Source organism: Lonsdalea iberica (assembly GCF_002111585.1).
GTDB lineage: Bacteria > Pseudomonadota > Gammaproteobacteria > Enterobacterales > Enterobacteriaceae > Lonsdalea > Lonsdalea iberica.
In genome coordinates this window covers 1-57,671 of record NZ_LUTP01000022.1, presented here as the reverse complement: position 1 = coordinate 57,671, position 57,671 = coordinate 1, and the positions used below count along the sequence as shown (strand labels likewise).

Here is a 57,671-nt window from a genome sequence, read left to right as displayed (position 1 = left end):
TGGACGTATCTATTCAGGCTCAGGTCGTCAACCTGATGATGGATTTACAACAGAAGACCGGCGTGTCGTGGATTTTTATTTCCCATGATATGGCGGTCGTGGAACGCATCGCCAACCGCGTGGCGGTCATGTACCTCGGGCAAATTGTGGAAATCGGCCCTCGTCAGTCCGTGTTTAATAACCCGCAGCACCCGTATACCCGCCGTCTGCTGTCCGCGGTGCCGGTGGCCGATCCCCTTCATCGCACCGCACGTCAGCTCGACGACAGCGAAATGCCTTCCCCGCTGAAAAAAGCCAGCGAGAAAGTCGCCAAGGCAAAGTATCGCCAGGTCGCGCCGCACCACTGGGTCAGCACTCACGAAAACAACACATAAAAACGCTTATTCGCACCACAACCTCACGCAGGAGACACACCATGCAATTACGACTTCGCCGCTCCACCGCCGTCCTTGGGCTATCCCTGTGTCTGGCGGCGGCCGCTCAGGCGCAGGATTTACGCGTTTCCATGTATGCCGATATCACCGGGCTAGATCCGCACGACACGTCAGATACGCTGAGCTACTCCGTGCAGAGCGGTATCTTCGAGCGTCTGTTCCAGTTCGACAACACGATGAAACTGGTGCCCAGACTCGCCACCGGCTACACCAGCAACGATCACGCCACCGAATTCACCCTTACGCTGCGCGACGGCGTGACCTTTCAGGACGGCACGCCGTTCAACGCCGACGCTGTCAAAGCCAACCTGGATCGCCTGAGCGACCAAAGCAAAGGCCTGAAGCGCAACAGCCTGTTCAAGATGATCAAAAGCGTGACGGTGCTTTCGCCTTCGCAAGTCAAAATCGAACTAAACGAATCTTTCGGCGCGTTTATCAACACGCTGGCGCACCCGTCGGCGGTCATGCACAGCCCGGCGGCGCTAAAACAGTATCCGGACGAAGCCCAGCTGCGCGTGCATCCGGTCGGCACCGGCCCGTTCAAGTTCACCGAGTGGCAGCAGGGGAAAGATGTCAAATTAGTGAAATATGACCACTACTGGCAGCAAGGCTGGCCGAAAGTCGACAGCGTAACCTTCTACCCTGCGCCGGAAGATTCTACCCGCGTGGCCTCGCTGAAGGCGGGTCAGACCGATGTGGCTTATCCGCTGCCGTCCGATCTGGTGAATACCGTGAAAAGCGACAGCAAACTGGCTATTCAGAGCGACGCCGGGATCTACCTGTACTGGATCGCGATGAATAACCAGAGCGCCGCGCTAAAAGACGTCCGCGTACGTCAGGCGCTCAACTACGCCATCAACCGCGATATCTGGCTGAAAGTCAGCTTTGCCGGTTTGGGCACGACCGCCCAGTCGCCGATGGCGCCGAACGTGCAATTCTTCCAACCGCAGACCGAACCGAACTACAGCTACAACCCGGCGAAAGCCAAGGCGCTGCTGAAAGAAGCGGGCTACGGCAATGGGTTGACGCTGAAACTGTGGACCACCAACCGCACCGACTACATCCGCAGCGCGCAGTTCTTCAAGCAGCAGCTGGAGCAGGTCGGCATCAAGGTCACCGTGACGCCGATGGATTCCGGGATGCGCGACCAGAAGCTGTGGGGCGTGACCGATCCGAAGAAAGCCGAATTCGATCTGTTCTACAACGGCTGGTCTCCGTCAACCGGCGATGCCGACTGGGCGCTGCGTCCGCTGTACGCCACCGAATCCTGGGTGCCGACGTCGTACAACGTCTCTTACTACAGCAGCCCGGCCACGGATAAAGCGATCGCCGACGGTCTGGCGACCGCCGATGCAGGCAAACGCGCCGCCGCTTACGCCGAAGCGCAGAAGCTGATTTGGAAAGATGCGCCTGTCGTCTTCCTGGGGGCGCCGGACAATCTGGTCGGTAAAGCCAAAAATCTGTCCGGCGTTTACATGCTGGCCGATGGTTCGCTGATCTTCGATCAGGCTCAGTTCAAGTAATCACACAGGGGAGCGCCATGTTTGCCTATTTAATTCGACGTTTGCTGGAAATGATCCCGGTACTGCTGGTGGTCTCCCTGTTGGTATTCGGTTTCATCAAGCTGCTGCCGGGCGATCCGGCGCGGCTCTACGCCGGTCCCGACGCCACGCTGGAAACAGTGGAAGCCGCCCGCCAGCACTTGGGGCTTAACGATCCGCTGCCGCAGCAGTATCTCAACTGGCTTGGCGGTCTGGCGCACGGCGACCTGGGCGTGACCTATCGCACCCAGCAGCCGGTGCTTGGCGTCATTCAGAAGAGCTTCATGCCGACGCTGTATCTGGCGCTGGCCGGCTTCGCCTGGTCGGTGGTGCTCGGTCTGCTGATCGGCGTGTTGTCTGCGCTGAAGCGCGGCCGCTGGCAGGACTGGTCATTGATGAGTTTAGCCGTGGGCGGCATTTCGATGCCGCCCTTCTGGCTAGGTCTGTTGCTCATCCAGTTTGTCGCCATGCCGTTCGGCGTCTTTTCCGTCGGCGGCTTTAACCAGCCGTCCGACCTGATTCTTCCGGCACTGACGCTGGGCGCGTCGGTGGCGGCGGTGATGGCCCGCTTTACCCGCTCGGCCTTTATGGAGGTCATGCAGGAAGATTTCGTGCGCACCGCCAGAGCCAAAGGGCTGCGCAGCCGACTGATCGTTTGGAAACACGTCATGCGCAATGCGCTGATCCCGGTCATCACCATGCTCGGGCTACAGTTCGGTTTCCTGCTCGGCGGCTCCATCGTGGTGGAAAGCGTATTCAGCTGGCCGGGCCTTGGCTGGCTGCTGATCGAATCCATCAAAACGCAGGACCAGCCGGTGATTCAGGCGCTGGTCATGCTGTTCGTGTTTGAATTCATTTTGATTAATCTGCTGGTCGACCTGCTGTACGCGGTGGTCAACCCAGCGATCCGCCTGCGTTAGGAGCCACGACCATGACACTGCCTACTGAACCTGCCGTAGCCGCCTCCCCGCTTGACGCGACGCCCCTTCGTTCACCGTGGCGCGACTTCTGGCAAGCCCTGCGACGCAATCCGATGGCGATGATATCGGGCGGATTCATCCTGTTTCTGATTCTGGTAGCGGTGTTCGCGCCCTGGCTGGCGCCGTACAACCCGCTGGAGTCGGACTGGATGGCGCTGTCCTCTCCGCCGTCCGCCGGCCATTGGATGGGCACTGACGATCTGGGCCGCGATGTGATGAGCCGCATCATCTACGGCGCGCGTATCTCGCTCTATATCGGCATTTTTTCCGTCACGCTGGGCATGCTGGCGGGCATCGCGCTGGGTCTGCTGGCGGGCTACTACGGCCGCTGGGTGGACATGCTGATCATGCGCGGTTCGGACGTGCTGTTCGCCTTCCCTGGGATGCTGCTGGCGATTGCGGTCGTCGCCATCCTCGGGCCGGGGCTGAACAACGTGATTATCGCCGTGGCCGTATTCAGCGTGCCGGTCTTCGCCCGTATCGTGCGCGCCTCGACGCTGTCGTTAAAACAGGCGGCCTACGTCGAAGCGGTGCGCTGCGCCGGTGCGCCGGACCGTATCATCCTGCTGCGCCACATCCTGCCCGGCACGCTGTCCAACGTGATCGTCTATTTCACCATGCGAATCGGCACCAGCATTCTGACCGCCGCCAGCCTGAGCTTCATCGGTCTGGGGCCGGAGCCGGATGTCCCCGAGTGGGGCAACGTGCTGGCGATGAGCCGCAGCATGATGATGGCTGGACAGTGGCACGTCAGCGTATTCCCTGGCCTCGCCATCTTCTTCTCGGTGCTGGCGTTCAACCTGCTGGGCGATGCGCTGCGCGACACGCTTGACCCTAAACTTAACGGGTGAGGAGGCGAGCATGAGCGCTTATCAACAGGCGCGGCTAAACGCGCTGCTACAGCGCTGGCGGGATGACCGTCAGTTGGGCTGCCCGCGGTTCGTGAGCGGTCCGCACAATGCGCTTGGCGATGTGCCCGGCGTTCGCGTCGGCCACAGCACGCTGGCGCAGGGCGAGATCCAAACCGGCGTCACCGCCATCGTGCCGCCCGGCGGCAATCTCTTCACCCATCCCCTGCCCTGCGGCGCGGCGGTGCTCAACGGCTTCGCCAAACCCGTCGGTCTGGTGCAGATAGAAGAGCTGGGACAGTTACAAACCCCGATACTGCTTAGCAATACGCTGGCCGTCGGGACGCTATTCACCACGTTGGTGCGCGACGCCATCCGCCGCAACCCGGAGCTGGGGCGTTCACTGCCGACCGTCAATCCGCTGGCGCTGGAGTGCAACGATGGCTGGTTGAACGATATTCAGGCGCTGGCCGTGACCGAATCGATGGCGCAGTCGGCGCTGGACGAGGCGACGGCCGCTTTCGCACGCGGCAGCGTGGGTGCCGGTCGCGGGATGAGCTGCTTCGGCCTGAAAGGCGGCATCGGCACGGCGTCGCGGCACATCGCCGATATGGACGCGACGCTGGGCGTATTGGTGCTCGCCAACTTCGGCACCCTCGCCTCGCTGACGCTGGACGGCGTGCCGATGGGACAGGCTATCGCCCCGCTCCTGCCGGAACTGGCGCCACAGCGCGACGCGGGATCTATCATCATTATTATGGCGACGAACGCGCCGCTGGACGCTCGCCAACTGAGCCGCATCGCCAAACGCGCGGGCGCGGGTCTGGGACGGCTGGGGAGCTATTGGGGCCACGGCTCCGGCGATATCGCCGTCGCGTTTTCCACCTGCGCGACGCCGGAGCGCCCGACGACGAACGGCTGGAGCCGCTGCTCAGCGCGGCGGCGGACGCCACGGAACATGCGGTGCTGGACGCGCTGTTACAGGCGGAACCCGTCACCGGCTTCCGCGACCACTTCCGCCCAGCGCTGCCGCAGGTGCTGGACAAGCTGGCGCAACACGTTTTTGATTGAGGAAATTATCATGAGAGTCTTTATTTCAGCGGATATAGAGGCGTTGCCGGCGTCATGCGCCCGGAACAGTGCAGCCCCGGCCACCCGGAATACGCGCTGGCGCGCGCGCTAATGGAACAGGAAGTGAATGCCGCCATCGAGGCGCCTTCGCTGGGGGTGCCAGCGAGGTGGTGGTCGCCGACAGCCATGCGTCCATGACCAACCTGCGAGCGGACAACATCGACCCGCGTGCCCGTCTGGTGCAGGGCAAACCACGCGGACTCTCGATGGTGGAAGGTCTGCAGGAAGGTCCGTTCGACGGACTGATGTTTATCGGCTATCACACCGCCGCCGGTGAATTCGGCGTATTGGCGCACACCATCAACAGCCGCGCGTTCTATCGCGTCAAAATCAACGGCGAAGTGATGGGAGAAAGCGATATTTATGCCGCCGCGGGCGCCGAGCTGGATACACCGCTGTGGCTGGTGAGCGGCGACGACGTCTTACAGCAGTGGATTCAGCGCTACTACCCGGCGGCGGGCTTCGCCTGCGTGAAACGCGCCATTTCCCAGACGGCGGCCGAATCTCTGAGTCCGGAGGAAGCCCGCAACGCCATTCGTCAGGCGGCGACCCACGCCGTTCAGCAGGCACATCAGGAGCAAACGACTCGCCTGCAACCGCCCTATCGCCTGGAGGTCATGGTAGCGAAACCGGTGATGGCCGATCTGTTCTGCCTGATCCCCAACGTCGAGCGAGTCGATGCCATCACCGTCGGGTACAGCGCGCCTGACATGGCGGAGATCATCAATCTGCTGTGCGCCTTCTCCTATCTGGCCTCGACCCAGAACTGAATCCAACGCTCGGTCTGACGCCATCGTCAGACCGACACGCACACCAGGGGCGCGGACTCACGACGACGCGCTCCCGCTCCCGATGAGGAACATCATGAAACCGGTGATTGTTATTCACGGCGGCGCAGGCGCTATCGCCCGTGCCGCGATGAACAGCGAGAAAGAACAGCGCTATCGCGCCGCGTTGCAGGAGATCGTGCGCGGCGGACAGGACGTGCTGTCCAACCACGGCAGCGCGCTGGATGCGGTGACCGAAGCCGTACGGCGGCTGGAAGAGTGTCCGCTGTTTAACGCTGGCAAAGGCTCGGTCTTTACCCACGAAGGCACGCACGAGCTTGATGCCAGCATGATGGACGGGCGAACACTGGAGGCGGGCGCCGTAGCGGGCGTCAGCCACATCCGCAACCCGATACTGGCCGCCCGCCAGGTGCTGGAACACAGTCCACACGTCATGTTGACCGCCGAAGGCGCGGAAAGCTTCGCCCATCAACAAGGTCTGGAGATGGTTGAGTCAGACTTCTTCTTCACCGACGACCGCTATGAGCAGTTGCTACAGGCGCAGGCCGACGGCGGCAGGATCGTGCTGGATCACGACGGCGCAGGCAACGCATACGGCGGCGATCCGATCGATCCGCACAATAAATACGGCACCGTCGGGGCCGTGGCGCTGGATGCGGCGGGCAATCTGGCGGCGGCGACATCGACCGGCGGCATGACCAACAAACAGGTCGGGCGCGTGGGCGACTCACCGGTGATCGGCGCAGGCTGCTATGCCAATAACCAGACCGTCGCCGTGTCCTGCACCGGCACCGGCGAAGTGTTTATGCGCGTGTTAGCCGCCTACGACGTTTCCGCGCTGATGGAGTATGCGGGACTGCCGCTGGCGCAGGCCGCCGAACGGGTTGTCATGGATAAAGTGCTGGCGCTCGGCGGCAGCGGTGGCCTGATCGCCGTCGACCACGCCGGTAATATCGCCCTGACCTTTAACAGCGAGGGGATGTACCGCGGCTATGGCTACGTCGGCGCGGAACCGGTGGTCGATATTTATCGGTGACCGTTAGGCTCGCCCCCCGGGGCGAGTATCTGTTGCCTACGACGCCCTCCTCTATCAGGGGTGGCAGCCCAACACCGGGCAGACGGGTGGCGACCGAGCTGTCGTGCCCTCTCTATCTCCCGGTGACGCGTGTCCCGCACTTAATTTCACCATTTTGGTGCAGTGCAGCCTGGCGATGAGAATTGACGCACCATCATGGAGTAAATCAGCGATCCCTACCGACGACGCCCTGCCCGCCGCCACGTATCCCTTACCTTGCGCGCGGGCCTGCGCCGTTTTCTACCCTAACGAATAACGACATGGCGCAAATGTTGCATTTGCAACAGTCAGTTTGATGCGTTTCGCCTCCGACGGTTCGATTTCCACCCGCCACACTCAGCAAAATGACTTAAGGTTCAGGCTATGCGACTACGCCATATCGAAGTTTTTCAGGCCATTCTTCAGGCCGGCACCATTAGCGGCGCGGCGCGCTTACTGAATGTCTCTCAACCGAACGTCAGCCGCGTGCTGAATCACGCCGAGCAGCAGCTTGGTTTTGCCCTGTTCGAGCGCCGGACGCAAGGCATGGTCGTCACGGACGAAGGCCACAGACTGATCCCGCAAGTGCAGACGCTGTATGAACAGCTGCAATCCATCAATTCACTGACGGAACAAATTCGCAAAGGACAAAGTCAGACGGTGCGTCTGGGCGCGGCGCATGCCTTCGGCCAGATGATTGTGGCGCCGGCGATGGTAGCCTTTCACCAGCAGTCGTCGCGGGTAAACGTGGAACTGGTGACCGAACACTTCAGCACGCTGTGTCAGGATATACAGCAGCATCAGCTGGATCTGGCGCTGGTCTTCGGCCAGCAGGTACCGTCTGATTTGGTCGCCGAACCGCTGTGCCAGTCCACAATGGTGGCACTGTTGCCAAAAGACAGCCCGCAGCAAGGCCCCGTCTCGCTGGAATGGTTGTGTCAGAACAACTTATTAATGATGCAGCAACAGGATCCGTTGGGACGGGTCGTTCATCGCGCCCTGAACGACCGCGGCCTGCAACCGGCCGCCGCCCTGTTCATCAAAACCTATTCCGTCATCGCCGATATGGTGCTGGCCGGCGGCGGCACCGGGATCGTGGATTTGTTCACCGCGCGCCGTTACACCGACCAGCTTAAAATCGTCCCGATTATTCAGCCCTTGCCGTTCGAGGTGATGATGATCAGCCGTCGCGACACGCCACAGTCGCGCGAGGCGCTACAGCTGAAGCAGGTGCTGAAACACAAGTGCGCCGAGCTGGCCAATCAGTGTGCTTCTTTCCTGATCGCGGCGTGACATACTGAACGTCAGCGCCGCCGAGCGGCGGCGTTGCCAACAGTGCTCAACGTCACTCTTGTGCCTTTCATTTACCTGCCGTTATTCCCTGATACCCAATGCGCGTATTTTGAATCCGATCACACGTCTCCGCGCCGGACCGCTTTTGCTATCATGACGTATCCCGCGACGTTATAATCCTTCCATCATTTTCTGACAGGTATGCACCGATGATCCGTAGCATGACCGCTTACGCACGACGAGAAATCAAAGGCGAGTGGGGAAGCGCAGCCTGGGAGCTGCGTTCCGTTAACCAACGTTATCTGGAAACCTACATCCGTTTACCGGAGCAGTTTCGCAGTCTGGAGCCCGTGGTTCGCGAACGAATTCGCAACCGGCTGACGCGCGGCAAAATCGAATGCAACCTGCGCTTCGAGCTGGATCCGCGCGCGCAGGGTTCGTTGATCATGAACGAACGGCTGGCAAAACAGCTGGTGGAAGCCGCGCAGTGGGTCAAGATGCAGAGCGACGAAGGGGAAATTAACCCGGTCGATATCCTGCGCTGGCCGGGCGTGATGGCGGCGGAAGAGCAAGATCTTGACGCTATCAGCGCCGAGCTGATGCAGGCGCTGGACGGCGCGCTGGATGACTTCATCGCCGCCCGCGAAAGCGAAGGCAACGCGCTGAAAGCGCTGATCGAACAGCGTCTGGCTGGCGTCAGCGCCGAAGTCGTCAAAGTTCGCGCACACATGCCGAACATCCTGCAATGGCAGCGTGAAAAGCTGGTCAGCAAACTGGAAGACGCGCAGGTACAGCTGGAGAACAACCGGTTGGAGCAGGAGCTGGTGCTGATGGCGCAACGCGTCGATGTCGCCGAAGAGCTGGACCGCCTGGAAGCGCACGTGAAGGAAACCTACAAAATCCTTAACAAGCAGGAAGCCGTCGGCCGCCGTTTGGACTTCATGATGCAGGAGTTCAACCGCGAGTCCAACACGCTGGCCTCCAAATCCATTAACTCAGACGTCACCGCCTCCGCCATCGAGCTGAAGGTGCTAATCGAGCAGATGCGGGAACAGATTCAGAATATCGAATAATTTCCACCCTGCTCCACTGGATGCTACAACGCCCTGTTTTTAGGGCGTTTTTGTTGCCATCAATGTCTTTCGCCTACTAACACTCTGCCGTAGTAGCCATGCCCGCTTCCAGAAGTCGCCCATCCTGAATCGGCTATGTGAGAAAAACAGATTTAATGCAGTGTGGATGAGCGAATTCGGATGCCCTTTCCCGCTCAGACGATATTATCGTCGTGCTCGTCATGATACCTCAGGTCGAAATTCGGCAGCCTCGGGGCTTTCTGTTTTAACCAGTCATAAAGGATGTCAATGTTATTGTTTTTAGTAGAATTTCTTGGCCAGACAAGGTAGTAACCGTCGCCAGTCGCAATCACTTCCTTGAATGGCAGAACAAGGAGGCCGCTATCTATTGCCGCCAGGCTGAGCAGTAGGTCACCGACAGACACGCCATGTCCGCTCAGAGCGGCAATATTTCCTTGTTCCAACGTGTCGAAGACTTTTCCTCCATTCACGTTGAGTCCTGGAAAAAGCCCCGTTCCTTTTAGCCACCTCCTCCAATCGCGCCGGTCTGGTGAGGGATGAATCAAATCGCACTCAGGGAGTGTTTTTTGGGCAGCTTCGAGCATTGAGGGAGAGCAGATGGGAATCAGCCATTCGCGGAACAGCAGCCTGCTATTGGTTGATTTGCCAAAATCTCCGTTGCCTAACAGGATCGCACAATCATAAGGTTCACGACTGAAATCAACGGCATCGGTATCCATCCAGACGCTGGTTATCTCTATTTGAGGCTTATCATAGCGCTCGCGAAAAGCGTTAAGGACGTCGAGAAGCCATCGCATAGTAAGCGTTGACGGCGTTTTTAAGCGCAGGGACTGGCTGTGACTATTGAATGCCAAACAGGCCCTCTCTATGGTCATGAAGCCTTCTGTCAACTGGGCGGCCAGAGCAGTGCCCGCATCGTTAACTCTGACTCTCGGGCCACGTCTTTCGAAGAGCTCGCAGCCAAACCACCCTTCCAACGTTCGGATATGCCTGCTCACTGCACCCGGAGTGATGTTGAGTATATTTGCCGCTTTACTAAAAGACTCCATGCGTGCTGCAGCCTCAAACGCGCGCAGTGCATAAAGAGGAGGTAAAGACATAACCGTCTCCATTGTGAGTTTTACTCACATTAGGTGAGCTTTTTATCCGTTTTTCAAGCGCCTCTCCGGAATAAATAATCCTTATACACAAGCACAACGGAGGGACTCTTGTGAAAAAAACATCACTGCGAAGCGGGACTATTATCGAACAGTCTGATCTGATGAGGCTCAGCAGCGATACCGGAAAGGTATGTCCAATCAAAGAATGGCAAATTGATGGCTTTCGGGATATCGCCGCCCGACTGAACGACAGAGCGTTTCCCTGCCTGTTCGCGCGCCATGCCTGGAAATCAAAAACCCTGCTGTTTGGTCTCATCAGTGAGGGCAATACCGCCAATGATATGCTCACCGTCATGCGGCGTTTCACAGAACGCACTCAAAAAGTGCCGGAGGAAGAGAGGCTATACAGTCCGCTGGTACTCATCTTTGAACGCGCGGGGCTGGACTCCCTGGAAGAGGCCCAGAGGTTTGCATGGCAACAGTTGCAGAGCCTGCACGATTATGACACCCATGCTTGGCCTGAGCATATTCCTGACGACCCAGGAGAAACCGCATGGTCGTTCTGTTTTGCCGGCATTGAGCTTTTTTTCAACGTCAGCTGCCCGGGCCACTCACAGCTCCGCAGCCGTAACTTGGGTAAACGGGCCGTTTTCATCGTTAATCCCAGAGCACACTTTGACATTCTTGCCAGCCAGAAAGACCCGAAAGGGATCAAAATCAGAGAGAAAATCCGTACGCGCGTCTGTGACTACAACAACGGTTATGTGCCTTCGGAGCTAGGATTTTATGGTCAGGACACTAGCCTGGAATGGAAACAATATCTGCTCAGCGAGCCGGGGGCGCCTAATCTAACGCGTTGTCCGCTTCATATACATAAGGACAAATACTTAAAATGAACATGACACTGCTTGGCGCTTACATGCTTTCAATCATGATGCTGCTGCTGACCCCGGGTCCCGTGGTAGCACTGATCACGGGAACGGCCGCGCGTTACGGATACCGCAACGCTTTTGCCACAGCCTTCGGAACCAATGGAGCCTCTTTGGTACTGATTGCGCTAGCGACACTCATGCTGAAAGGCATCGTGTCTATTTCACCACTATGGCTCAGCGTGCTTGGACTGGCAGGCTCGGTATATATTGGTTATACCGCGCTGCAAAGTCTTTTTACACTGCCACAAAACGGCGCCGAGACCGAAATTTTGCCCGCGCAGGCTTCAAGGGGAGGGTTTATTCGTGGTTTCATCACGGGCCTTTCCAATCCCAAAGACATTCTGTTTTTTGTTTCCTTCTTTCCGCAGTTTATTACCATTACGCAGGATTTCAGCACCAGTATTCTGACGCTTTGTGCAATCTGGATCGCTTTCGATTTTACCATATTGACGTTGTATATCCTGACGGTCAGAAAATGGATGCCCGCCATACACGCGAGAAAAATTGAGATGATATCGTCACTTTTTCTACTTGCCATTGCCTGCTGCGGTGTGATTTATAACGTAACTGAGCTCGCTGCCAATCATCTTATCTAACATGACTGAGCTGTCACGACTCACTAATACTGAGTCGTGTTATTGAGTTCGCTTAACATCCACGGTTGTTCTGCCACGTAGGTTCATCGCCAGCTGGAGATGAACCAAATATTGACGTCCTCGTGAGTAAATACATCAAGCCTTTATGGACTTCAGATCAACCCTAAGCCAAGAGCCACATGACGCTCGAAATCATTGAGATAGTTTTTTTTGGAAATAGAGAGAATGGTCTCAACGATTATTATCCAAAAAAACAAGAAAACCGCCCTTATTTCGGTGAGAAGAAACCGAAATAAAGAGCGGTTTATTTATGCAATATATACAAATCAATATTGTAGATATTGATTATTCACTGCCCGGCAATGAGCCCATAATTAACTCAATATAACCTTGTGGACCCTTTTGACTGAATGTCATCTAACGCAGAGCAGGAATACCTAGTTATCGACCTCAGCCGGGGCCAGGTCTTTTACCAAGGTAGGGACGTATATTAACACTTACCGTAATTTTACCTTTAACCCCACCGCTACCAGAAACAGCTTTCATTTCTTTAGCGTTCAACTCACGCATGTTATTTTGCTTTTTCATTTTGTATCTCCTTTAAGATGAAAAAATGATATTGCTATTACTCTGTCCTTAACCCATTTCTACAGGTTATGAACACTTTTTCAATCAGCCATAAAATTACGACTGAGATTAAAAACTTGGAATTTAGACAAACACCTTCAATGAATATATTTGTAGGACCTATTGATTCCGTTACCCACCAACGCTCTGTTATTTTAAATTATCAAAGACTTCGACAAAAATTGGAATTAACGCTGATATCATTTAGTGCTTGCGCACGGTTATTAATTTTCCATTAGAAATAATCAAAAATATCGCGGTTGATAGTTACATAAAGCAACGTACTTTTACTTTCTGGTTTTTATTTTCTTTTCACCATCTCGAGCATTCATTATTTCTATAACACAATCTTGATTAAAGCAAGGAAATAAGCAATCCAATCTATTTTTATATTGTATGGCAATCTATTAATCTTATTTTTTATTCGCTTCATTATATCTTTAACAAAGAAATAATAGTTAAGCCCCTAACAATTAGAGAAAGTGACTCTATTTATTTTCAAATATAAATTAAAGCCATCGCTATTAGTTTATGCCTGCGCCGCCTGCAGCGTGATGACTCTGTCTGCAGCATTAATCGTCGACTCCCGGTGTGCAATCATGATGCGTGTGATATTCAGCTGTTTAATGGCCTGACTCACATAATCCTCGCTTTCGCTGTCCAGCGCGCTCGTCGCTTCATCCATAAATAGTATTCCCGGCTTTCGATACAGCGCTCGGGCGATAAAAATGCGTTGTTTTTGCCCCCCGGACAGTCCCTCGCCCAATTCACCTATCAGCGTTTCGTAACCCATCGGCATCTCCATGATAGTGTCATGAATGAAGCTGGCTTGGGCGCACTCCACCATCCATTCGACGTCGATATCCTCAGTAAATCCGCAGATATTTTCCATTATCGACCCGGAAAATAGCCGGTCGTCCTGCATAACGCAGCCGATCTTTTTATGGTAGTTGTTCACGCCGAGTTGACGTATATCCACGCCGTCGGCCAGCACGCAACCAGACTCCGCCTCGAACAGACCACACAATACCTTCATCAGGGTGGTTTTCCCCGCGCCGGAAGGCCCGGTTATCGCCACGCTTTCCCCTGGAGCGATATGAAGGCTCAGTTCGCTGAATACCGCTTTGGACTGACTGTCATAGCGATAACTCAAATCGCGGGTTTCCAGTAAAATCGGCCGCCCTTCAGCTTTATCGCATATCCCCATCTTGTAAGGTTCACGCGGATGCAAGGCGATATCGGAGATACGCTCGTTATGCAGGCTCATCATGCGTAATTGAAGCAGGAAGTTGGTCAATGACGCTAACCGTTCGGAGAACTGCTCCCTAAATACGCCAAACGCCACGAACATCCCGATGGTCATCTGGTTATCAATGACTTGGCTCGTTCCCAGCCACAGGATCATCACCTGGTCACAGGAGGCAATAAAGGTGTTCAGACCCCCGAAAAGCAGATCCATTTTAGTCACCTTGATGCCGGTGTTAATGGTGTCAATTTCCAGATTAAGCCAGTGGCTGCTTCGTCGACTGCTCATCCCCTGCATTTTGATAGTGGCGATCCCGTATAACGTTTCCATAAAAAAGGAACCAGCACGCGCGCCCCGAATCAGTGACTCTTCCGACAGCTGGCGATAGCGGTCGTAAGTGAGCAGGCGGATAAGAACGTACACCGTGCTAAACCCCAGCACGACCAGGGTCAGAGTACCGCCGTACAACACCATCATGACCAAGACACAGGCCACCATAATGCCGTCCATAATCGCCCCCACCAGGCTGGTGGTAAACGTCTTGCGCAGCTTGTCCAGAGAGTCGAAGCGGGATTGAATATCGCCGAGTTTGCGCCGTTCGAAAAAGCTGAGCGGCAGGTGCATCAGGTGAGTAAACAGCCCCGCCTGCCACTGCACATTGATCAGCGTCTCCATGATCATGGACGACCAGGACCGCACCGTGCTTATCGCCGTACGCAGCAGAATAAAAAACAGCAGACCGGCGCATATTAACGTCAGAAGACCTTTATCGCCCGCCGGAATAGCGTGGTCCATAACCAGCTGCGTGCCTATCGGCACCACCAAATTGATGGTTTCAATCACCAACGAAAAGCAAAAAATCTTGGTCAGCGCCCCTTTAATGCCGGAGATGCTGCGAATCAACGTCCCTAGACGCACCCTATTTTTCACCGTTTCCGCGGCAAATTGACTGCTTGGCCAAAGCTCAAGCGCTACGCCGGTAAAATACTGCGACATCTCGGCAAGCCCGACCGTCCGACGGCCGCGCGCTGGGTCGTGAAGCACAAAGCGACGGTTCCCGGCGCTGACCAGCACCACGAAGTGATTGAAGTCCCAATGCAGAATGCATGGCGTTTTTAACGCGCTAATATCATCAAGATCCAGCGCCAGCGCCCGCGTGGACATCTCCAATTGCTCGGCGATGTCATTTATTCCGGCCAGAGTGGCGCCCCGTGCGGAAACGTTGAAGCGCTGCCTCAGGGCTATCAGGTCGATATTCTTTCCATAATACCCGCAGATCATCGCCAGACAGGCCAGTCCGCATTCCGACGCTTCGGTCTGATGCACCAGCGGAATTCGACGTAACAGCTTTAAATCCATTTTGCCGAGGATAGATTTGAATAATGCCTTATTCATTGACCGTCCCCTCCGCGCTCTGCTTCATGTCGTAGAATGGCGAAAGCATCCACTGATATATTTTTCTTTTTTCCAGAAAAAGCGTGAGCTCCGCCTTCATACCGTTTTCAAGGGACAACGATTTGCCGTCATAACGAACAGTCTTTTTTTCAGGCTTCACAACGACTTTATAGTAGGGAACCGACGCCGTTTGCGTACTTTTTGGCGCGCCCTGATAGGTCTGCATTTCCTGTGGAGACGCCGGCGTTTTCGATACCATCGTGACCGTTGCGGCAAACTGGCCGAATTTCTCGACGGGGAACGCCTCGTAGCGCACATTGACGTTGTCGCCAACCGAGACATAAGGCATTGCGTCATTGGGCACCCAAGCCACCAAATAATAGCTTTTTATATTGCTCGGGATAATCTGCAATAAGCTGTCGCCAGGATTGACCATTTGCCCTACGGTGACGCTCAACGAATCTATAATTCCTTCCGATGACGCACGAATAATAATCTCTCCGCCCACATTGGTATTCACCCGCTCCTTTCGCAGATCGTAGCGCTGAAGTTCCATTTGGTATATCCGGTTATCAAACTCCGCGGCTTCGGTCTGAATCTGGCTTTCCAGACTGGTGATCTGTAGAGCATTTTGTTCATTTTGTCCGCTGAGGCTTAACAAGTCATTTTGCTGCTGATAATACAATGCTATCTGGCTGCTTAACTGGTCTTTATTAATTAACCCTTTGGCCTGATACTGCTGATAACTGTCCATGTACTGTTTTATCTTTTTTAGACCTTCCTCTGATTGGCGGACAATATCAGAGGAATGTTTAAATGCATTGATATACTGTACTTTCTGTTTTTCCAGCATTTCCAGGGTGTGTATTTTGCTTTGCTCCAGCCGCGAGATAATATTGTCGATGCGAACCAATTGGCTTTCAATATCTTGTCTTTGGTTATCGCTGACTACGCCGTCAACGGTACTTTTACTGACATCGATTTGATAAATCGCATCGCCTTTTTTTATTATCTGACCTTCGGACACAAACTGCTTGACGACAAAGCCCTGTACGCCGGAGCCAATACTGACGGTGTGTGGCCACGTTGATATTTCGCCGCTGACGTTAGCCCGGCGCGTATAAGTTCCTTGAGTGATAAAGACCATAAATATTGCGATAAAAAGAGCGCAAAAAAATATAATCACCCAAGGTGAAATTCCTGAAAGTAAAATAGCTCTTCCTTGCCATTTCAATTTCTTGTTTTCTAATGCTTCCTGCCTGAACAAGAAAGTAACCCTCACCGATAAATACTGAGAAAGGCGTCCGATGCTTTGGAATAGGCAATTATAATTCCATTATTAAAGATGGTTCGCAAGTAGGTAATGGAATAAATTTTAATTCCATTTTGTTATTATTCACTTCCGACTCATTGCAACCTGTCATTTTGCTGATTTTCATTATTTAATTTCTCCTGGTGAAGACAATGGCTATGTTATCTCCGGTTAAATGTCGCGATAAGTAAAATTTACCCTATCAAATAGCCAAATCAGGCAAGAAAACAAGTGAGATCAAAGTCGTCACTTAACATTTTTAGATGTCGGGTGTGAAAATTACGTTTTACAGAAGATTGTGTATATAAAATCACGTAGGAATCCTTCATTGGTTATATATATGTATTAAATAAAACTTAATCAGGCCATTGCCGTTTATCTATTCAGGTGGTTGTCATAATAGATTTCTCATGAATTTTTTTGAGATTAGAGAATTCCCCCCTTTCATTTTGCACTGTTGAGCTGCATGAGTAGCCTTGGATAACGCCCAGTCGCGTCATAAAATTGTTTCTCTGCCGGTGTCGGGGTGATGGCGCTGAACGAAGGCTTATGGAAACAGAACGCGGTGGCGAGACGACGGCTTCTCGACGGCAATAAAAAATAATGAAGAAACACGGCAACCCTTTCCCCACGGATGCCACTCATTAAGACGCTGTCACGTGAGTACCGGTTATGTTGAATGATAAATTTCACGTTATTTCTCGGGCCATTATCCAGAGATATCAGCCCGGTGAGCTGCCGCCGCCGCGCCCGGAGGAAGACATCTATAGGTTGGTCTTCGACCATGATTTGCATATTCATTTGATTGGCAGCCAACCGGGATATCTGAATATCGTCGCAACGTTCATTGCCCCGCACGCGTGGCGGACTCCCGAGGGATTTCAGGCGTTGTTGGCGGAGAATGTATTTAGTCTGCGCCATCCGGCCATCACGCTGGGCTACGACAGCCAGAGCAAAAAGATGGTGCTGTACGTCCGTCAGTCGTTAGACGAGTTATCCGTAGAGCATGCTGCGAAGACGTTCCATGAATTTATGATGCGGGCGGATTCGTACTGCTGCGGAAAGTCTCTCCCCACGGCCCATCCGTCTCAAGAAATCCTGTCTCCCCCTCACGCGGGCTTACACCCCGTTTCCAAAAGAGAGTCAGGGAATAGGGTGAGTTGTATTCCTGCCGGGGACGCTATTTTCAATTTAGGAGGCGATGATGCCTAGGTTTAACATTTTCCGCGGGTCCGCTTCTGCTTCAACGTATAGCGCGATTGTCGAGAATTATGATACCGGCAGTAAAGTTCATGATACCCGTAGCGCCAGTCAGCTGGGGTTGTCAGGCTATCAGTACAAAAATGTCGTAGTGAAATCCGGCACCTTGTCGGCACTGGCGGATGCCTGCTGGGCGAACCGCGTCGTCAAAAAAATGCTGCCGCACGGGGCGGGAAATCAGCGGCAGGATGTCCGGGCCTCATCGGGAGAGAGCTGGGCGAGAATGCACCTGGCATACCAAAAATATCCCCATGGCGGAATCGAAAATCAGATCAAACGAGCGCAGAAATTTCAGGGCGGCAACTGTGCGGTACATGCCGCCGTCGCCGTCGCCGCGTTGAAAGAACGCAACGTATCGCAGCCGATATGCCGTGTACGTCTCCAGCTTCCCGAAAACAATAGCCACGAGTTTGTGATGCTGGGCGACCCTCGCGATCCCACCTGGGGCGAACGCAATACGGTCGTCGTGGATGCCTGGCCAACGCATCCCAGCGCATGCACGCTGGACCAGTCAATGCTGCACGACATGCAACGCGACACGCATGCGCCGATGACGGAGCTGATGGCGACACACAACCATTTGCTTTGGGATGCCTCTGACTCGGCCAACCGGAGCGACACCCGGCGTCTTCGGGAGGTCGTACCGCTAAGTTCAGAAGCGTTGCAACAAAAACTGGCGAAAGCCGGGCTGCCGTCGTTACATTCCGATGATTTGGTCAGACATGCGTTGAACGATGATTCTTTTAATCGGTTCGATGTGCGTGTCGCGACCGATCCTTCCACGACCTACAGTGATAGTGCCGGCCACCGAGGCCAGAGTGTCGACTATTTATTGTCCAACCGGTAGCGGCGATCCCTTATGCAGCTCCCTGCACACTCAAGGAAAGTCGCCGTGTAAAGGACTATGCTCTTGGCAGGACATCACAAACGGAGTCAGAAATGATACGCCATATCTTACTGATCGCCTTCAAAGAGGCGGCCGCGGAAGCCGACATCGAGCAGGTTAAATCGGCTTTTTTGCAGATGCCGGCCGACGTCGAAGGCGTCGTCAGCGTTGAGTGGGGATGTAACGACAGTCCGGAAGGAAAAAATGAGGGCTTCACGCACTGCGTGATGATGACATTCAAAGACGAAGCGGCGCGTCAGCGCTATTTGCCGCACCCCAAGCACGATGCATTGAAAGCGATTTTTCGCCCGATTCTGGCTAACCTCATCGTGCTGGACTATCCGATACTTACGCCTCAGAAAGCCCCGCAGCCGGTGACCGCCACGCGATAACCTCAGGACGCGTTTGCGGCCACCGCAGCATGGCCGCAACGCCGACGAAGCCATCTGACGGTTAAATGCCACAACACCGCAGAGGATGGTCTGGCCCGGAGGCGACCCCGAGAAATGGGCAAAGTCCGGCATGCAGCCTCATCGTCCTGAACACGCCCCCATCGCCCGCACAGCGCTAGACCAGCATCACCTCGACGCCTTTATCTTTCAGCTGCTGAATGACATCCGGGTTGGCATCGCGGTCGGTGATCAGCACATCGATATGTTCGGCGTTGCAGAACAGCATACCCGCGCGCTGACCAAGTTTGCTGCTGTCCGTCAATACCGCCAGTTTGCCTACGTGATCCAACATTTTCTGTTCCGCCATCGCCGTCAGCATATCCATTTTGTACAACCCTTCGGCCGTGAGACCTTTGCCGCTGGTGAACATCCAATGTCCGGCATACAAGGACGAAATCTCATCCTGCGGCGCCAGGGTGATGGACTGGCTCTTGTTGTACTGCCCGCCGATGATGACGACGCCGTCATGCTCTTGCTCAATCAGATAGTTGGCCAGAGGAAAGTAGTTGGTGATGACCTGAACGTCCCGCCCGCAGATTTCCTTTCCCAGCAGAAAGGCCGTCGAGCCGCAGTTGATGACCGCGCTCTCACCCGGCTGCACCAGTCGGGCCGCGGCCTGAGCGATGCGTACTTTTTGATCGTGAGTCGAGCTGCTTTGACTGTCCAGCGGCGACCATAGCCGTCTGGTCGGCATGAGCGCCTCCGCGCCGTTGCGCACCTTGCGCACCTGCCCGGCTTCATTCAGCTTATTAATATCGCGACGCGCCGTCGCCGGAGAAATCGAGAACGCTTGCGTCAGGCTGGCCACGGTCAGATGACGTTTCTCATTCAGCAAAGCCAGAATGGCGCTGTGTCGTTGTGTTTCTGTCATTTCATGCCTGATTTATGATTATTTATGATGTCTTGTGATTGTATATCGCTGTTTTCAAAAATCAAAGCACCGGGCGGAGCCGCAGCCCCACCCGTTTGTCCTGTCGTTAATGCAATGCCAATCCTGCCTCCTGAGCCATCGCCGTCAAACGCGCCTTGGCTTGCCGCAGGTGGTCGGCCCAGTGCTCATCCTGCGCCCACATTTCAATGACCAGCGGTGCCGAATAGCGCATTCCAGCCAGCGTGCGAAAAATGGCGGGGAAGTCGACTTCCCCTTCCCCAATGCACAGGTCGCGAAACTGTCCCGGTGACTCGGCGCTCACGCGGCGCGTGTCTTTGAGGTGGATCTGGACAATATGCTCGCCGCTCATCTGCAACTCGGTACAGGTATCATAATTCCAGCCGGTGATATTGCCGACATCGGGATAGGCCATAAAGTAAGGCGAAGGCACCGCCTTCTTGAGCACCTCGAACTTGCACAGCGAATTCAGGTAAGGCGTATCCATAATCTCCACGCCGAGCATGATGCCCGCCCGCTCAGCCAGACGCGCGCTTTCGCGCATACCGTCGACAAACCACTGGTGCGTAGCTTCGCTGTGCGGCTCGTAATACACGTCATAGCCTGCCAGCTGAATACAGCGCACGCCCAGCTTGTAAGCCAGTTCAATGGCTTTACGCATGATGACCCCAGCCTTAGCCCGTACCGATGCATCGGCCGATCCAAACGGGAAACGACGGTGCGCGCTCAGGCATAAGGAGTGCACAGGCATGCCGTAGTGTTCGCACAAACGGCGCAGCCGAAAGATCTCCTCATTTCCCCAGTCCAGGCGTTGCAGGCGTTCGTCGGACTCATCGACGGACAGTTCAATGAAGTCGAACCCCAGCGTTTTGGCAGCCTGAATCTTGTGCTCCCAATCCAGCCGCGCCGGCATGGCCTTTTCGTACACGCCCAGCCGCAACGCGCCATTCGAGTTATACATCGCGCACCTCGTGACCAAAGAACGTTAGAGGAATGAGCGGAAAGGCAGCTCGGGTTCATCCGTGAAGATATCGTCGAACCCGCGCGGATGCTGGTAATGCATTTTGCCCTTGTCCGTCGGGAAGATGTATTTGCCCCCCACCTGCCAGAAGAAAGGCTGGAAGCCGTAATTCAGACGGTCTTTTTTCCTGTGCCATAGCAGCTCAATTTCGCCGGGGTCGCTCTGGAAATTCGCCCAAATATCGTGATGGAAGGGGATGACCACCTGCGTATTCAGCGACTCTGCGGCACGCAGGATATCCGACGAGGTCATTTTGTCGGTTACGCCGCGAGGGTTTTCGCCATAGGAGAGAAGCGCCACGTCGATCGTATTATCGTTGCCGTGCCGGGCGAAATAGTTGGAGTAGTGCGAGTCGCCGGAGTGATACATATTGCCGCCGCTGGTCTTCACCAGATAGTTCACCGCGCGCCGGTCCATCCCGTCCAGAATGCTTTTATCACGGGAAGACACGCCTTCAGGCAGCGTCACCAGCGCGGTGCGATCAAAGGCGTCCAGCACGTTGATGGTGATATCGCCAATCGCGATCTCCTGCCCGACCTGCGCCACGATGCAACGCTCAGCCGGCACGCCCCATCCCGTCCAAAGCTCGACACAGGCTTCGGGGCCGATGAATTTCACATGGTCGCCTGCGTTTTGCAGTACTGCCGCCGCCACGTTGATGTCGATGTGGTCAGCGTGATCGTGCGTCGCCAGCACCGCATCTATCTTCTTGATGCCAAAGGGGTCGAGAACAAACGGCGACGTACGCAGATTGGGTTGCAGCTTGCGCACGCCGCCCATGCGCATCATCTGATGCTGCTTTTTCATGTAGGGGTTGGCGTGAGTTTTCTTGCCGGTGCCGCACCAGAAGTCGATAGCGATCTGCGTGTTGCCCGCAGACTTTAACCAGATGCCGGTACAGCCCAGCCACCACATGGCGAACGTCCCTGCGGCGACCTCTTCCTGCTCGATCTCTTCGTTGAGCCAGGTTCCCCATTCGGGGAACGTGTTCAATATCCATGACTCCCGGGTAATGTCAGTTACTTTGCTCATCGTTTTATCCTTTTTCATGATTACAACAACCGCCGTCGACCGGTTTCCATGGGTCGCAGACTCTGTCACCCCCGCCCCGTGTTTTTTGTTTGCCCCAGGCGCTCATCACAAAAACGCGATCACGGTGATTGAAAATGACTATATCAACCACAAATATGATTATCAATGATTACTTTTCGCATCTATTGACGAGCTGATTTGACGGCTTTGTCACTCAAAAAATAAAACCCCCTTCACAAAAACCGACAAAATAAAGATATTAACTTGTTATTTATATTACATTTTAAGTACCAACAGACAAAAAAAATAAACTGAAGTGATAATCACAATGTACAGCTTGATCTTCGCCAGCGCTTGTTTATGATGATTGAAAATATCACAAAGAGATCACCTTATGATGATTTGTGATTCCCTTTCAATTCGACAAAGCGGCAGGAGAAGTTAAATCACACGTTGGCAGGAAAGGACGCAGGTAACAGGGATTGAGTTATCACCGTCGGGCATATGGCCCTTCACAGATACGGAGCGGCATCATGGAAACGCTATACGCTATTTTTCACATCTTCTACAGCCAGATTATGACCAAAGCGCCACTGCTGTTGGGATTGGTCACCTTTATTGGGTATCTGCTACTGCGGCGGGATATCTCCACGGTCCTGAAAGGGACGCTCAAAACCATCATCGGTTTCATGCTGGTCCAAGTGGGCGCCGATACGCTGGTCGCAGGGTTCAAACCGGTGATAGAAAAGATCGCCGAATATCATGGGTTGAGCGGCTCGGTGATTGACCCCTACACCGCCATGATGGCGACGATGTCCGTCATGGGGGATCGCTACGCCTGGGTGGGCTACACCGTTCTACTGGCGCTCGCCCTGAATATCCTGATGGTGGTGCTGCGCCGCTATACCGGTATTCGTACGATTATGCTGACGGGACACATCATGTTTCAGCAGGCTGGGCTGATAGCGATGTTTTATCTGGTGCTGGGCGCCACGATGTGGGAAACCATCGTCGCCTCCGCGGTCATCGTCGCGCTGTATTGGGGGATTTTTTCCAACATCATGTACAAGCCGACGGAGGCCGTCACCGGCGGCGCGGGCTTCTCCATCGGTCATCAGCAGCAGGCGGCGTCGTGGATCGCGACCAAAATCGCCCACCGACTGGGCGACCCCAAAGAGAGCGTCGATAATCTCAAACTTCCTCGCTGGCTGAATATTTTTCACGACAGCATCGCCGCGACCGCCATCGTCATGACCGTGTTCTTCGGCATTATCCTGCTCTCCTTTGGCCTGAAGAACCTGCAAACGATGGCCGGTTCCACCCACTGGAGTATTTATATTCTGGAAACCGGCCTGAAATTCGCCGTGGCTATTCAGATTATCGTCGTCGGCGTCCGCATGTTCGTCGCGGAACTGTCAGAAGCGTTCAAGGGCATCTCGGAGCGGGTCATTCCCAACGCCGTGCTCGCCATCGACTGCGCCGCCATCTACGCCTACTCGCCAAACGCCATGGTGTTCGGTTTTATGTGGGGCGCCGCCGGTCAGTTCGCCGCGTTACTGTTGCTACTCGCATGCCAATCCCCCATCGTCATCATTCCCGGCTTTGTGCCCATGTTCTTCTCTAACGCCACCATTGGCGTCTTCGCCAACCATTTCGGCGGCTGGAAAGCCGTGATGAAGATTTGTTTCGTGATGGGCGTCATTGAAGTGCTGGGCTCCGCCTGGGCGATTGCCTTATTCGCCCACCACGGCACGCCGCTCAACGGCTGGATGGGCATGGCCGACTGGGCGTTGCTGTTCCCCCCCATCATGCAGGGGCTGTCCTGGTCGCCGCTGTTTCTGTGCGTACTCCTGCTCGGCGCCGTCACCTATATGTTTTTCGCCGCCCGCCGTTTGCGCGCGGAAGAAGATGCCACGACGCCGACGTCGAATCTGCCTGCGGCCGAGACGGTTCCTCTCGCCGAACCCGAGCCAGTTAATGCGGAACGTGCCGTGCGCATTCTGACCGTCTGCGGCAATGGGCAGGGGTCATCCATGATGATGAAAATGAAAATCGCCAAGTTTCTGGAGCAAAGGGGCATACCGCATGTGATGGAGTCGTGCGCCGTGGCGGACTACAAATCGAAGCTCGCGATGACCGACATCATCGTCGCTTCACGCCACCTCGCGGGAGAGATGGAGCCGGGTGCGGGCAAATTCGTACTGGCCGTGCAAAACATGCTCAATCCCCAGTCGTTTGGCGACGAACTGCTCAACCTGATCAGAACGCATTTTTCCCGCTAACGTCCGGCTGAAGGATCGGCCGAGAAAGGAGCACACCATGAACTTCAAGCAATCACTGATAGACAACGACACTATCCGGCTTCAGGCCCATGCGGCCGACTGGCGGGAAGCGATTAGGATCGGTACGAGCATGCTGGAGACCGCCGGCGCGGTAGAGCCTGACTATCATGCCGCGATCGTCCGCAGCTTTGAAAAGATGGGCGCCTACTTCGTTATCGCCCCCGGCCTTGCGTTGCCGCACGCCCGACCGGAAGACGGCGTCAAACGGACGGCCTTCGCGCTGGTGACGCTGGCCACCCCCGTGCATTTCGACGGCGAGGACGAACCGGTCGATGTGCTGATCACCCTGGCGGGCAGTTCGTCCGACGAACATATCGAAGGCCTGATGGAAATCACCCAAACGCTGGAGGACGAGAGCAGCCCTACCGGCATCAACCTTGACAGACTGCGCACATGCCGCAGTAAGGACGAGGTTTACCGCGCGATCGACAATGCGCTCGCGCAGGCGGCCAACGAGGAGGGATAACAGATGTTGAGCAACTTGAAACAAGCGGTGTTGGTCGCCAATCGACAGCTGCCGCACTACCGGCTGGTCACCCTGACCTGGGGCAACGTCTCGCAGATCGATCGTCAACGCGGGCTGATCGCCATCAAACCGTCGGGGGTAAGCTACGAAGCCATGACGGCTGACGATATCGTCATCGTCGATCTGGACGGCAACGTCATCGAGGGGCGACTTCGACCTTCCAGCGATACCGCCACTCATCTGGTGCTGTACCAGGCGTTCCCTTCTCTCGGCGGCATCGTCCATACCCATTCGCGTCATGCGACGATATGGGCGCAGGCCGGTATGGATATCCCCGTATTGGGCACCACCCACGCCGACTATTTCTATGGCGATATCCCCTGCTCCCGCCCGCTGACACCAGAGGAAATTACCGACAACTATGAAAAGAACACGGGCGTGAGCATCGTAGAAACCTTTAGCAGACGGGACATCGACCCCATTGCCGTGCCGGGCGTGGTTGCCTATGGCCATGCCCCGTTCTGCTGGGGGAAGAGTGCCGAGGAAGCGGTGCATAACGCCGTCGTGTTGGAAGAGGTGGCGGCGATGGCGCTGGCGACGCGGCGACTGAATGACCATATTCGCCTCCCGCAGACGCTGTCCGACAAACACTATTTCCGCAAACACGGCGCTGACGCTTACTACGGTCAGTCTGACGCCACGATGGAATGATGATCGCGGCATCAGCCGTTTCATCGCTCATCATGATCCAGACGGCGCATGCCGCCGTCTCAACACTGAAAAAGGATTCTCATACCATGACTCAGCCCTTGTTACAGATTGCACTGGACTCCACTGACCTGCCTACCGCCGTCGAATTGGCCGCGCGCGTGGCGGGGTATGTCGACGTCATTGAAGTCGGCACCATACTAGCCTTCGCCGAAGGAATGAACGCCGTCCGCACGCTGCGCCAGCAGTATCCCGACCATATTTTGGTCTGCGATATGAAAACCACGGATGGCGGCGCCATTCTGGCAAAAATGGCCTTTGCCGCGGGCGCGGACTGGATAACGGTGTCGGCCGCGGCCCACATCGCTACGATCACCGCCTGTAAAAGCATCGCCGACGACTTCCACGGAGAAATTCAGATGGAGCTCTACGGCCACTGGACGTGGGAAGACGCGCAGTCCTGGCGAAAACTGGGCATCACGCAGGCAATCTACCACCGTTCGCGAGACGCGGAGCTGGCCGGAGTCGGCTGGACGCCTGAGGACATTCAACGCATGCATACCCTGTCGGAGATGGGATTTGAGGTGTCGATCACCGGCGGTATCGTGCCTGAGGCGTTGCAACATTTCCGAGGGATTCACGCCAAAACGTTTATCGCCGGGCGGGCGTTGGCCGGCGAAAACGGCAGCGTCATCGCCGACGCCTTGCGCCAGGAAATCGCCCGCTACTGGTAACCTTCCCGGCGTCCGCCCTTGGCTTTCCACCACGGGCGGGCATATTTCCTCAGACAGCTCACGCGCCCGCACATCGCCTTCAGAAAGCGATTTCTCGCACCGTTTTGGATATATCGATGTTTATCATCCAGATAACTCGCCGTGTCCGTCTTCTTATGCTTTGCCCGCTCAACTTCCCTTAACTCTTACCTGAATATTGCCGATAAATTGCCAAGTGAACGCAGCTCATCAGCTTACGAGCTATACATTTATTAGAGGGCGTCACGATCTTATCGCCCCCGCTTCCGGCGGGTGAACGCGTCCATTTTTTTCCATTATCCAGGAAATTGCTAACCATGACCTCCCAATCATCCCCGTTTATGTCGTCGCGCTGTGCCCACTGCGCGGACAGCCATAATCTGGGCCTCGACTTCACGATGGCGTTCCAGCCCATCGTAGACTGCGTGACCAAAAGCGTATTCGGCTACGAAGCCTTGGTCCGAGGCTGCAATAACGAGTCTGCCTTCAGCATTATTTCGCAAATCAGCAACGACAAGCGCTACGGCTTCGACCAGCTGTGCCGAATCAAGGCTATCGCGCTTGCAGCACGACTGAAGCTGTCCGGCATGCTCAGCATCAATTTTCTACCCAACGCGATTTATCGTCCCGAACGTTGCATTCGCTCCACGCTGGAAGCGGCCAGAAAGTACCAGTTCCCGATAAATAACATCATGTTCGAGTTCACTGAGAACGAGCAGGCCAATGACAGTAAGCGCATACAGACGATTATCGAATGCTACAAAAAATTGGGCTTCAAAACGGCGATCGATGACTTCGGGTCAGGTTATTCCGGACTGAGTCTGCTGGCGGATTTTCAAACCGATATCGTCAAGCTGGACATGGCGCTAATCCGCGACATTGATCAGGATAAAACACGCCAAACAATCGTTACCCATAACGTCAACATGTTGAAGTCGTTGAACATTAAAGTGCTGGGAGAGGGCATTGAAACAGAAAATGAATATCGTTTTCTTAAAGGCATCGGGATTGATCTCGCTCAGGGGTATTATTTCGCCAGACCCGGCTTCGAGTCTCTGCCGGAGGTCGATACAACCCTTATCTAGCACCGTAGAAGAGGCATTCCGTGTCAAAATTAAACCGGCTTTTACCGCGGCGACTTTGGATAATTTGTGTAGCAGGCAGGTGGCAAGAGAGCGAATCCCGATGAGCTGACCCAAGTCAGTGATTCGGGCAAGCCGGCACACCTGTAATTTGATGAACGGCAAGTACGACGCGCTTTTTGATGGTATCGCTTACCTTTCGTCCGCCTCCCCTACTTTCCTCCTGAAACTCGCGCTTAACCGACAAAACCAAACGTCGCCATCACCAGTAAAAAGACTTAAAAGACAATTAATTATCTCAAACTCACACACAAAAAACCCAATCTTGCTTTATGCAATTTAGAACAAGTTGCCCTTTAAACGACCGTTATACTGCGCACAATTACAGCGTGTCGGAGAGTTTGTCATGAAGCACTCAGAATCTGGGCATCGCCGTGACGATGCAACACAATTACTCGTACGCAAGCTGTTGAAAGCCATTGGTATCGATCAGGGACGTATCGACGCCATCTTCCAGGGCGCGCCGATGTACGCCCATGACGGCCTGCTGGATTCCGTCAACCTCATCAGCCTGATTGCCGTTCTCAGCGACCACTATGAAGCCAATGGAACGCTGACGGGCGAGCTGTTCGATCTCATGGATGAAAACGTTTTCGACGCATTTCATACTCTCGATAGCCTGACGCATTTTCTGCACGAAAGAACCTGACATGTTTGTTGATGCCCGAACCCCACCGCGATCAGGACGGAGGATGCATGATACACATCAACACCTTAGCCACCTGGGTTCCACCGGCTCGCCTCAGCGCTGAGGAAATCATTATCCAAACGGGCTATAGCCCCCGCGAAGCCAACACGTTCTGCCAACTGTTCGGCTTTCGCCGCATCGCCGCGCTGGAGGCCTCCGCCTCTCTTTATGGCGTTTTTTATCAACTCATTAGTCAATTGATGCAGCAATCCTCCGGACCTGACGTTCCCATCGACGCACTCATTTATGTGCATGGCATGCCGGCGCCGCATGGCAAACAGCCGGCGTGGCTCGCGCGGCTGAAGCAGAGTCATCCGTTCGTCAGCGATACGGCGCGCTGCGACGAACTGGCCCAACAGCACTGCGCAACCTTGTTCTGGGCGCTGGAGCGCGCCCGTCGGCTACTGGAAGACAAGCAGGCAAAACGCGTCGCCATCATCGCTGGCGAAACCTTATCGCCTTTAGGGAGCTCGCGGCGATACGTGCCGGGCTACACGCTGATTGGAGATGCATTCGCCGCGCTGCTGCTGGAGCGTGAAGGCGCTGGCTTACGGTTGGGGAAGCCCTTTCTGGGCCAGCGATCGGAATTTTATGATGGACGGAATAGCGGCCCGGAAACGAAGACGGCGTTTTATCAGGCCCACGACGACATAGTGAGGAAGGCTCTGGCAGGCGCCCAGGCCGGCGATCCCGACAGCCTGTCGCTGCTGCCCCATAACATCAACCGTATCTGTTGGCGTCGATATATGCGCCGCCGCCAGCTGCCATGCGAAGCCATCTCGCTCGACCTGTTGCCGGATATCGGTCACTGCAGCACCGTGGACCCCCTCCTGCTGCTGCCCGCCGCGCTGCCCGCCATCCGCAACGGACAGCCGCACGTGATGCTGTCCATCGGGCTGGAAGCCGCCTATGGCAGTTGCTCCGTTTACTACGGCGCGAAATGATTGGCCGATACTTCGCCCCACCCCGCACGGCGTTTACCGGGCATACTGCAATTATTCTTCACTCTCACAATTTCAGACAACAATGCCCGTGGTCACCGGGCATAATCCTTTTAAGGAAGCGTTTTCGCTGGCGTAAGCAGGCGGAAATATACAAGGATGTAATTACGTCACGGTCAGAGCGCAGGATGGCGCCATTCGAACAGGGATGAAGACGGATCGTCGCGTTATCAGCATGGATGTGGATTGTCTGCCCGTACCAGTTATTCTCATGCTCCAGCGGGATGACGGGAGATGAAAATCGGGATGGAAACGCTTTCTTTCTCTGCTGACACTCTGCGTGCATACCACTCATGGTGGTCTGTGCGTCGACACCGGAGAAAACCACGGATGCAACGCCCTTTAAGGATCGGGATATCGGCAAAGGGCGCCTTCTTCTCTCTCGTCGGTGACGGGAAACATCACGCAAGCATTGCCTTACCCTCTCTTACACACGTCTGAACTGCTCGCGACAAGGGTAATTGCGCTGCCGTCGCAAACGAGCGTCGCTCTGAGCGTTTGCCCGCATCACCCCAGCCAGTCCGTTAGCACATCCCTCTCGGTCAGGGTGGTAAACCGCCAACGCGACGTGGTCTCGTTGGACGATAAAATGCAGCAGTTGAGCGCCATGCTCGCTTCGTCAAACCAGACTTCCTCCATCTGCGCGTTCGCGAGGCGAGAGTCATCCAACACCTGAATTTGCCCGTTTTCCCGCGTCAGACAGCTGAACGAGTCCAACGGCTTGCTGAGACCAAGCCCCAGCGCCTTCAGATACGCTTCTTTACGAGTCCATAATCGAATAAAGGCCTGTGCATACGCCTCTTCATCGCCAAATTGATCCAGCCAGCGCGCTTCATCGGGATGAAAAAACCGCTTTGCCACGCCGCGTTTATGCGCGACACGCCCGCGATTTCCCTCGACATCGACCCCTACCGCGTCACCCGGTGCGATGGCGAACGCAAAAGCAGCCTCGGTGTGGGAGAGGTTGAAATGAAGTTGTGGATAGCGGGGCAGGAATGGCTTGCCTAATGGCGTACGGGCAAACACCAGCTCGTGCGGCAACGTGCGACACAACGGCGCCAGCAGGCAGCGTAGCATGCCCTCGGCGAGTTTGCTGGGGGTGAGCGTATCGTGCGGCGCCATCCGGCAGGCCAGTCGCGCCTTGGCGGATATTGCCGGTCGATCGAGCGTCTGTCGGTGGACCAAAATACACTGCGGGTCCGCCAGTTTTCGCGCGCTATGCTCAGCGCTACCACAACCATCCAACGTATTTTCGTGGCTCATCTTCACCCTCTGCGCCCGATTTATCGCGCTTTCCCTATTCCCCTTGTCCATTTTTATCCTTATGAGTCACGTCGGCTGAAAGCGATCGGTACGAGATAACACTTGTCTGATGGAAACGCATACATGGCGGTCACTTCTTTCCCCGTGATCCCAGATCGATTCGTCTATTTTTGCAGCATGACCTTTGGAAACAAGTCTTAACGAAGTCCTGTTATTTAGATCCCGAGCCCGCTTAAAACGCTATCCATTTTCGAGACGAATAATCCCAATAACGAAATGTTGCTATCCCAAAAATGGAATGCTGAGTGGAAAAACCGTTACTTATCCCGCTGAAAAAGGGCATTCCAAACATGGCACACAATTTGCGTGAGTCACCCTGTCAATGACAGCAATGACAATAATTAACAGCCCAATACCAACGCCGTTTTCAGCATTTTTAATAACCGCTCCAGGCACGGTAAATACATTTTTGGATGACACCATGAATCTACATAATGCCTACCCCCACACCTTGGATAATGAAAGCTTCAACCATAATCTTATTCAGGATATGTATCGTCGCCACCCTAACCTAAAAAAGACCTTGGAAAACAACAATAAAGCAACCAGGCTGGTAGGGATCATCGACTATATTATTGAGAATATCGGCGATAACATCACGCTGGAACAACTCGAAACTGTGAGTGGCAAATCGAAGTTCGATATCTGCCGATTATTTAATCAAGTCTATAATATTACGCCCATGCGATGGATCTGGCGCGTACGCGTCACTCTGGCGAGAGAAATTATTCATATTTCGCCTAACTGGTCTCTGACCGATATTTGCTATGCGTGTGGTTTCTCCTCGTTGCCTCATTTTTCCCGCTGCTTTACGAAAACGTATAATATTCCGCCGCTGAAATACCGGAAAACCGTCTCGTCCGACCGCGAGCCGCCCCGTTTTATTAGCAATATGAGCTTCGATATTATTTTCGGAAAACAACGTCATCTGTTTTCCCGTCATGTATTGCTGGATAACATCCACAATTTGTCTAATTAACAATCTTATTCGAATCAACGAAAAAAACCCGGCACGGAATTTTTATTGATGGAGGAAGGCACCTCGGTGAGTCGGGTTCGGAATCAGAGATGCCGTCCCATTTGACGAGGACGCCCCTGCTTTTGATGCAATCCCTGACGTTGATACGTAATTTGCCAAGAAACAGGGGTCGTTTTTATCCCTGATTGCCGATCCCGCCGCCGCTCTATATGCGATTCACGCGAAAATCAGAGGGACGGCGGCGCCAGAAGACGGCGCGATCAGCGCCTACCGCTGCAACAATGACAAAAAAGGCATACCTCGGTATGCCTTTTTCAATGCATCAGACGATAGCCCGATGATTATTTTGGGGTTTTATCCTGCAAGAGTTCGCCGCTTTCCACCTGCGGCACACCGGCGCTGCCTGTGATCAGCAGGCCGCTTTCCATGTAGCTGAACAGTTTTTCACGCGTGTCGGTGATGTCCAAATTACGCATGGTCAGCTGGCCGATACGGTCATCCGGTGAAAAGACAGAGTCGCCTTTTTCCATGGTCAGACGCTCAGCCTTATAGGTCAGATTGTCGGACACGGTGTTCAGGTAAGAGAAGTCATTGCCGCGACGCAGTTCAACGGTAACCTCGCCGGTGATTTCACGGGCGACCCAGCGCTGCAGCGCATCACGCAGCATTAACGCCTGCGGATCGAACCAACGTCCCTGATACAGCAGACGGCCTAACTGACGTCCATGAGCATGATACTGCTCAATGGTGTCTTCGTTGTGGATCCCGGTGACCAGACGCTCGTAGGCGAGGTGCAGCAGCGCCATCCCCGGCGCTTCATAGATGCCCCGGCTTTTCGCTTCGATAATGCGGTTTTCAATCTGATCGCTCATCCCGAGGCCGTGACGGCCGCCGATGCGGTTGGCTTCCAGCATCAATTCGACGTCGTCATCGAAGGTTTTGCCGTTCAGCGCAACCGGATGTCCTTGTTCAAAGCGGATGGTGACCTCTTCCGCAGGCACTTTCACGTTTTCGTCCCAGAACTTGACGCCCATGATCGGATTAACGATTTTCAGGCTGGAGTTGAGGAACTCCAGGTCCTTCGCTTCGTGTGTCGCGCCTAGCATGTTGGAGTCGGTGGAGTAAGCTTTTTCCGCCGACATTTTGTAGCTGAAGCCCGCCTCGGCCATAAACTCGGACATCTCCTGACGGCCGCCCAGTTCATTGATAAAGTCGGTATCGAGCCAGGGTTTGTAGATTTGCAATTCCGCATTGGTCAGCAGGCCGTAGCGATAAAAACGCTCGATGTCGTTGCCTTTATAGGTGCTGCCGTCGCCCCAGATATTCACGCCGTCTTCTTTCATCGCGGCCACCAGCATGGTGCCGGTCACGGCGCGGCCCAGCGGCGTGGTATTGAAGTAGGTCATACCGGCGGTGGTGTTATGGAAAGCACCACACTGGATTGCGGCGATACCCTCTGCGACCAGCTGCTTGCGGCAGTCGATCAGACGCGCATTTTCCGCGCCATATTCCTTGGCGTGACGAGGAATCGCTTCATAGTCCTCTTCGTCCGGCTGACCCAGGTTCGCGGTGTAAGCATAAGGCACCGCGCCTTTTTTACGCATCCACAGCAAAGCGGCGCTGGTGTCCAGCCCACCGGAGAAAGCGATGCCGATACGTTGACCAACCGGAAGATGCTTCAAAATCGTCGTCATAACAAAATCCCTGCTCGAGTTAGATGGCATTGAGTGTACCCACTCCAACGCCGAATTACGTAGGTTACGTCGCACTATATTGGACAAAATGCAGAAGAAGATCGCGGCGGTTCACGCGGTCGACGGCATTTTACTCGCCCACTCCACAATGAATATTTATGCAGAATATATGATTTATAATTTAAACATCTTTTCAGCCGGACAGGAAGAGACGCATTAGGATTTCGGCAAAAAATTCATGCTGGCCTGGTATCACGATCCGTTGGCGACACAGCGCCGATGTCTCTGGTCCGGATTTAGCCCTATCGTGTCCGGATCTGGCCTTCTTTCGTTTCAACGTTGGGCGCATGATAGCCAACAACATGAACGAGGAGATAAACCATGTCGCGCACTGCACTGTTAATTATTGATGTACAAGACTCTTTCTTACATCGCCCTTTCTGGCAGGAGGACGATCTCCCGGCATTTAAGGAAGCGCTGCTGCGCCTGATCGATGGCTGTAAACGGCAAAATGTCGCGCGGGTGGATGTGTTTCACGTCGCGACAGAGGGGCCTTTCTCGCTGGAGTCAGGCTTCGTCACACGGCAGCGTTTTCCTCATCATCGGCCAGAAAAACAAGTCTACCAACACATGCACAATGCCCTGACTGACAAAGACTGCATGATGGATTGCCGCAGGAAAATATTCACCGTCTGTTCATCTGCGGCATGCGCACCGAATAGTGCTGCGAACCCACCGCGCGCAGAATTTGCTGGCTGCGACTCCAAAATCCTCATGGCCGTTGGGTCAACCGGCGGACCGTGCGCGAGTGTCACGAGCAGCTGCGGCTTACCGTGGCGGAACAGCGTATCAGGCAAGGCATCGGCGTGGAAAAAGCAGCCTTGCTGGCCGGCTTTTCCTCGGCGCGTCAGCTGCGCCGGGCTCAGTCGCGTCAGGCCTAGCTCACCAAACGGCGACGGTCGATGCGCTGTAGCCCCAACGAAAACAGCAGACCGACCGCCAGCGCCATCGCAAAGACGTAAAAAATATCCGCCACCGGCGCATTTTCGAGCGCCAGTTGATGCGTGCGCAAATAGTGGATCACCAGCGCATGAACGCCGTAAATCGCCAGAGAGTGACGTGCTATCAACGCCAGTCCCGGCAAGGGTGCCGCGTTGAGGTAATATTTTCCACTGACCAACAGACCGGAAGCGGCCAGAAACACCAGCGGTCCGCAGTAGAGATAATAGGTCTGATCGAAGTCGCCGTTGACGAGCGTCAGATGACGCGTCCCCAGCGTCACCAGCGCTGCCCCCAATACGAAGACGCCGAACGCCACGCGCGCCGCCCAGCGAGGAATCCTCATCATCCCGACGATCCTGCCGGTAATGGCGTACAGCAGGTAATAGATGGTATCGCCGAACATATACAGGTTCACCGGCAGCATCTGATGCTGACCGTCCATCAGCGCGGGCATATTGGGATTGGCGACGACCACCAGCAGTACGATCGCTGCCGCCAGCGCATAACCCGACGCCTGACGCACTTTAATCAGCGGAGAAAACAGGTAAATGATGGTGATGGCGTAGAAAAACCACAGGTGATAGAACACGGGTTTTTGCAGACTGTCTCGGAGCGCCAGCCAAGGATTGATGGGCGTGAGCCACGCCATATAACACAGCGCCAACAGGCTGTAGAACAGGAGACAGCAGCCGATGCGCAGATAGTGTTTCCCCTGCGCCTGTCGCTCTCCAAAAAACAGGTAGCCTGAGATCATGAAAAATAACGGCACGCAGACGCGAGAGGCGGAATCCAGCAGATTGGCGACGTCCCAATGGACCTTCCCAACGGCGCTGCCGTCGGTGACATACCCTGCGGCGCTGTGGACCATCACCACCATCAAGCACGCTATCGCCCGCAGGTTGTCCACCCAGCCGATCCTGTCGGTCATCCACGCCCTCGCCCTATTTTTTATCCAATAATAAACAGATTATAGGGTGCCCCGCGGCAACTCAATGCGATTGAGGGGAAATGTCTACAGATAAACGACAGGGCCGCCGAGGCAGCCCTGTTCACTTAACGTGGCACCCTTTTTTAACCTAAAACAGGCCCATGGGTTTGTCGGAGTAGCTGACCAACAGGCATTTGGTCTGTTGATAGTGTTCCAGCATCATTTTGTGGTTTTCCCGCCCGATGCCGGACTGTTTGTAACCGCCGAACGCGGCGTGCGCCGGATAGGCGTGGTAGCAGTTGGTCCACACGCGTCCGGCCTGGATGCCGCGCCCCATGCGGTACGTGATGTTCGCATTACGGCTCCATACGCCCGCGCCCAGCCCATAAGGAGAGTCATTGGCGATCTCCAATGCGTCATCCAGCGTTTTGAAGGTCGTCACGGCCAGCACAGGCCCGAAGATCTCTTCCTGGAATACCCGCATGTTGTTGCTGCCTTGCAAAATCGTCGGCTCCAGATAGTAGCCCTCGGTCAGATCGCCGTTGAATGACTTGCGATGCCCGCCAGTCAGTACTTGTGCGCCCTCTTTCTTACCGATATCGATATAATTGAGGATTGTGTCCAGCTGTCCCGACGACACCTGCGCGCCCATCATGGTGTGGGCGTCCAGCGGGTTGCCGACGCGGATGGATTCCACCCGCTTGATGGCGCGCTCCATAAAGCGCTCATAGATAGACTCCTGCACCAGCGCGCGGCTCGGACAGGTACAGACTTCACCTTGGTTGAAGGCGAATAGCGAGAATCCCTCCAGCACTTTGTCGAAGAAGCTGTCCTCTTTGTCCATGACGTCGGCAAAGAAGATATTGGGGGATTTTCCGCCCAGCTCCAACGTCACCGGAATGACATTCTTTGCTGCATAGCCCATGATCTGCTGGCCGACTTCGGTCGAGCCGGTGAAGGCGACCTTGGCGATCCGCGGCGATGTCGCCAGATATTCGCCGATCTGCCCCCCGGCGCCGTTAACCACGTTGATCACGCCCGGCGGCAGCAGATCCTGAATGATCTCCATCATCAACAGGACCGAGAGCGGAGTCAGTTTGGCGGGCTTCAGTACGATACAGTTGCCTGCCGCCAGCGCCGGCGCCATTTTCCAGCACGCCATCAGCAGCGGAAAATTCCAGGGAATAATCTGACCGACCACACCGAGCGGCTCGTGGAAATGGTAGGCCACAGTGTCGTGATCGATTTCGCTAATCGCGCCTTCCTGCGCCCGGATACAGGCGGCGAAGTAGCGGAAGTGATCGATGCCGAGAGGAATATCGGCATTGCGGGTTTCGCGGATCGGTTTGCCGTTATCCCAGGTTTCGGCGTTCGCCAGCAGATCGATATTCTCTTCCATGCGATCGGCAATGCGGTTCAGGATCTGCGCGCGTTCGGCAGCCGACAGCGCGGCCCAGCCGGCTTTGGCTTCATGCGCAGCATCCAACGCCAAATCTACATCGCGGGTATTCGAGCTGGCGACTTCGCACAACGGTTGTCCAGTAACGGGCGTCAGGTTGACATAATATTCCCCGCTGGACGGAGGCACCCAGCGCCGCCGATAAAGTTTTCGTAACGTTTTTTCAGGCTGACATCGAAGCCGTAGGCTCCAGGCGAAACACGGCTTGAGCTAGAACTGGAAGAGGTGTCGTAGGTCATTTCTGTCTCCTTTGTAGGCTGTTGCTGTGGACTGAGCGCTGTATTCGCAGTGACGACGCACGGCCAGCTGATACAGAACGGTATGCTTACCTAAACAGAAAATCGTTGGACTCATCCTAGAGGATGTTAATCAATTGTGATAGACACAGGCGGTCCGAAAAAGACGGGAATTCGATTCAGCGCTCATTTTTAGGCAACGAATGGAACCTAATGCGAAACAGTGCATCCTATGTCGCTAGGCCGATTCGCCATCACCCGCGGGGGAGATAACATTCGCGTCCCGCCGCATGCGGTGAAATACTGACGTCACGACCTCACATCACGACCGCAGGAGTAGGGGTGAAAAACAACCATTCTCAGCATGGAGATACGCAGGCTCCCTTGATCGGAGCCAGTCAGCGCACCATCTGGCATCATGATGCCTTGGCGGAGTCTCGTCGCGACTGGCTGGCGGAAGAGGTGCCGGTAGCCCTGGTCTACAACGGCATATCACACGTGGTGATGATGGCCTCGCCCAAAGATCTGGAGGCGTTCGCGCTGGGTTTTTCACTGTCGGAAGGCATTATTCAGTCGCCGAACGACATCTACGGCATCGACGTCGTGCCAGTTTGTCACGGCATAGAAGTTCAGATTGAACTTTCCAGCCGTCGTTTTGCCGGGCTGAAAGCCAGACGCCGCGCAATGGAAGGCCGTACCGGCTGCGGCGTCTGCGGCGTCGAACAGTTAGAGGAGATCGGCAGGCCGATAGCACCGCTCCCCTTTACCCAAACGTTTTCACTGTCGCGGCTGGTGTCTGCGCTGACCCGATTGGCGGATGTTCAGGTCGTCGGACAGCGGACCGGCTGCACCCATGCCGCCGCCTGGATTTCGCCGGAAGGCTCGGTGTTGGGTGGGTGCGAGGATGTCGGCCGACACGTCGCGCTGGATAAACTGCTGGGGATGCGCGCTCGTCAGCCCTGGCAGCAGGGCGCAGCGTTGGTGTCCAGCCGCGCCAGCTATGAAATGGTGCAAAAATCCGCGCTCTGCGGCGTAGAAATCCTCTTCGCCGTCTCCGCCGCCACCGCGCTGGCCGTCGACGTCGCTCAACGCAGCCAGCTCACCCTGGTGGGATTTTGTCGTCCGGGGCGCGCGACGGTCTACACCCATCCTCAGCGCCTGCGCGACTAACCGCTTAGACCAATTGGTTGTTAAGCCCAACCATTCCCTTATAAGTGACTGTTGAAAAAGGATTAAAATCAGGACGGAACGGCAGAAAGCCAAGAATAACCATTTTCAATATCATTTAATTAACTATAATGAACCTCATGCTTACGCGGGACTAACAAACCAAGTGCCGCTCCATCTATACCAATGCACGCCAACTATGGAGATGCAAAATATGAGTTACACACTGCCATCCCTGCCCTATGCCTATGACGCACTGGAACCGCATTTCGACAAGCAAACGATGGAAATCCATCACAGCAAACATCACCAGACCTACGTCAACAACAGCAACGCCGCGTTAGAATCTCTGCCGGAATTCGCGAAACTGTCTCCGGAAGAGCTGATCACCAAACTGGATCAGGTCCCGGCTGATAAGAAAACCGCGCTGCGCAACAATGTGGGCGGCCATGCCAACCACAGCCTGTTCTGGAAAGGCCTGAAGCTGGACACGACGCTGACTGGCGATCTGAAAGCCGCCATCGAACGCGATTTCGGCAGCGTTGACGCCTTCAAAGAAACTTTTGAGAAAGCAGCGGCAACCCGTTTCGGCTCTGGCTGGGCCTGGCTGGTGCTGAAAGACGACGGCAAACTGGCGGTCGTTTCTACGGCTAACCAGGATAGCCCGCTGATGGGTGAAGCCATCTCCGGCGCATCCGGCTACCCGATCATCGCTCTCGATGTGTGGGAACATGCCTACTACCTGAAATTCCAGAATCGCCGCCCGGACTACATCAAAGCGTTCTGGAGTGTCGTCAACTGGGACGAAGCCGCAAAACGCTTTGCCGAAGCAAAAAAATAATCTGCCAGATAGATAACCTGCGCGACTAAGCGCGAGCTTATCCCCCGACCCGGAATAACCTTAATTATTCCGGGTTTTTTATTTCCGTTTTCCATCCATTAATCACGAAGTAAATAGTAAAGCTTTCATTTACTATGCCGATAATTTTCTCGAGTCCTCTTTGATTATTTTCCCCCATCCTGTACAGGCCGAGGGAGATATTCTTGTGGCTAAAAAAAAATAGCAAATCAACACATTAGGGATCTCCCTTAATGACTGAGTTCATTAATAATGGAAGAGTAAAATGGCGATTAAAATAGAAAATATAAAGGTAGGCAAGAAGTTAGGATTAGGCTTCTCTCTAATTTTAGCGCTAACCCTCCTTATAGCGGCCGTTGGCATGATGTACATCGGAACCCTGACAGATCGCTTCGATAAAGCGACTTTTAGCGCTCAGATCAACGATGAAGTCAATCAGGCCCGCTATTATCGTGTCCTGTATAGCGTGGGGTACAACCCTGACGCCATCAAAAACAACAGCAAACACATTAACAACATCGTCAATTTAGTCGGCGAAGCAAAAAATAAGTCTTGGTATTTAGACTACGAAGACCGTTTGCAAAAAATATCTGACGCCATTGCCGAATATCAGAAAAAACAAAAAGATTATGTGGATGCGGTAAATAAAAAGGATCAGATAAGACATAGCTGGAATATCTCTGACACACAAACCGCGTTAAATGCATTTGAGCAACAGATTAAAAATGAAGGTAATTTTCCGCTACAACTCCAATTAGCCAATCTCGATCTCAAACTCACCAACATCCGCTATCAGGCCCGCGGCCTATTGCTCACCCTAAATCAGGATGCGGAGAAGTCGCTCATCGCCGCGCAGGAGGACGCCGAACAAACGCTGAACCAGTTGATCCAGACGCAACCTGATGACCGTAAAGCACAGTTGGCTCCGATCGTCACATCGCTATCAAACTACAAATCCCAGGTGCTGGCCTATCTTCCGGCTTACCAGGAAGAGCTGAAACAGGTTGATTTACTCGGCGTACAGGCTGACAACTTGATTTCACAGGTTACCGGCATGGTGGAGAACGAAACCCTCGCGACCCGGAAAGACATCAACGGAGCTACGCTGTGGCTGTCCCTGACGGCGCTAATCACGCTATTGCTGGGTATCGCCATCGCCCTGTATATCTCTCGCCAGATTACACAGCCCTTGAATCAGACCGTCGGTATCGCCGAAAGCATTGCTGCCGGCGACCTCACCATGCCGATCGCCACAACCCGTCGTGACGAGCTTGGGATGCTGCTGAACGCAATGGCGAAGATGAAGGCCAACCTGCACAACATCATTGACGATATTCGTCTGGGCGTTAGCCAAATCAACACCGCCGCCCGAGAAATCGTAGCAGGCAACGACGATCTGTCTTCCCGCACGGAGTCTCAGGCGGCCGCAGTGGAAGAAACCGCCGCCAGCATGGAACAGCTGACATCAACCGTGAAACAGAACGCCGGCAACGCCCATCACGCCAATAAACTGGTACTGGACGCCACCCAGACCGCGCAGTCCGGCGGCAAACTGGTGGAAGAAGTGGTCAAGACCATGTCTGAAATAGAAGGCAGCTCGAAACGCATTGCTGAAATCACTTCCGTGATCAACGGCATCGCCTTCCAGACAAATATTCTGGCGCTCAACGCCGCGGTCGAAGCCGCTCGCGCCGGTGAACAAGGCAGAGGATTCGCCGTGGTCGCCGGCGAAGTGCGTAATCTGGCACAGCGCAGTTCTCAGGCGGCAAAAGAGATTGAAGGGCTGATCTCCACCTCCGTGAATCAGGTCGGTCACGGCGCGAGACTGGTGAACGATGCAGGGAAAACGATGCACGACATCGTGACCTCGGTCACGCACGTCCATGACATCATGGGCGAAATAGCGGTGGCTTCGGATGAGCAAAGCCGTGGAATTGCGCAGGTTAATGAAGCCATCGTGGATATGGACAGCAGCACGCAGCAGAATGCCGCGTTAGTTCAGGAGTCCACCGCCGCCGCTAGCTCGCTGGAAGAACAGGCGATTGTGTTGTCCAACGCCATTGCGGTCTTCCATCTGTCCAGTACGCAGGAGCAGGAAAGCAACGGGCAGCAGGCGCTGACCCGCGGTCATGCACAACAGCTGACCTACAACCCGTAATATCACGGCCCGGCAACGCCGGAAGCGCGAGTCTCTTCGACGGGCTAAGAAAATCCTCTCAGCCCGTCATTCACCCTTAACGCGCAGCAATCAGCGGCTGCGCCTTCAAGATCGTCGCCAGATTCTGCTGCTGCGAAGAAAGCTGCGTCATCATGCCGTTGTACTGGTCGACCTGCGCCTGCGTCTGGAACTGCACGGCATTGCCGTTAAACGTCACCTGAGCGCCCTGCGTTTGCAGATAGTCGCCGACCTGCACCAGCGTCTGCGCAAAGGAGATACTGACCGGCACCACCGCAGCGACGGCCGTCGCTGGTTTCGTCACCACGCGCTCATACACTCGGTTATAAACCGCCTGAACGTCTTCCGGCTGCTTCAGCGCGCGTCGGGCATTGTCCGCCTGCACTTTGGCGGTCTGCGTCTGCTGACTGAGCAGATTCAAAGCGCCGGTGCTTTGACGCAGATTTTCCCTCTCAGTCAGGTAATCCTGCGGCACGCGAATGCGTGCGACCTGCTCCAGCATCGGCGTTAAGCTGCCCGCCAGCGCCTGATCCAACTGCTGACCAAAGCCCGTCAGAATCGCGTAATCCTGCGCATAACGACCGAAACTCTGCTTTTGCTGGTCCGTCAATCCCGGCAGCTGACGCCCCGGCTCCTGTTCCACACCCTGCAAGAATGCGTTGAACGCCTGGCGCTGCTCTTTGTCTTTATCACCACAGGCCGCCAGTTGCAGCGTCATCAAAACCATAATCACCGGCATCAGCCAGCGCGAACGGATATCCGCCAACATGTCTACTACTCCTGTTTTTTGTTTCGCCGTCTTGCTTGTAGAAGGTTACCCCAATAAGCATAGCTGAACGGCTTTCCCGCAAGATGAAAAACAGCACGCATAATCTGGCTGTTCTCCCCGTAGAGGCTGCGGTGAGATACCGCAACGCAGCCATGTCCACACTCAACCGCATCCACCTAAAAAAACAGGGCCATTAAGGCCCTGTCGTCATTCAGCGAGCGTGAATTCTTACTGCAATACCGAAATGTCAGCGACTTTCAGGAACAGGTTACGCAGTTCGTTGAGCAGCGTCAGGCGGTTGATCCGCACCTCCTGCTCTTCCGCGTTCACCATAACCTTGTTGAAGAAGCTATCCACCGGCTCACGCAGCTGCGCCAGCTCAACCAGCGCTTCCTGATAACGCCCTTCGGCGAACCACGGGTCCAGTTTACTGTTCAGTGCGGTCACGTAGGTCGCCAGTTGAATCTCTTCTTTTTCCTGCAGCAGCGAGGCCTGCACGCTGTCATTCAGGCTTTCGGTCGACTTCGCCAGAATATTGGACACGCGTTTGTTGGCCGCGGCCAACGCAACCGCCTGTTCCAGCGTACGGAAGTGACTGACGGCCTTCACGCGGGCATCGAAGTCGGCCGGACGGGTCGGACGACGCGCCAGCACTGCCTGAATGGTATCTACCGTATGACCTTCTTCCTGATACCAAGCGCGGAAACGCCCCAACATGAATTCGATGACGTCATCGACCACATTGGCGTTAGTCAGCTTGTCGCCATACAGACGCACGGCTTCTTCCGTCAGCGTTTGCAGATCCAGCGGCAGCTGTTTTTCTACGATGATGCGCAGCGCGCCCAGCGCAGCGCGGCGCAGCGCGAACGGGTCTTTATCGCCTTTCGGATGCTGACCAATACCGAAGATCCCGGCCAGGGTATCCATCTTGTCAGCGATAGCTAACGCACACGCGACCGGCGACGAAGGCAGATCGTCGCCCGCAAAACGCGGCTGATATTGCTCGTTCAGCGCGACCGCGACATCTTCGTCTTCACCGTCATGACGCGCATAGTGCATGCCCATGACGCCCTGCGTATCGGTGAATTCGAACACCATGTTGGTCATCAGATCGCATTTAGACAGCAGGCCCGCGCGCGTTGCATGATTGACGTCAGCGCCAATCTGCCCCGCCACCCATCCGGCTAGCGCCTGAATGCGATCGGTTTTATCGCGCAGAGAACCCAACTGCTGCTGGAACAGTACGGTTTCCAGACGCGGCAGATGGTCTTCAAGACGTTTTTTACGATCGGTATTGAAGAAGAATTCGGCATCCGCCAGACGCGGACGCACCACTTTTTCGTTACCCGCAATAATTTGCTGCGGATCTTTCGACTCGATATTGGCGACGAAGATGAAGTGCGGCAACAGTTTGCCCGCTTCGTCGTAAACCGGGAAATATTTCTGGTCGCCTTTCATGGTATACACCAGCGCTTCCGCGGGCACAGCCAGGAATTTTTCTTCGAACGTCGCCGTCAGCACCACCGGCCACTCGACCAGAGACGCCACTTCTTCCAGCAGGCTTTCACTCAGATCGGCTTTTCCGCCAATCTTCTGCGCGGCCTGTTCCGCATCGCGTTTGATCATCGCTTTACGCGCTTCGTAGTCCGCAACCACTTTGCCGCGTTCGAGCAAAATTTCAGGATATTGATCGGCATTATCGATGGTGAATTCGGCTTCGCCCATGAAGCGGTGGCCGCGCAGCGTGCGAGCGGAGTCGATGCCCAGCACGGTGCCGGGGATCAGCTCGTCACCCAGCAGCATCGTCACGGTATGAACCGGACGAACAAACTGCACGTCTGAGTCGCCCCAGCGCATCAGTTTCGGGATAGGCAGTTTGCCGAGTGCCACGCTGACCATGCCCGGCAGCAGCGTTTGCGCCGCCTGACCTTTGACCTGCGCTCGGAACAACAGCCACTCGCCCTTGTCGGTGGTTAGGCGTTCGGCCTGATCGACAGTAATCCCGCAACCGCGCGCCCATCCTTCGGCCGCCTTGGTCGGCTGACCGCTGGCGTCGAACGCCTGTGAGATGGCCGGGCCGCGCTTTTCAACTTCACGATCCGGTTGAGACGCGCTTAGCGCGGTCACTTTGAGCGCCAGACGACGCGGCGCGGCGAACCAGTTCACCGCCTGATAGGCCAGGCCTGCCGCATCCAGTTCAGCGCTGAAATTGGCGGCAAAAGCTTGCGCTAGCTGACGGAGAGCCTTCGGCGGCAGCTCTTCCGTGCCGATTTCCACCAAAAAAGTTTTATCAGTCATGGCCTGTTAGCTCTCTTTTCTATTACACATCGGGAAGCCCAGCGCCTCGCGGGAGGCATAGTAGGCTTCGGCTACCGCTTTGGTCAGCGTGCGAATGCGCAAAATGTAACGCTGACGTTCGGTAACGGAAATCGCCTTGCGCGCGTCCAGCAGGTTGAAGCTGTGGGCGGCTTTTAGAATACGTTCGTAGGCAGGCAGCGGCAGCGGGTTTTCCAGCGCCAGCAGTTCCTGAGCCTCTTTTTCATACTGCGCGAAACAGGTAAAGAGGAAATCGACGTCGGCATGTTCGAAGTTGTAGGTCGACTGCTCCACTTCATTCTGATGGAACACATCGCCGTAGGTAGTTTTGCCGAGAGGACCATCGCTCCACACCAGATCGTAGACGCTGTCCACGCCCTGGATATACATCGCCAGACGTTCCAGCCCGTAGGTGATCTCACCCGTAACCGGTTTGCATTCCAGACCGCCCACCTGCTGGAAGTAAGTGAACTGCGTCACTTCCATGCCGTTCAGCCACACTTCCCAACCCAGACCCCAGGCGCCCAGCGTCGGGTTTTCCCAGTTGTCTTCAACGAAGCGAATATCGTGGATCGTGGGGTCAAGACCCAGCGCCTTCAGCGAGCCGAGATACAGCTCCTGAATGTTTTCCGGCGAAGGCTTGATGATCACCTGGAACTGATAGTAGTGCTGCAGACGGTTGGGGTTTTCGCCGTAGCGTCCATCGGTAGGACGACGTGACGGCTGGACATAGGCGGCGGCAATCGGCTCTGGGCCGAGCGCCCGCAGGCAGGTCATGGGGTGAGAGGTTCCCGCGCCAACTTCCATGTCCAACGGTTGAACAATGGTACAGCCCTGGCGCGCCCAATAATCCTGTAACGTCAGGATGAGGCCCTGGAAGGTCTTGGTATCAAACTTTTGCATTTGGATTCGCACGCGATACAAGTGGATTTACAATGAATGCGCCAGTATACCCTCTGAGTGCAAGATATACAGCCGGAATGCGGCAACAAGTTCATATCCGAACGAATTTACTACGCACGGCGGGACGCGGTTTTCCAGCCCGAACGCGACGGCATTTCGGACCAAAACCCCTCGCATCCGATCGTGACGGCGGGAAGGGCTCACGGCATTCGCCGCCGTCCTTCGCTCCCGCCAATTCATGCGAAACGGGCGGGAACCTGAACGTTAGCCGAAAAACACCGTTTGCAGCATTTTCAAGCTCAACAGCAGCAACAGCGCCGCAAAAATCTTTCTCAGCGTGGCGACCGGCAGGCGGTGCGCCAGTCGAGCGCCGACCGGCGCCGTGAAGAAACTCACCAGCGAAATCATCAGCACTGCGGGGAGTGATACGTAGCCGAGGCTGTAATGTGGCAATCCGGGGGCATCCCAACCGTTGACCATATAACCTAACGCGCCCGCCAGCGCGATCGGCAAACCGACCGCCGCCGACGTCCCAATCGCCTGCTGAATACGTACATTACACCAGGTCAGAAACGGCACCGTCAGCGAACCGCCGCCAATCGCCACTAGCGCCGAAATACCGCCAATGCCAAGCCCCGCCAGCGAGGTTCCGACCGTGCCGGGCAGTTGACGATTGGGTTTTGGCTTGAAGTTCATCACCATCTGAAACGCAATATAGGCCATGAAGCAGGAAAAGAAGATCGCCAGCGCCTGAGTCGGTAATAATGCGGCCAGCCAGGTGGCGCAGAATGTGCCCACCAGAATCCCCGGCGTAATACGCCAAACGACCGGCCACAACACGGCCTGATGCTGATGATGCGTGCGAAGACTGGATACGGCGGTAATCACGATGGAGGCCATCGAGGTCCCCAACGCCAGATGGACCAGATGCTCGTTTTGTACGCCCTGTGCAGCAAACATCGCGGTCAATATCGGCACCATGATGCCGCCGCCGCCAATACCTAATAATCCCGCCATAAATCCAACGACAGCACCAAGCGCCAGATAAGCGATAATCCACTCTACAGCCATCCCTTCACCCCTGACATAAAATATTTCTCATTAATAGTTATCATTTTCAATGAAATGCAATAACCAAGGACACATCGCCGCTCACACCCAGGCTCTGATACTACCGCTGGCTAAACCATCGCCTTAAACTACATACGACGGGTTCCGCGTTGGCGATAAAATTTGGCGCGGACCGCCGCCGAACCCAATGGCGTCTGTTGCGCGATCGACCAATTCATCGGTATACATCGCATGTCCATTATTCATTTACGCTTAAATAGCGAATTCCGCCACCTCAAATCCAAGCCTGTGGCCGTCATCGCTGAACTTTAACGCCGTTTCTCTTTACTTTTTGCGATCGACCGCCACAAAAGCATGGTTGCCTATCCAGTATTTAGCGTGTGATGATACGACGGTTCATGGGGCATACCGTACGTCAAGCAGAGGTTATTCACGAGAGTCAGGGGTCGTGAACCCATGACGAACCTTAGGGAAATCAACAGAGGAGCATGCCATGAATCGTTGCGGTTGGGTGACGGCCGACCCGTTATATTTGGCCTATCATGACGACGAGTGGGGAAAACCCTGCACCGATAGCGACAAGCTATTCGAAATGCTCTGTCTGGAAGGGCAGCAGGCGGGCCTTTCCTGGATCACCATACTGAAGAAGCGCGAACGCTATCGCCACTGCTTTCACCGGTTTGACCCGGTTAAGATTGCCGCCATGGGCGAAGACGATATCGCCCAACTCATGCAAGATAAGGGCATTATCCGCAACCGTCTCAAAATCGAGGCAATCATCGCTAACGCCAAGGCGCGTTTAGCGATGGAAACGCGGGACGAAAATTTTTCTGACTTCATCTGGTCTTTCGTCAACCACCGCCCCGTGACTAACCTCTATGCAACACAGGCCGATGTGCCTACCCAGACTGCCACCTCGGAGAGCTTGTCGAAGGCGCTCAAACAACGCGGATTCAAATTCATTGGGCCCACGATTTGTTACGCCTACATGCAGGCGGTGGGGATGGTCAACGACCACACGACTGACTGTATTTGCCACCCGTCGCAGCGTTAACCACGCCCCAAGGCCTGCGAAAGGGGCCATCGCGACAAAGCCGGGCAAGATGGGCGGGTCAGCCCCGCAGGAGCGAAATCTCCCTCTTTTGCTGGCATACTGTCATGATAATATCGGTTGAAATAATGCAGGAAAGGATTACCACGCATTTTACTGTTTTGCTTATCGTGCTGGCGGCCGCTTTTTTCCGCAGGCCGCCACGATGTCGGCATTGCACACACCGGCGGCGGTATCACAGCCGATGTGTGACAACGGGAAAAGATACGGATCAGGATTGCGTCAGTGCTGGTCTGTATTTGGTTTTTTACGTTAACGACAATAAAGGAATATTGTATGAATAAAACCATGGCTAAACTGGCCTTCATGATGATGATGGAATGGTTCATTTGGGGGGCTTGGTTCGTCACGCTCTGGCCTTTTCTCAATCATAACGGATTTACTCCCACGCAAATTGCCTGGTGCTACTCCTGCACCGCCATTGCAGCCATCATTTCGCCTATCGTGGTGGGATCGCTGACCGACCGCTTTTTCCCGGCGCAAAAGGTGTTGGCGCTGCTGATGCTGGTCGGGGCGGCCCTCATGTTTTTCACCGCGCAACAAACCCATTTCAACAGCTTCTTCCCGCTGCTGCTGGCCTACTGCCTGACCTATATGCCGACCATCGCATTAACCAACAGCATCGCGTTTTCCAACGTTGCAGATGTCGAGCGTGACTATCCGAAGATCCGCGTAATGGGAACCTTGGGGTGGATTGCCGCGGGCATCGCCTGCGGATTTATCCCTTCGCTGCTGGGCTACGGTAATATCACCGCCACCAAAATACCGCTTTTGATTGCCGCCGCCAGCTCCGCCGTGCTCGGGCTGTTCGCCTTGTGTCTGCCGCACACCCCGCCGAAAGGGCACGGGAAACTCAGCCTCTCCGTCATGCTAGGGTTGGATGCGCGCGTGTTGTTAAAAGATCGCAGCTTTCTGGTCTTCTTCATCTGCTCTTTCCTGTTCAGCATGCCGCTCTCGTTTTATTACATCTTCGCCAACGGCTATCTCACTGAAATCGGTATGCCGAACGCTACAGGCTGGATGACGCTGGGACAGTTTTCGGAAATCTTTTTCATGCTAGCGCTGCCTTTCTTCATCAAGCGCTTCGGCATCAAATACGTGTTGATTCTGGGTCTGGCGACCGCGCTGCTTCGCTATCTGCTGTTTATTTTCGGCGGCACCGAACAGCTGTTCACCTACGCCCTGCTGTTTATCGGCATCCTGCTCCACGGTGTCAGCTATGACTTCTACTTTGTCACCGCTTACATCTACGTCGATAAAAAGGCTCCGGTCTACATGCGCACGGCAGCGCAGGGGCTAATTACGCTCGGATGCCAGGGAATCGGCAGTCTGTTGGGATATCGACTCGGGGGACAACTGATGGAAAAATGGTTCTCCTACCCCGAACCGGTACAGGGTTTGACGTTCCACTGGGCCGGTATCTGGGGTTTTGGCAGTGCCATGATTGCCGTCATCTTCATTGCCTTTCTCGCACTATTCAGAGAGCCTGCGCAAGGCGTAAAACCGGTCGAGATCAAGCAAAGTCAAAATTGACGGCCGATACCATGACATAACCCCGCAGTACGTTAACATCGGAAAAATTCACAGAAGATAACGTCTTTCCGCATTGCGGAAGGGCGCTATCCTGTTTTGAGCGGGGAGACGCAAAAGAAATGATCATGTCGCAAAAAAAAGAAAGTCGCATTGCTGGAGCACTCTACGGCCAGATGCTGGGAGATGCTATGGGTATGCCATCCGAACTTTGGCCCCGTACGCGCGTCAAGGCGCACTTTGGCTGGATAGACCGTTTTTTAGACGGCCCGCAGGACAATATTGTCGCCCGCTACTTCAAAGCCGGCGAGTTCACTGACGACACCGCCATGGCACTGGCCTTGGCTGATGCACTGATTGAATGTCAGGGCGAAGTGGTGCCTGATACCATTGCCGCTCACATTCTCGCCTGGGCTGATCGGGTGGATGCCTATGACAAAGTCATGCTTGGCCCCAGCTCCAAAATCGCACTGGCGGCGCTGAAAAATGGAACGCCTATCCGCGATTTGGAAAACAACGGCGTCACCAATGGTTCAGCCATGCGGATCTCCCCGCTAGGATGCATGGTGCCAGTACACACGCTCGATGGCTTTATTGCCAACGTCGAACTTGCTTCCAGCCCAACGCATAAATCCGATGTCGCTATCGCCGGTGCCACCGTCATTGGCTGGGCGGTTTCTCAGGCCGTGGATGGCGTCAGTTGGGACAGGCTGCGCGACCAGCTTCCAGCCGTCGCGAGAGCGGCCCAGGAAAAGCGGGTGACAACCTACCACGCGTCCATGGCCGCGCGTATCGAGCTGGCGCTGGACATTGCCAACCATTCCGGCGGTACGGAAAGTACGATGGATCGCATTTACCAACTGGTGGGCACGACCAGCGATATTTTGGACTCCGTCCCGGCAGCCATTGCATGGTAGAACTAGCGGCAACGCAACCCAATCGTTGTGCCGTGCTGTGTGCCAATCTGGGGGGCGATACCGATACGATAGGAGCGATGGCGACCGCGATTTGCGGCGCACTGCATGGCGTGGAGGCGATCGATCCGATATGGCGTCAGCAGCTTGACGACGTCAATCGCTGCGATATTGGCCACTACGCTCGCCAATTACTGGCGCTGCGACTGCAATGGGAACAGAGAGCGGACGTTTAAGCGGTCATTCGATAGCGGGACGGTGTCTCACCGATCCCGCTATCGATGCTTAGAGACGATAACTCAGATCGTCGTATTTAAACTTACCGCTCGGACACAAAGACGTATCGGTCGGCACGACAATGATTAATACTGAACTCAATAGGAACGCCTGCCCCGTCACACACCTGCTGTTTGAGCACCAGCATCGGCACGGATGCCTTGATATTCATCACAGAGACGAAGTGTTCATCCGACGCCTTGGCCGTCACCCAGTTGCGCGTATGCTGCGGCGAAATATTCTGGGCTTTGAAGTAGGCATAGAGTGAAACCCCAATCTCTTCCGGATTGCCTATCAGCGTGGTAGGGACATAAGATGTCACGATTGAAACGGGTTCGTCTTCGATAAAGCGATGACGTAGGAGACAATAAACCGGCGTATCCGGCGGTAGCGCCAGCTGTTCCGCTACCTCTTCGTTACACGGCACCACTTTCTTCTCCAGCCACATCGTACCTGGATTTTTACCTTTACCCGTCACCTGACAGCTAAAGCTGGCGGCGCTCCCGATTTGATATTCCATTTGGAAATTGATGTAGGTACCGTATCCCCGCGTCCGCACGACGACGTTACGCGATTCCAGCAATTTCAATGCGTTGCGTACGGTAATGCGGGAAATGCCCAGCAGACGGCAAAATTCACGTTCGCTAGGTAGAAAGTCCCCCTCGCGCAAATCGCCATTTTGCACAGCCTGTTGCAACGCATCGCTAAATTTCACGTAGAGGGGCGTATGGTCCCTCTGCTGTAACCGGTGCTGCAACCGCTCTACCAGGGCCGAATATTTGTCCATTTCTTCCTCCTGTATCCATGGTGGATAAAGCGTCATCGACGCCTTCCTTGTTAAATAGTCCCTTGTAACTCAAAAGCTTAGCTATCCAGCCAGCTATGTATTCCTTACTTCTCTCCCACCTCCTAACAAATGTCATGCCCTAAAAAGTGGGCAAAAGGTCAACCTATTGTAAAACCATGACGAACGCGGTACCGATCATACGACACTATTTCTTTTAATTTGATTCACTAAATTTGCAGTATTCTTTAGACTCAGGCCCCTTCTGCGGGTTATTTCTCCAATCTTATCGACGATCCCTCGTCATCGCGGAGCTAAATCATGAAACCCGAAATTATTTTGTACGGTCCCATCCCCGAAGACTTACGCGCTCGCCTGTCATCTCACTTCACCGTCAACGAATTTCAAGGCCTCCCACCGATCAACGATCCCACGCTGGCAAAGGCTGAAGGGCTGATCGGGGCCGGCGGTCAAATCGATCAGGCGTTTCTTTCCCACCTGCCGCGCCTGCGGGCAGTCTCTACCGTTTCTGTCGGGTACGACAATATCGACGTCGCCACGTTAAATCAAAAAAATGCGCTGCTGATGCATACGCCTACCGTGTTGACCGATACCGTGGCGGACACGGTCATGACGCTAATGCTCATGACCGCCCGGCGGGCGCTCGAATCCGCAGAACGCGTTAAAGCCGGAGAGTGGCGGCGCAGTATCGATTGCGACTGGTTCGGCGTTGACGTTCATCACAAAACGATAGGCATATTGGGCATGGGCCGCATTGGCATGGCGGTCGCGCAGCGCGCTCACCTGGGTTTCAATATGCCTGTCCGTTATCACGCCCGTCACCGTCACCCTGACGCCGAACAACGCTTCAACGCCCAATACGACTCGTTAGAGACCTTGCTGGCTGAGTCGGACTTCCTTTGCATTACCCTGCCGCTCACCCCGCAAACACGCCACCTTATCAATCGCGAACGGCTGGCGAAAATGAAGCCTGGTGCCATCTTGATCAACATCGGACGCGGCCCCGTCGTCGATGAAATTGCCCTGATCGACGCGCTACGTAACGGCCAACTGCTCGGCGCTGGCCTGGACGTCTTCGAAACCGAACCGCTGCCGGCGGACTCGCCGCTGTTGACGCTGCCGAATGTGGTGGCACTGCCGCACATCGGCTCCGCCACCCACGAAACCCGTTATGCCATGGCCGCCTGTGCGGTGGATAACTTGATTGCCGCGCTGACCGGCGACGTGAAAGAAAATTGCGTCAACCCACCCTCATCACGTTCATGATCTGAACGTCAATATCCTCGGCCGAGTTCACCGACCGAGGATGTTGGAGGGAATCATGGCCGCAGAAAACTATTCCACTGCCATCGGCGTCTCCGTTACCGTCGTCGACTCGCTCCCCTGGATCTCTTTCACCCGCTGTTCTGTTTTCTGCACCGCATCCGCGTTGCTCAGCAGACTATAAGTCAGTTCGAACGTCGTACTTTGCCCAGGTTGCAACTGTTTCACGCGCCCCATTTTACGCTCGACGGTCACTGGATAGGCATAACTGGTGCCGGGCTCAATACCGGTCACATAGCCCTGCTTTTCGGTATCCGTATTTTTCCACAGGGACAACACCGGCAGTTGGCGGGTATCGAACGCAATCGAAACGCCCTTGTCGCCCGCCTTATTCACGAGTGCCGCCAGCGTCTTGCCATCCTTATCCGCATAAGGGGAAACATTAAACACCATCTCATCAAAGTCTTTGGTCGGACCTTGATAGGTCGCCCAATCTTTAAGACCGGGCTTCGCATAGTCGTTGAAAGGGGAGATCTCTTTGACCGGCGCGATGAAGCGAGCGCCCTGCTCCAGAATCGGTTTGCCAAAGTTGCTGTGATAAATAATTTGGTAATCGCGCGGATAATCCGCCTTGTTGGTCAGCACGTCATGGATAGTGAACGATTCGCTGCCGGGAACGTAACGCAGTTCGGTCCACGTCTCCAGATTGGATTTCTTGAAGCTGTTTTCTTTCAGCAGACCGCGTACCACAATCGTATGCGGCGCTTTGTCGTCGATATCCACCACCACCTTGGATGCGGGCGTATTGCCGGCGCGGCCATGCAGGGTATAAAGCATGCCGTCGCTGGTCACCGGGTGACCCGTCCACTCATAGCCGCAGCGCACCATCATTTCGTTGAAGCCTTCAAGCCACCCCAGTCCGTTGCGGCTTTCCAGCGTGATCGTATTCGGGTTGACGACTTCATCGACCGGCGAGTCCCACCCAAGGCGGATATTTTTGCCGGTCACATGCAGCAAATCCATGCCGCGCGTCGGGCTCAACGTAATCTGCAGTCCGTCAGGGCTGGTGATAGTAATAATTTTACTGCCCTCCTGACGCCCGCCGTGCAGCACTTTCTGCTCAATGCTGAAAGCCGAATCCGTCACCTTCAGCGTCTCACTACCGACCTTCCAGTTGCCTTTTTCGACATTAGCCTCAGCATCTGTCAGCACAAACGTTTGTGCGGAAATTTGCCAGGACACCAATGCCAGGGAAACGCCCAAAGCCAATAACTTTTTCATGCTATGCATCCTCAGTGGCTGAATTGATTTAGCTTTAACCATTGAAGACTACAAATACCGAACCGGCCAAAATGTGATTGCCATCACTACGTGTATTTATGCTGTATTTTTGGCGTGAATTTGCCGAAGGAGTCACAGAATTGTTAAGTGTTTTTGAATTTTTTGCACCAAAAGTGGGAGGTGTGGCTAATTGTGGCTGACGCCGTTTCAGCCCCCCAGCATCACCCTTAGGAACGACCACAACGCTTAATTAAACGCGGCGATACTTTATGCTGATATAAGAAATATCACTAGCATAAACGAAGAAAGCGATATTCATCCCGCGTTGCGCCGGGATAATACACGGGGTAAGGTGGCGGCCTCATTCGTGTTTCAGCATTTATTGACAAGCTATGAACTTTTCCGTCTTTGGCAACAAATTCACCCGCCGCTCCGGTATTACTCAACTGATGGACGACCTGAACAACGGGCTGCGCACGCCCGGCGCCATCATGCTTGGCGGCGGAAACCCCGCACATATTCCGGCCATGGATGACTACTTTAAATCCCTGTGCGGCGACCTGCTGGAACAGGGCAAACTGACCGATGCGCTATGCAACTATGATGGCCCGCAGGGAAAAGATACGTTCCTGAATGCGCTGGCCGATCTGCTGCACGAGACGTTGGGGTGGGAGATAGGGCCACAGAATATTGCTCTAACAAATGGCAGTCAGAGTGCATTTTTCCACTTATTTAATCTCTTTGGCGGACAAAAAAGCGACGGCAGCCGCAGCAAGGTGATGTTTCCACTGGCGCCGGAGTATATCGGCTACGCCGATTCCGGCCTGGACGAAGACATGTTCGTCTCGGTGCGACCGCAGATAGAGCTGCTGCCAGAAGGCCAGTTTAAATATCACGTCGACTTCGAACAGCTGCATATTACCGACGATATCGGCGCGATCTGCGTCTCGCGCCCGACCAACCCGACCGGCAACGTGCTGACTGACGACGAGCTGCGTCAGCTAGACGCGATGGCCCGCCAGCATGAAATTCCGCTGATCATCGACAACGCCTACGGCGTCCCGTTTCCCGGCATCATCTTCAGCGACGCCACGCCGCTGTGGAACCAGAATATCATTCTGTGCATGAGCCTCTCCAAGCTGGGCCTGCCCGGCTCCCGCTGCGGTATCGTTATCGCCGCCGAAGAGGTGATCGACGCGATGAGCAACATGAACGGCATCATCAATCTGGCGCCCGGCTCTATCGGCCCCGCCCTCGCGCATGAAATGATCCAGCGCGGCGACCTGCTGAGACTGTCCAACGACGTCGTACGTCCGTTTTATCAGCAGCGCGTTAAGCACACCATCGAGATTATCCGCCGTTATCTGCCGGAGGATCGCTGCCTGATCCACAAGCCGGAAGGGGCGATTTTCCTGTGGCTCTGGTTCAAGGATCTGCCCATCACCACCGAGTCGCTGTATCAGCGGTTGAAACAGCGCGGCGTGCTGATGGTTCCCGGCCATCACTTCTTCCCCGGACTAGCGCAGGAGTGGCCGCATGCATACCAGTGTCTGCGCATGAACTACGTGCCGGAGCCGGAGAAGATTGAGCAGGGGATCGCTATTCTGGCGGAAGAAGTTGAACGCGCCATGCGGGAAACAGTGGTGTAAACATGCACGCGCGTGAGGCGCCCATCGCCATCGCCGGGTTGCGTCACGGGCGTCATCACGCGTATCGCTGAGCACGTTTGCATACGCTCGCCATCCAGTCACCCAATCCGCCCACAGCATCTTGCCGCCGTGGGCATAGTCTTTTATGCCGCGCCGACGCTTAACCGCGCCCTACGACGCCCGCCGTTTCCAGCACCGCATGCAACAGCACATTAGCGCCCGCCGTCACCTGTTCAGGCGAAGAGTACTCGATTTCGTTGTGGCTGATGCCGTCCTTGCACGGGATAAAAATCATGCCCGTCGGCGCCAGCATACTCATGTAAACCGCGTCGTGGCCTGCGCCGGAAACGATATCCCTATGCGAATAACCCAGCGCCTGCGCCGCACGCCGCACCGCGTCTTTGCACTCCGGATGGAACGGCGCGGCGGGATAATCGGAAACCTGCGTCAGCTGAATATCCAGACCGGTATCCGTCATCAGGCGCTCGACATACGCTTTTAGCGCCTCATCCATCTGCGCCACCGATGCATCGTCAATATTGCGGAAATCGATGGAAAACTTCACGCTGCCGGGCACCACATTACGGCTGTTGGGATGCACCTGCACCATCCCGACCGTGCCGCGGCCGTGTGGCGAGAAGCGGTCGGCGATGTTGATCACTTCCTGCATGATGCGCGTGGAAACCTGCAGCGCATCTTTGCGCATCGCCATCGGCGTCGGCCCCGCGTGGGATTCCATGCCCGTCACCACGCAGTCGTACCAGCGGATCCCTAACACCGCCTGCACGACGCCGATGTCGGTATCTTGATCCTCCAGAATCGGCCCCTGCTCGATGTGCGCTTCGAAGTAGGCGCCGATGGGATGATCGCCGGGCGTTTGCGGCCCGACATAGCCGATCTTCACAAGCTCGTCCTTGACCGTCTTGCCGTCCACGTCCGTTGCGGCATAAGCGTATTCCAGCGGAAATACCCCGGCAAACACCCCGGACCCCATCATGACCGGCACGAAGCGGGAGCCTTCTTCGTTGGTCCAGGACACCACCTCGACCGGCGCTTCAGTTTCAATTTTCTGATCGTTCAGCGTGCGAATGACCTCCAGCGCAGCGAGCACGCCGAAGTTGCCATCGAACTTGCCGCCGGTCGGCTGAGTATCGATGTGACTGCCGGCGACAATCGGCGGCAGCGCATTATTGCGTCCGGGACGACGCATGAAGACGTTGCCGATGTTATCCACCGCCACCGACAGCCCGGCGGTTCTGCCCCAGCTCACCAGCAGATCGCGCCCCTGTCGGTCGAGGTCGGTCAGCGTCAGACGGCATACGCCGCCTTTCGGGGTTGCGCCAATCTTTGCCAGCTCCATCAGGGCGTCCCACAGGCGTTCGCCGTTGACCCGCATGTCGTCCGTCGTCACCTTCTCCGCTACCGTAAATATGTCATTACTCATCGTCGCTTCCTCACGGTCAATGCTTCACTGTGTAGTTTCTGTTCAGCCGTTAGCGCTGAACGCTCTGTGGCGCGCGGGCTTTTTCCCATGCGGCGGCCGCGCTGAAGTCCGGACCAAATGCCGGACGCTTGATATAACGACCGGCCCCCGCCTGCGCCCGAAGGTCGCCCAGCGCCCAGACCACAACGCCCTGACTGATGGTGTACGCCGGTATCCCGGTCACCGTACGGCCTTCAAACACGTTGAAATCGTTGCGGGAGTGATGGGTCTTGGCGGAGAGCGTTTTGCTGCCGTTCGGATCCCACAGCACCAGATCGGCATCCGCGCCCGTCGTCACACAGCCTTTACGCGGATAGAGGTTGAACAGCTTCGCCGTGTTGGCGGAGGTGACGGCCACAAACTCGCTGGGCGTCAGACGCCCGCTGTTGACGCCGCCGTCCCACACCACCGCCATACGCTCTTCCACCCCGCCGCAGCCGTTGGGGATCTGAGTAAAATCGCCGCCGTCCGCCGCTTTCTGGCTGGCGCAGAACGTACAGTGATCCGTCGCCGTCGTGTGGAGTTGGCCCGACTGCAAGCCGCGCCACAGCGCCTCCTGGTGGCCTTTGGGCCGAAACGGCGGACTCATGACGTGCGCCGCCGCCTTGCGAATATCCGGATCGCGATAGACGCTGTCGTCGATTGTCAGATGACCGGCCAGCACCTCGCCGTAGACCCGCTGACCTCGGGCTCGGGCGCGGGCAATGGCCTCCGCTGACTCCTGACAGGAGACATGCACGACATAAATCGGCACGCCCAGCACGTTGGCGATGGTGATGGCCCGGTTGGCGGCTTCGCCCTCAACCTCGGGCGGTCGCGACAACGGATGTCCTTCCGGCCCGACGATCCCTTGCGACAAGACCTGCTGTTGCAACAGATGCACCATCTCGCCGTTTTCGGCATGCACCGTCGGCATAGCGCCCAGCCCCAGCGCGCGGCGGAAGCTGTTCATCAACGTTTCGTCGTCGCACATGATGGCGTTCTTATAGGCCATAAAGTGTTTGAAGCTGTTCACGCCCTCTTCCCGCACCAGCGTCCCCATATCCCGGTGCACGCTTTTGTCCCACCAGGTGATCGCCACGTGGAAGCTGTAGTCGGCCGCCGATTTTTCCGCCCAGCCGCGCCACTGGCGATAGGCTTCCATTAGCGACTGCCGGGGATTCGGGATCACAAAGTCGATGATGGTGGTCGTACCGCCCGCTAGCGCCGCCGCCGTGCCGCTGTAAAAATCGTCCACCGTGACGGTGCCCATAAACGGGAAATTCATGTGCGTATGCGGGTCGATGCCGCCCGGCATGACGTACAGGCCGCCGGCGTCCACTACCTCGGCGCCCGCCGGCACGTCGAATTGGGCCACATCGCCCACGGCCGCAATCACGCCGTCGACGCACAAGACGTCGGCGCGAAACTGGCGATCGGCATTGACGACGGTGCCGCCTTTAATCAACAGAGTCTGACTCATCGTTA

General features: G+C 55.3%; 46 protein-coding genes and 4 pseudogenes (1 of these 50 running past the window's edge). 31 read left to right on the top strand and 19 right to left on the bottom strand.

Annotated features, from left to right (window positions below; translation table 11 throughout):
* The 9 genes and pseudogenes from AU511_RS10265 to AU511_RS10225 form a co-directional block, all read left to right on the top strand.
* Positions 1 to 374, top strand: partial view of an ABC transporter ATP-binding protein gene (locus AU511_RS10265; protein ID WP_094109588.1) — the final stretch only. The gene continues 1,504 nt to the left of window position 1, outside the view; 374 of the gene's 1,878 nt are visible here — the last part of the coding sequence; the start codon falls outside the window, past its left edge; the stop codon is at positions 372 to 374.
* A gap of 41 nt (positions 375 to 415) precedes the next feature.
* On the top strand, positions 416 to 1,957 hold the full coding sequence (locus tag AU511_RS10260) for a glutathione ABC transporter substrate-binding protein (protein WP_094100056.1): 1,542 nt from the start codon (positions 416 to 418) through the stop codon (positions 1,955 to 1,957).
* Positions 1,958 to 1,974: 17 nt separating this feature from the next.
* Positions 1,975 to 2,895, top strand: a complete 921-nt coding sequence (locus AU511_RS10255; RefSeq protein ID WP_094100055.1) for an ABC transporter permease — start codon at positions 1,975 to 1,977, stop codon at positions 2,893 to 2,895.
* A gap of 11 nt (positions 2,896 to 2,906) precedes the next feature.
* Positions 2,907 to 3,806 (top strand): ABC transporter permease subunit, encoded by a 900-nt coding sequence (locus AU511_RS10250; RefSeq protein WP_094100054.1) that lies wholly within the window; start codon positions 2,907 to 2,909, stop codon positions 3,804 to 3,806.
* A 10-nt stretch (positions 3,807 to 3,816) separates the two neighbouring features.
* Positions 3,817 to 4,874: pseudogene (locus AU511_RS10245) on the top strand (DmpA family aminopeptidase).
* A gap of 10 nt (positions 4,875 to 4,884) precedes the next feature.
* Positions 4,885 to 5,704: pseudogene (locus tag AU511_RS10240) on the top strand (M55 family metallopeptidase).
* Between the two features lie 91 nt (positions 5,705 to 5,795).
* Positions 5,796 to 6,758, top strand: a complete 963-nt coding sequence (locus AU511_RS10235; RefSeq protein ID WP_167372019.1) for an isoaspartyl peptidase/L-asparaginase family protein — start codon at positions 5,796 to 5,798, stop codon at positions 6,756 to 6,758.
* A gap of 402 nt (positions 6,759 to 7,160) precedes the next feature.
* The gene (locus AU511_RS10230) at positions 7,161 to 8,069 is read left to right on the top strand and encodes a LysR family transcriptional regulator (protein ID WP_094100051.1); all 909 of its coding nucleotides are present in this window, start codon (positions 7,161 to 7,163) and stop codon (positions 8,067 to 8,069) included.
* A gap of 209 nt (positions 8,070 to 8,278) precedes the next feature.
* Positions 8,279 to 9,142 carry a YicC/YloC family endoribonuclease gene (locus tag AU511_RS10225; RefSeq protein ID WP_094100050.1) on the top strand — a complete coding sequence of 288 codons (864 nt, stop codon included), beginning with the start codon at positions 8,279 to 8,281 and terminating at the stop codon, positions 9,140 to 9,142.
* A gap of 194 nt (positions 9,143 to 9,336) precedes the next feature.
* Here AU511_RS10225 and AU511_RS10220 read toward each other — a convergent pair whose 3' ends face one another.
* The gene (locus tag AU511_RS10220; RefSeq protein ID WP_094109586.1) at positions 9,337 to 10,263 is read right to left on the bottom strand and encodes a LysR substrate-binding domain-containing protein; all 927 of its coding nucleotides are present in this window, start codon (positions 10,261 to 10,263) and stop codon (positions 9,337 to 9,339) included.
* Positions 10,264 to 10,373: 110 nt separating this feature from the next.
* Between AU511_RS10220 and AU511_RS10215 the strand changes: the two genes are divergently transcribed.
* Both AU511_RS10215 and AU511_RS10210 read left to right on the top strand, forming a co-directional pair.
* Positions 10,374 to 11,159: a YqcI/YcgG family protein gene (locus AU511_RS10215; protein ID WP_240503810.1), complete on the top strand. Its 786-nt coding sequence runs from the start codon at positions 10,374 to 10,376 to the stop codon at positions 11,157 to 11,159.
* The gene (locus AU511_RS10210; protein WP_094109585.1) at positions 11,156 to 11,791 is read left to right on the top strand and encodes a LysE family translocator; all 636 of its coding nucleotides are present in this window, start codon (positions 11,156 to 11,158) and stop codon (positions 11,789 to 11,791) included. Before AU511_RS10215 ends, AU511_RS10210 begins: the two co-directional genes overlap by 4 nt.
* 450 nt (positions 11,792 to 12,241) lie before the next feature.
* Here AU511_RS10210 and AU511_RS17440 read toward each other — a convergent pair whose 3' ends face one another.
* The 3 genes from AU511_RS17440 to AU511_RS10200 all read right to left on the bottom strand — a co-directional run bounded on the left by AU511_RS17440 (position 12,242) and on the right by AU511_RS10200 (position 16,326).
* Positions 12,242 to 12,379 (bottom strand): hypothetical protein, encoded by a 138-nt coding sequence (locus AU511_RS17440; protein ID WP_167372018.1) that lies wholly within the window; start codon positions 12,377 to 12,379, stop codon positions 12,242 to 12,244.
* A 568-nt stretch (positions 12,380 to 12,947) separates the two neighbouring features.
* Positions 12,948 to 15,059: a peptidase domain-containing ABC transporter gene (locus AU511_RS10205; protein ID WP_094109584.1), complete on the bottom strand. Its 2,112-nt coding sequence runs from the start codon at positions 15,057 to 15,059 to the stop codon at positions 12,948 to 12,950.
* Positions 15,052 to 16,326 carry an HlyD family secretion protein gene (locus AU511_RS10200; protein WP_205756444.1) on the bottom strand — a complete coding sequence of 425 codons (1,275 nt, stop codon included), beginning with the start codon at positions 16,324 to 16,326 and terminating at the stop codon, positions 15,052 to 15,054. Before AU511_RS10200 ends, AU511_RS10205 begins: the two co-directional genes overlap by 8 nt.
* Before the next feature lie 717 nt (positions 16,327 to 17,043).
* Here AU511_RS10200 and AU511_RS10195 point away from each other — a divergent pair.
* The 3 genes from AU511_RS10195 to AU511_RS10185 all read left to right on the top strand — a co-directional run bounded on the left by AU511_RS10195 (position 17,044) and on the right by AU511_RS10185 (position 18,909).
* Complete coding sequence (locus AU511_RS10195; protein WP_100059666.1) at positions 17,044 to 17,583, top strand: CesT family type III secretion system chaperone; 540 nt, start codon at positions 17,044 to 17,046, stop codon at positions 17,581 to 17,583.
* Positions 17,576 to 18,478, top strand: a complete 903-nt coding sequence (locus tag AU511_RS10190) for a hypothetical protein (RefSeq protein ID WP_094109582.1) — start codon at positions 17,576 to 17,578, stop codon at positions 18,476 to 18,478. The genes AU511_RS10195 and AU511_RS10190 overlap by 8 nt, the downstream gene beginning before the upstream one ends.
* A 92-nt stretch (positions 18,479 to 18,570) precedes the next feature.
* The gene (locus AU511_RS10185; RefSeq protein WP_094109581.1) at positions 18,571 to 18,909 is read left to right on the top strand and encodes a Dabb family protein; all 339 of its coding nucleotides are present in this window, start codon (positions 18,571 to 18,573) and stop codon (positions 18,907 to 18,909) included.
* Between the two features lie 175 nt (positions 18,910 to 19,084).
* On the opposite strand, the gene ulaR is transcribed toward AU511_RS10185, so the two are convergent.
* The 3 genes from ulaR to ulaG all read right to left on the bottom strand — a co-directional run bounded on the left by ulaR (position 19,085) and on the right by ulaG (position 21,911).
* A complete protein-coding gene (gene ulaR, locus AU511_RS10180) occupies positions 19,085 to 19,840 on the bottom strand; it encodes an HTH-type transcriptional regulator UlaR (RefSeq protein WP_094109580.1) in 756 nt (251 codons plus the stop codon).
* A gap of 106 nt (positions 19,841 to 19,946) precedes the next feature.
* Positions 19,947 to 20,819 carry an L-ribulose-5-phosphate 3-epimerase gene (locus AU511_RS10175; protein ID WP_094109579.1) on the bottom strand — a complete coding sequence of 291 codons (873 nt, stop codon included), beginning with the start codon at positions 20,817 to 20,819 and terminating at the stop codon, positions 19,947 to 19,949.
* Positions 20,820 to 20,843: 24 nt separating this feature from the next.
* A complete protein-coding gene (gene ulaG / locus AU511_RS10170; protein ID WP_094100114.1) occupies positions 20,844 to 21,911 on the bottom strand; it encodes an L-ascorbate 6-phosphate lactonase in 1,068 nt (355 codons plus the stop codon).
* A 533-nt stretch (positions 21,912 to 22,444) separates the two neighbouring features.
* Here ulaG and AU511_RS10165 point away from each other — a divergent pair.
* The 7 genes from AU511_RS10165 to AU511_RS10135 all read left to right on the top strand — a co-directional run bounded on the left by AU511_RS10165 (position 22,445) and on the right by AU511_RS10135 (position 28,953).
* Positions 22,445 to 24,193, top strand: a complete 1,749-nt coding sequence (locus AU511_RS10165; protein WP_094109578.1) for a PTS ascorbate-specific subunit IIBC — start codon at positions 22,445 to 22,447, stop codon at positions 24,191 to 24,193.
* A 37-nt stretch (positions 24,194 to 24,230) separates the two neighbouring features.
* Positions 24,231 to 24,719, top strand: a complete 489-nt coding sequence (locus tag AU511_RS10160) for a PTS sugar transporter subunit IIA (protein WP_094109577.1) — start codon at positions 24,231 to 24,233, stop codon at positions 24,717 to 24,719.
* 6 nt (positions 24,720 to 24,725) lie between these two features.
* On the top strand, positions 24,726 to 25,430 hold the full coding sequence (locus AU511_RS10155; RefSeq protein WP_205756445.1) for an L-ribulose-5-phosphate 4-epimerase: 705 nt from the start codon (positions 24,726 to 24,728) through the stop codon (positions 25,428 to 25,430).
* An 86-nt stretch (positions 25,431 to 25,516) separates the two neighbouring features.
* On the top strand, positions 25,517 to 26,161 hold the full coding sequence (locus AU511_RS10150) for a 3-keto-L-gulonate-6-phosphate decarboxylase UlaD (protein ID WP_094109594.1): 645 nt from the start codon (positions 25,517 to 25,519) through the stop codon (positions 26,159 to 26,161).
* A gap of 335 nt (positions 26,162 to 26,496) precedes the next feature.
* The gene (locus AU511_RS10145; protein WP_094100039.1) at positions 26,497 to 27,264 is read left to right on the top strand and encodes an EAL domain-containing protein; all 768 of its coding nucleotides are present in this window, start codon (positions 26,497 to 26,499) and stop codon (positions 27,262 to 27,264) included.
* Between the two features lie 403 nt (positions 27,265 to 27,667).
* Positions 27,668 to 27,970 (top strand): hypothetical protein, encoded by a 303-nt coding sequence (locus AU511_RS10140; protein WP_094100038.1) that lies wholly within the window; start codon positions 27,668 to 27,670, stop codon positions 27,968 to 27,970.
* A 47-nt stretch (positions 27,971 to 28,017) separates the two neighbouring features.
* A complete protein-coding gene (locus tag AU511_RS10135; protein WP_094100037.1) occupies positions 28,018 to 28,953 on the top strand; it encodes a beta-ketoacyl-[acyl-carrier-protein] synthase family protein in 936 nt (311 codons plus the stop codon).
* A 564-nt stretch (positions 28,954 to 29,517) separates the two neighbouring features.
* On the opposite strand, the gene AU511_RS10130 is transcribed toward AU511_RS10135, so the two are convergent.
* The gene (locus AU511_RS10130; protein WP_167372017.1) at positions 29,518 to 30,273 is read right to left on the bottom strand and encodes a 4'-phosphopantetheinyl transferase family protein; all 756 of its coding nucleotides are present in this window, start codon (positions 30,271 to 30,273) and stop codon (positions 29,518 to 29,520) included.
* Between the two features lie 481 nt (positions 30,274 to 30,754).
* Here AU511_RS10130 and AU511_RS10125 point away from each other — a divergent pair, with 481 nt between their 5' ends.
* On the top strand, positions 30,755 to 31,312 hold the full coding sequence (locus AU511_RS10125; RefSeq protein ID WP_026738497.1) for a helix-turn-helix transcriptional regulator: 558 nt from the start codon (positions 30,755 to 30,757) through the stop codon (positions 31,310 to 31,312).
* 341 nt (positions 31,313 to 31,653) lie between these two features.
* Here the strand turns inward: AU511_RS10125 and argG are convergent, their stop codons facing one another.
* Entirely contained in the window at positions 31,654 to 33,006 is a 1,353-nt protein-coding gene (gene argG, locus AU511_RS10120) for an argininosuccinate synthase (RefSeq protein WP_094109574.1), read from the bottom strand.
* Between the two features lie 800 nt (positions 33,007 to 33,806).
* Here argG and AU511_RS17110 point away from each other — a divergent pair.
* A complete protein-coding gene (locus tag AU511_RS17110; protein ID WP_205756443.1) occupies positions 33,807 to 33,947 on the top strand; it encodes a hypothetical protein in 141 nt (46 codons plus the stop codon).
* On the opposite strand, the gene AU511_RS10115 is transcribed toward AU511_RS17110, so the two are convergent.
* Both AU511_RS10115 and exaC read right to left on the bottom strand, forming a co-directional pair.
* The gene (locus AU511_RS10115) at positions 33,944 to 34,936 is read right to left on the bottom strand and encodes an acyltransferase (protein WP_094109573.1); all 993 of its coding nucleotides are present in this window, start codon (positions 34,934 to 34,936) and stop codon (positions 33,944 to 33,946) included. The genes AU511_RS17110 and AU511_RS10115 overlap by 4 nt on opposite strands.
* 148 nt (positions 34,937 to 35,084) lie before the next feature.
* Positions 35,085 to 36,634, bottom strand: a pseudogene (exaC, locus tag AU511_RS10110) (acetaldehyde dehydrogenase ExaC).
* A gap of 339 nt (positions 36,635 to 36,973) precedes the next feature.
* Between exaC and fdhD the strand changes: the two are divergent.
* The 3 genes from fdhD (at position 36,974) to AU511_RS10095 (ending at position 40,815) form a co-directional block, all read left to right on the top strand.
* Entirely contained in the window at positions 36,974 to 37,801 is an 828-nt protein-coding gene (fdhD, locus tag AU511_RS10105) for a formate dehydrogenase accessory sulfurtransferase FdhD (protein ID WP_094109572.1), read from the top strand.
* A 211-nt stretch (positions 37,802 to 38,012) separates the two neighbouring features.
* The gene (sodA, locus tag AU511_RS10100) at positions 38,013 to 38,639 is read left to right on the top strand and encodes a superoxide dismutase [Mn] (protein WP_026738504.1); all 627 of its coding nucleotides are present in this window, start codon (positions 38,013 to 38,015) and stop codon (positions 38,637 to 38,639) included.
* A 283-nt stretch (positions 38,640 to 38,922) separates the two neighbouring features.
* The gene (locus AU511_RS10095) at positions 38,923 to 40,815 is read left to right on the top strand and encodes a methyl-accepting chemotaxis protein (protein ID WP_094109571.1); all 1,893 of its coding nucleotides are present in this window, start codon (positions 38,923 to 38,925) and stop codon (positions 40,813 to 40,815) included.
* Positions 40,816 to 40,891: 76 nt separating this feature from the next.
* Here AU511_RS10095 and AU511_RS10090 read toward each other — a convergent pair whose 3' ends face one another.
* From AU511_RS10090 to AU511_RS10075, 4 genes are all read right to left on the bottom strand, one after another.
* Positions 40,892 to 41,602 carry a DUF3053 domain-containing protein gene (locus tag AU511_RS10090; protein WP_094109570.1) on the bottom strand — a complete coding sequence of 237 codons (711 nt, stop codon included), beginning with the start codon at positions 41,600 to 41,602 and terminating at the stop codon, positions 40,892 to 40,894.
* A 228-nt stretch (positions 41,603 to 41,830) separates the two neighbouring features.
* Positions 41,831 to 43,900 carry a glycine--tRNA ligase subunit beta gene (glyS, locus tag AU511_RS10085; protein WP_094109569.1) on the bottom strand — a complete coding sequence of 690 codons (2,070 nt, stop codon included), beginning with the start codon at positions 43,898 to 43,900 and terminating at the stop codon, positions 41,831 to 41,833.
* 6 nt (positions 43,901 to 43,906) lie between these two features.
* Positions 43,907 to 44,821: a glycine--tRNA ligase subunit alpha gene (glyQ, locus tag AU511_RS10080; protein WP_026738508.1), complete on the bottom strand. Its 915-nt coding sequence runs from the start codon at positions 44,819 to 44,821 to the stop codon at positions 43,907 to 43,909.
* A 264-nt stretch (positions 44,822 to 45,085) separates the two neighbouring features.
* Positions 45,086 to 45,892 (bottom strand): sulfite exporter TauE/SafE family protein, encoded by an 807-nt coding sequence (locus AU511_RS10075; RefSeq protein WP_094100026.1) that lies wholly within the window; start codon positions 45,890 to 45,892, stop codon positions 45,086 to 45,088.
* Between the two features lie 493 nt (positions 45,893 to 46,385).
* Here AU511_RS10075 and AU511_RS10070 point away from each other — a divergent pair, with 493 nt between their 5' ends.
* From AU511_RS10070 to AU511_RS10060, 3 genes and pseudogenes are all read left to right on the top strand, one after another.
* Entirely contained in the window at positions 46,386 to 46,946 is a 561-nt protein-coding gene (locus tag AU511_RS10070; protein ID WP_094109568.1) for a DNA-3-methyladenine glycosylase I, read from the top strand.
* Between the two features lie 333 nt (positions 46,947 to 47,279).
* Entirely contained in the window at positions 47,280 to 48,536 is a 1,257-nt protein-coding gene (locus tag AU511_RS10065) for a nucleoside permease (protein ID WP_094109567.1), read from the top strand.
* A gap of 125 nt (positions 48,537 to 48,661) precedes the next feature.
* A pseudogene (locus tag AU511_RS10060) lies at positions 48,662 to 49,683 on the top strand (ADP-ribosylglycohydrolase family protein).
* Between the two features lie 83 nt (positions 49,684 to 49,766).
* On the opposite strand, the gene AU511_RS10055 reads toward AU511_RS10060, so the two are convergent.
* Positions 49,767 to 50,546, bottom strand: coding sequence for a GntR family transcriptional regulator (locus AU511_RS10055; protein WP_094109566.1), 780 nt, complete (start codon positions 50,544 to 50,546; stop codon positions 49,767 to 49,769).
* A 282-nt stretch (positions 50,547 to 50,828) separates the two neighbouring features.
* On the opposite strand from AU511_RS10055, the gene ghrB reads away from it, so the two are divergent.
* Positions 50,829 to 51,794, top strand: coding sequence for a glyoxylate/hydroxypyruvate reductase GhrB (gene ghrB / locus AU511_RS10050; protein ID WP_094100021.1), 966 nt, complete (start codon positions 50,829 to 50,831; stop codon positions 51,792 to 51,794).
* Positions 51,795 to 51,863: 69 nt separating this feature from the next.
* Here ghrB and AU511_RS10045 read toward each other — a convergent pair whose 3' ends face one another.
* Positions 51,864 to 53,072 carry an aldose 1-epimerase family protein gene (locus AU511_RS10045; RefSeq protein WP_094100020.1) on the bottom strand — a complete coding sequence of 403 codons (1,209 nt, stop codon included), beginning with the start codon at positions 53,070 to 53,072 and terminating at the stop codon, positions 51,864 to 51,866.
* A gap of 392 nt (positions 53,073 to 53,464) precedes the next feature.
* On the opposite strand from AU511_RS10045, the gene AU511_RS10040 reads away from it, so the two are divergent.
* Entirely contained in the window at positions 53,465 to 54,721 is a 1,257-nt protein-coding gene (locus tag AU511_RS10040) for a valine--pyruvate transaminase (RefSeq protein WP_094109565.1), read from the top strand.
* Positions 54,722 to 54,881: 160 nt separating this feature from the next.
* Here the strand turns inward: AU511_RS10040 and AU511_RS10035 are convergent, their stop codons facing one another.
* Complete coding sequence (locus tag AU511_RS10035) at positions 54,882 to 56,165, bottom strand: Zn-dependent hydrolase (RefSeq protein ID WP_094109564.1); 1,284 nt, start codon at positions 56,163 to 56,165, stop codon at positions 54,882 to 54,884.
* Positions 56,166 to 56,214: 49 nt separating this feature from the next.
* On the bottom strand, positions 56,215 to 57,671 hold a 1,457-nt coding region (gene hydA, locus AU511_RS10030), incomplete at its 5' end, for a dihydropyrimidinase (RefSeq protein ID WP_240503809.1).

Bases quoted from the DNA above. Each gene is read 5' to 3' on its own strand.
- AU511_RS10145 (WP_094100039.1), top strand. From the start codon at position 26,497: ATGACCTCCCAATCATCCCCGTTTATGTCGTCGCGCTGTGCCCACTGC.
- AU511_RS10250 (WP_094100054.1), top strand. From the start codon at position 2,907: ATGACACTGCCTACTGAACCTGCCGTAGCCGCCTCCCCGCTTGACGCG.
- AU511_RS10225 (WP_094100050.1), top strand. From the start codon at position 8,279: ATGATCCGTAGCATGACCGCTTACGCACGACGAGAAATCAAAGGCGAG.
- AU511_RS10140 (WP_094100038.1), top strand. From the start codon at position 27,668: ATGAAGCACTCAGAATCTGGGCATCGCCGTGACGATGCAACACAATTA.
- AU511_RS10175 (WP_094109579.1), bottom strand. From the start codon at position 20,819: ATGTATAACTCGAATGGCGCGTTGCGGCTGGGCGTGTACGAAAAGGCC.
- AU511_RS10045 (WP_094100020.1), bottom strand. From the start codon at position 53,072: ATGAAAAAGTTATTGGCTTTGGGCGTTTCCCTGGCATTGGTGTCCTGG.
- AU511_RS10205 (WP_094109584.1), bottom strand. From the start codon at position 15,059: ATGAATAAGGCATTATTCAAATCTATCCTCGGCAAAATGGATTTAAAG.
- AU511_RS10230 (WP_094100051.1), top strand. From the start codon at position 7,161: ATGCGACTACGCCATATCGAAGTTTTTCAGGCCATTCTTCAGGCCGGC.
- AU511_RS10165 (WP_094109578.1), top strand. From the start codon at position 22,445: ATGGAAACGCTATACGCTATTTTTCACATCTTCTACAGCCAGATTATG.
- AU511_RS10210 (WP_094109585.1), top strand. From the start codon at position 11,156: ATGAACATGACACTGCTTGGCGCTTACATGCTTTCAATCATGATGCTG.
- glyQ (WP_026738508.1), bottom strand. From the start codon at position 44,821: ATGCAAAAGTTTGATACCAAGACCTTCCAGGGCCTCATCCTGACGTTA.
- AU511_RS10095 (WP_094109571.1), top strand. From the start codon at position 38,923: ATGGCGATTAAAATAGAAAATATAAAGGTAGGCAAGAAGTTAGGATTA.
- AU511_RS10160 (WP_094109577.1), top strand. From the start codon at position 24,231: ATGAACTTCAAGCAATCACTGATAGACAACGACACTATCCGGCTTCAG.
- argG (WP_094109574.1), bottom strand. From the start codon at position 33,006: ATGACGACGATTTTGAAGCATCTTCCGGTTGGTCAACGTATCGGCATC.
- AU511_RS10185 (WP_094109581.1), top strand. From the start codon at position 18,571: ATGATACGCCATATCTTACTGATCGCCTTCAAAGAGGCGGCCGCGGAA.
- AU511_RS10195 (WP_100059666.1), top strand. From the start codon at position 17,044: ATGTTGAATGATAAATTTCACGTTATTTCTCGGGCCATTATCCAGAGA.
- AU511_RS10150 (WP_094109594.1), top strand. From the start codon at position 25,517: ATGACTCAGCCCTTGTTACAGATTGCACTGGACTCCACTGACCTGCCT.
- AU511_RS10075 (WP_094100026.1), bottom strand. From the start codon at position 45,892: ATGGCTGTAGAGTGGATTATCGCTTATCTGGCGCTTGGTGCTGTCGTT.
- AU511_RS10125 (WP_026738497.1), top strand. From the start codon at position 30,755: ATGAATCTACATAATGCCTACCCCCACACCTTGGATAATGAAAGCTTC.
- AU511_RS17440 (WP_167372018.1), bottom strand. From the start codon at position 12,379: ATGAAAAAGCAAAATAACATGCGTGAGTTGAACGCTAAAGAAATGAAA.
- AU511_RS10220 (WP_094109586.1), bottom strand. From the start codon at position 10,263: ATGTCTTTACCTCCTCTTTATGCACTGCGCGCGTTTGAGGCTGCAGCA.
- sodA (WP_026738504.1), top strand. From the start codon at position 38,013: ATGAGTTACACACTGCCATCCCTGCCCTATGCCTATGACGCACTGGAA.
- AU511_RS10055 (WP_094109566.1), bottom strand. From the start codon at position 50,546: ATGACGCTTTATCCACCATGGATACAGGAGGAAGAAATGGACAAATAT.
- ghrB (WP_094100021.1), top strand. From the start codon at position 50,829: ATGAAACCCGAAATTATTTTGTACGGTCCCATCCCCGAAGACTTACGC.
- AU511_RS10040 (WP_094109565.1), top strand. From the start codon at position 53,465: ATGAACTTTTCCGTCTTTGGCAACAAATTCACCCGCCGCTCCGGTATT.
- ulaR (WP_094109580.1), bottom strand. From the start codon at position 19,840: ATGACAGAAACACAACGACACAGCGCCATTCTGGCTTTGCTGAATGAG.
- AU511_RS10255 (WP_094100055.1), top strand. From the start codon at position 1,975: ATGTTTGCCTATTTAATTCGACGTTTGCTGGAAATGATCCCGGTACTG.
- AU511_RS10190 (WP_094109582.1), top strand. From the start codon at position 17,576: ATGCCTAGGTTTAACATTTTCCGCGGGTCCGCTTCTGCTTCAACGTAT.
- AU511_RS10035 (WP_094109564.1), bottom strand. From the start codon at position 56,165: ATGAGTAATGACATATTTACGGTAGCGGAGAAGGTGACGACGGACGAC.
- AU511_RS10260 (WP_094100056.1), top strand. From the start codon at position 416: ATGCAATTACGACTTCGCCGCTCCACCGCCGTCCTTGGGCTATCCCTG.
- AU511_RS10115 (WP_094109573.1), bottom strand. From the start codon at position 34,936: ATGACCGACAGGATCGGCTGGGTGGACAACCTGCGGGCGATAGCGTGC.
- AU511_RS10130 (WP_167372017.1), bottom strand. From the start codon at position 30,273: ATGAGCCACGAAAATACGTTGGATGGTTGTGGTAGCGCTGAGCATAGC.
- AU511_RS10090 (WP_094109570.1), bottom strand. From the start codon at position 41,602: ATGTTGGCGGATATCCGTTCGCGCTGGCTGATGCCGGTGATTATGGTT.
- glyS (WP_094109569.1), bottom strand. From the start codon at position 43,900: ATGACTGATAAAACTTTTTTGGTGGAAATCGGCACGGAAGAGCTGCCG.
- AU511_RS10135 (WP_094100037.1), top strand. From the start codon at position 28,018: ATGATACACATCAACACCTTAGCCACCTGGGTTCCACCGGCTCGCCTC.
- ulaG (WP_094100114.1), bottom strand. From the start codon at position 21,911: ATGAGCAAAGTAACTGACATTACCCGGGAGTCATGGATATTGAACACG.
- AU511_RS10065 (WP_094109567.1), top strand. From the start codon at position 47,280: ATGAATAAAACCATGGCTAAACTGGCCTTCATGATGATGATGGAATGG.
- AU511_RS10070 (WP_094109568.1), top strand. From the start codon at position 46,386: ATGAATCGTTGCGGTTGGGTGACGGCCGACCCGTTATATTTGGCCTAT.